This window comes from Sphaerisporangium rufum (genome assembly GCF_016863395.1).
Classification (GTDB): Bacteria; Actinomycetota; Actinomycetes; order Streptosporangiales; family Streptosporangiaceae; genus Sphaerisporangium; species Sphaerisporangium rufum.
The window spans coordinates 227,760-283,889 of sequence record NZ_BOOU01000013.1 but is presented as its reverse complement, the minus strand read 5'-3'; the positions used below and the strand labels follow the sequence as shown (position 1 = coordinate 283,889).

The 56,130-nt window shown below is 75.5% G+C and carries 53 protein-coding genes (1 of these 53 cut by a window edge); 15 read left to right on the top strand and 38 right to left on the bottom strand.

Annotation, left to right across the window (positions count from 1 at the left end; translation table 11 throughout):
• The 14 genes from Sru01_RS05585 to pyrR all read right to left on the bottom strand — a co-directional run.
• The coding region (locus Sru01_RS05585; RefSeq protein WP_275412138.1) for an S-adenosylmethionine synthetase N-terminal domain-containing protein at nt 1-234 on the bottom strand (234 nt) is incomplete at its 3' end.
• A gap of 132 nt (nt 235-366) precedes the next feature.
• Nucleotides 367-735, bottom strand: coding sequence for a hypothetical protein (locus Sru01_RS05580; RefSeq protein WP_203982742.1), 369 nt, complete (start codon nt 733-735; stop codon nt 367-369).
• A 57-nt stretch (nt 736-792) separates the two neighbouring features.
• Nucleotides 793-2,031, bottom strand: a complete 1,239-nt coding sequence (coaBC, locus tag Sru01_RS05575; protein WP_203982741.1) for a bifunctional phosphopantothenoylcysteine decarboxylase/phosphopantothenate--cysteine ligase CoaBC — start codon at nt 2,029-2,031, stop codon at nt 793-795.
• A 38-nt stretch (nt 2,032-2,069) separates the two neighbouring features.
• Nucleotides 2,070-2,333, bottom strand: coding sequence for a DNA-directed RNA polymerase subunit omega (rpoZ, locus tag Sru01_RS05570; protein ID WP_203982740.1), 264 nt, complete (start codon nt 2,331-2,333; stop codon nt 2,070-2,072).
• A gap of 93 nt (nt 2,334-2,426) precedes the next feature.
• Nucleotides 2,427-3,020: a guanylate kinase gene (gene gmk, locus Sru01_RS05565; protein ID WP_203982739.1), complete on the bottom strand. Its 594-nt coding sequence runs from the start codon at nt 3,018-3,020 to the stop codon at nt 2,427-2,429.
• Nucleotides 3,021-3,140: 120 nt separating this feature from the next.
• The gene (gene mihF, locus Sru01_RS05560) at nt 3,141-3,464 is read right to left on the bottom strand and encodes an integration host factor, actinobacterial type (protein WP_203982738.1); all 324 of its coding nucleotides are present in this window, start codon (nt 3,462-3,464) and stop codon (nt 3,141-3,143) included.
• Nucleotides 3,465-3,720: 256 nt separating this feature from the next.
• Complete coding sequence (gene pyrF / locus Sru01_RS05555) at nt 3,721-4,419, bottom strand: orotidine-5'-phosphate decarboxylase (RefSeq protein ID WP_203982737.1); 699 nt, start codon at nt 4,417-4,419, stop codon at nt 3,721-3,723.
• A complete protein-coding gene (locus Sru01_RS05550; RefSeq protein WP_203982736.1) occupies nt 4,416-5,390 on the bottom strand; it encodes a dihydroorotate dehydrogenase in 975 nt (324 codons plus the stop codon). Before Sru01_RS05550 ends, pyrF begins: the two co-directional genes overlap by 4 nt.
• The gene (locus Sru01_RS05545; protein ID WP_203982780.1) at nt 5,380-6,267 is read right to left on the bottom strand and encodes a dihydroorotate dehydrogenase electron transfer subunit; all 888 of its coding nucleotides are present in this window, start codon (nt 6,265-6,267) and stop codon (nt 5,380-5,382) included. Before Sru01_RS05545 ends, Sru01_RS05550 begins: the two co-directional genes overlap by 11 nt.
• Before the next feature lie 25 nt (nt 6,268-6,292).
• Nucleotides 6,293-9,586: a carbamoyl-phosphate synthase large subunit gene (carB, locus tag Sru01_RS05540; protein ID WP_203982735.1), complete on the bottom strand. Its 3,294-nt coding sequence runs from the start codon at nt 9,584-9,586 to the stop codon at nt 6,293-6,295.
• Nucleotides 9,579-10,718, bottom strand: coding sequence for a glutamine-hydrolyzing carbamoyl-phosphate synthase small subunit (carA, locus tag Sru01_RS05535; RefSeq protein WP_203982734.1), 1,140 nt, complete (start codon nt 10,716-10,718; stop codon nt 9,579-9,581). Before carA ends, carB begins: the two co-directional genes overlap by 8 nt.
• The gene (locus Sru01_RS05530) at nt 10,715-12,019 is read right to left on the bottom strand and encodes a dihydroorotase (protein ID WP_203982733.1); all 1,305 of its coding nucleotides are present in this window, start codon (nt 12,017-12,019) and stop codon (nt 10,715-10,717) included. The genes carA and Sru01_RS05530 overlap by 4 nt, the downstream gene beginning before the upstream one ends.
• Entirely contained in the window at nt 12,016-12,951 is a 936-nt protein-coding gene (locus Sru01_RS05525) for an aspartate carbamoyltransferase catalytic subunit (RefSeq protein ID WP_203982732.1), read from the bottom strand. The genes Sru01_RS05530 and Sru01_RS05525 overlap by 4 nt, the downstream gene beginning before the upstream one ends.
• Nucleotides 12,948-13,574 (bottom strand): bifunctional pyr operon transcriptional regulator/uracil phosphoribosyltransferase PyrR, encoded by a 627-nt coding sequence (pyrR, locus tag Sru01_RS05520; protein WP_203982731.1) that lies wholly within the window; start codon nt 13,572-13,574, stop codon nt 12,948-12,950. The genes Sru01_RS05525 and pyrR overlap by 4 nt, the downstream gene beginning before the upstream one ends.
• Before the next feature lie 394 nt (nt 13,575-13,968).
• Between pyrR and bldD the strand changes: the two genes are divergently transcribed.
• Nucleotides 13,969-14,463, top strand: a complete 495-nt coding sequence (bldD, locus tag Sru01_RS05515) for a transcriptional regulator BldD (protein WP_203982730.1) — start codon at nt 13,969-13,971, stop codon at nt 14,461-14,463.
• A gap of 186 nt (nt 14,464-14,649) precedes the next feature.
• Here bldD and Sru01_RS05510 read toward each other — a convergent pair whose 3' ends face one another.
• Both Sru01_RS05510 and Sru01_RS05505 read right to left on the bottom strand, forming a co-directional pair.
• Entirely contained in the window at nt 14,650-15,090 is a 441-nt protein-coding gene (locus tag Sru01_RS05510) for an SAV_6107 family HEPN domain-containing protein (protein WP_203982729.1), read from the bottom strand.
• 516 nt (nt 15,091-15,606) lie between these two features.
• Nucleotides 15,607-16,494 carry a L,D-transpeptidase family protein gene (locus Sru01_RS05505; protein WP_203982728.1) on the bottom strand — a complete coding sequence of 296 codons (888 nt, stop codon included), beginning with the start codon at nt 16,492-16,494 and terminating at the stop codon, nt 15,607-15,609.
• Nucleotides 16,495-16,623: 129 nt separating this feature from the next.
• Here Sru01_RS05505 and Sru01_RS05500 point away from each other — a divergent pair, with 129 nt between their 5' ends.
• Together Sru01_RS05500 and Sru01_RS05495 are read left to right on the top strand one after the other, a co-directional pair.
• Nucleotides 16,624-17,100, top strand: coding sequence for a YbaK/EbsC family protein (locus tag Sru01_RS05500; RefSeq protein WP_373869489.1), 477 nt, complete (start codon nt 16,624-16,626; stop codon nt 17,098-17,100).
• Between the two features lie 73 nt (nt 17,101-17,173).
• Entirely contained in the window at nt 17,174-17,728 is a 555-nt protein-coding gene (locus tag Sru01_RS05495; RefSeq protein WP_239136956.1) for a GNAT family N-acetyltransferase, read from the top strand.
• A gap of 36 nt (nt 17,729-17,764) precedes the next feature.
• Here the strand turns inward: Sru01_RS05495 and metF are convergent, their stop codons facing one another.
• Nucleotides 17,765-18,697 carry a methylenetetrahydrofolate reductase [NAD(P)H] gene (gene metF, locus Sru01_RS05490; RefSeq protein ID WP_239136954.1) on the bottom strand — a complete coding sequence of 311 codons (933 nt, stop codon included), beginning with the start codon at nt 18,695-18,697 and terminating at the stop codon, nt 17,765-17,767.
• 232 nt (nt 18,698-18,929) lie between these two features.
• Here metF and Sru01_RS05485 point away from each other — a divergent pair, with 232 nt between their 5' ends.
• On the top strand, nt 18,930-19,997 hold the full coding sequence (locus Sru01_RS05485) for a polyprenyl synthetase family protein (protein ID WP_203982727.1): 1,068 nt from the start codon (nt 18,930-18,932) through the stop codon (nt 19,995-19,997).
• Between the two features lie 60 nt (nt 19,998-20,057).
• Here the strand turns inward: Sru01_RS05485 and thiE are convergent, their stop codons facing one another.
• The 3 genes from thiE to Sru01_RS05470 are packed head-to-tail and all read right to left on the bottom strand — an operon-like array spanning nt 20,058 to nt 22,267.
• Nucleotides 20,058-20,696, bottom strand: coding sequence for a thiamine phosphate synthase (gene thiE / locus Sru01_RS05480; protein ID WP_203982726.1), 639 nt, complete (start codon nt 20,694-20,696; stop codon nt 20,058-20,060).
• Entirely contained in the window at nt 20,674-21,048 is a 375-nt protein-coding gene (locus tag Sru01_RS05475) for an Rv2175c family DNA-binding protein (protein ID WP_203982725.1), read from the bottom strand. Before Sru01_RS05475 ends, thiE begins: the two co-directional genes overlap by 23 nt.
• A gap of 49 nt (nt 21,049-21,097) precedes the next feature.
• Entirely contained in the window at nt 21,098-22,267 is a 1,170-nt protein-coding gene (locus Sru01_RS05470) for an NAD(P)/FAD-dependent oxidoreductase (protein WP_203982724.1), read from the bottom strand.
• Between the two features lie 220 nt (nt 22,268-22,487).
• Between Sru01_RS05470 and thiO the strand changes: the two genes are divergently transcribed.
• From thiO to pknB, 4 genes are all read left to right on the top strand, one after another.
• On the top strand, nt 22,488-23,747 hold the full coding sequence (thiO, locus tag Sru01_RS05465) for a glycine oxidase ThiO (RefSeq protein ID WP_373869488.1): 1,260 nt from the start codon (nt 22,488-22,490) through the stop codon (nt 23,745-23,747).
• A 38-nt stretch (nt 23,748-23,785) separates the two neighbouring features.
• Complete coding sequence (thiS, locus tag Sru01_RS05460) at nt 23,786-23,986, top strand: sulfur carrier protein ThiS (RefSeq protein WP_203982722.1); 201 nt, start codon at nt 23,786-23,788, stop codon at nt 23,984-23,986.
• Between the two features lie 37 nt (nt 23,987-24,023).
• Nucleotides 24,024-24,860: a thiazole synthase gene (locus Sru01_RS05455; RefSeq protein ID WP_203982776.1), complete on the top strand. Its 837-nt coding sequence runs from the start codon at nt 24,024-24,026 to the stop codon at nt 24,858-24,860.
• Nucleotides 24,861-24,944: 84 nt separating this feature from the next.
• A complete protein-coding gene (gene pknB, locus Sru01_RS05450) occupies nt 24,945-26,888 on the top strand; it encodes a Stk1 family PASTA domain-containing Ser/Thr kinase (RefSeq protein ID WP_203982721.1) in 1,944 nt (647 codons plus the stop codon).
• A 136-nt stretch (nt 26,889-27,024) separates the two neighbouring features.
• On the opposite strand, the gene alc is transcribed toward pknB, so the two are convergent.
• The 9 genes from alc to uraD form a co-directional block, all read right to left on the bottom strand.
• Nucleotides 27,025-28,032 carry an allantoicase gene (gene alc / locus Sru01_RS05445; protein WP_239136952.1) on the bottom strand — a complete coding sequence of 336 codons (1,008 nt, stop codon included), beginning with the start codon at nt 28,030-28,032 and terminating at the stop codon, nt 27,025-27,027.
• Nucleotides 28,020-29,393 (bottom strand): allantoinase AllB, encoded by a 1,374-nt coding sequence (allB, locus tag Sru01_RS05440; RefSeq protein WP_203982720.1) that lies wholly within the window; start codon nt 29,391-29,393, stop codon nt 28,020-28,022. Before allB ends, alc begins: the two co-directional genes overlap by 13 nt.
• A gap of 76 nt (nt 29,394-29,469) precedes the next feature.
• Complete coding sequence (locus tag Sru01_RS05435; RefSeq protein ID WP_239136951.1) at nt 29,470-30,738, bottom strand: glycerate kinase; 1,269 nt, start codon at nt 30,736-30,738, stop codon at nt 29,470-29,472.
• 79 nt (nt 30,739-30,817) lie between these two features.
• Nucleotides 30,818-32,218, bottom strand: a complete 1,401-nt coding sequence (locus tag Sru01_RS05430; RefSeq protein WP_203982719.1) for an 8-oxoguanine deaminase — start codon at nt 32,216-32,218, stop codon at nt 30,818-30,820.
• 130 nt (nt 32,219-32,348) lie between these two features.
• A complete protein-coding gene (locus tag Sru01_RS05425) occupies nt 32,349-32,822 on the bottom strand; it encodes a (2Fe-2S)-binding protein (protein WP_203982718.1) in 474 nt (157 codons plus the stop codon).
• Nucleotides 32,813-33,688 carry an FAD binding domain-containing protein gene (locus tag Sru01_RS05420; RefSeq protein ID WP_203982717.1) on the bottom strand — a complete coding sequence of 292 codons (876 nt, stop codon included), beginning with the start codon at nt 33,686-33,688 and terminating at the stop codon, nt 32,813-32,815. The genes Sru01_RS05425 and Sru01_RS05420 overlap by 10 nt, the downstream gene beginning before the upstream one ends.
• 10 nt (nt 33,689-33,698) lie before the next feature.
• On the bottom strand, nt 33,699-34,586 hold the full coding sequence (pucL, locus tag Sru01_RS05415) for a factor-independent urate hydroxylase (RefSeq protein WP_203982716.1): 888 nt from the start codon (nt 34,584-34,586) through the stop codon (nt 33,699-33,701).
• Nucleotides 34,587-34,589: 3 nt separating this feature from the next.
• Nucleotides 34,590-34,913: a hydroxyisourate hydrolase gene (uraH, locus tag Sru01_RS05410; protein WP_203982715.1), complete on the bottom strand. Its 324-nt coding sequence runs from the start codon at nt 34,911-34,913 to the stop codon at nt 34,590-34,592.
• Nucleotides 34,910-35,437: a 2-oxo-4-hydroxy-4-carboxy-5-ureidoimidazoline decarboxylase gene (gene uraD, locus Sru01_RS05405; RefSeq protein ID WP_203982714.1), complete on the bottom strand. Its 528-nt coding sequence runs from the start codon at nt 35,435-35,437 to the stop codon at nt 34,910-34,912. Before uraD ends, uraH begins: the two co-directional genes overlap by 4 nt.
• Before the next feature lie 136 nt (nt 35,438-35,573).
• On the opposite strand from uraD, the gene Sru01_RS05400 reads away from it, so the two are divergent.
• On the top strand, nt 35,574-36,413 hold the full coding sequence (locus Sru01_RS05400; protein ID WP_203982713.1) for a deoxyribonuclease IV: 840 nt from the start codon (nt 35,574-35,576) through the stop codon (nt 36,411-36,413).
• A gap of 388 nt (nt 36,414-36,801) precedes the next feature.
• Here the strand turns inward: Sru01_RS05400 and Sru01_RS05395 are convergent, their stop codons facing one another.
• The 3 genes from Sru01_RS05395 to Sru01_RS05385 all read right to left on the bottom strand — a co-directional run bounded on the left by Sru01_RS05395 (nt 36,802) and on the right by Sru01_RS05385 (nt 39,542).
• Nucleotides 36,802-37,602 carry a LytR/AlgR family response regulator transcription factor gene (locus Sru01_RS05395; RefSeq protein ID WP_203982712.1) on the bottom strand — a complete coding sequence of 267 codons (801 nt, stop codon included), beginning with the start codon at nt 37,600-37,602 and terminating at the stop codon, nt 36,802-36,804.
• Nucleotides 37,603-37,674: 72 nt separating this feature from the next.
• Nucleotides 37,675-38,862 (bottom strand): histidine kinase, encoded by a 1,188-nt coding sequence (locus Sru01_RS05390; RefSeq protein ID WP_203982711.1) that lies wholly within the window; start codon nt 38,860-38,862, stop codon nt 37,675-37,677.
• 71 nt (nt 38,863-38,933) lie between these two features.
• A complete protein-coding gene (locus Sru01_RS05385; RefSeq protein WP_203982710.1) occupies nt 38,934-39,542 on the bottom strand; it encodes a molybdopterin-dependent oxidoreductase in 609 nt (202 codons plus the stop codon).
• 345 nt (nt 39,543-39,887) lie between these two features.
• On the opposite strand from Sru01_RS05385, the gene aroF reads away from it, so the two are divergent.
• Nucleotides 39,888-40,922, top strand: coding sequence for a 3-deoxy-7-phosphoheptulonate synthase (gene aroF, locus Sru01_RS05380; RefSeq protein ID WP_203982709.1), 1,035 nt, complete (start codon nt 39,888-39,890; stop codon nt 40,920-40,922).
• Nucleotides 40,923-40,946: 24 nt separating this feature from the next.
• Here aroF and Sru01_RS05375 read toward each other — a convergent pair whose 3' ends face one another.
• Nucleotides 40,947-41,690 (bottom strand): MBL fold metallo-hydrolase, encoded by a 744-nt coding sequence (locus Sru01_RS05375; RefSeq protein ID WP_203982708.1) that lies wholly within the window; start codon nt 41,688-41,690, stop codon nt 40,947-40,949.
• Between the two features lie 27 nt (nt 41,691-41,717).
• The gene (gene thiI, locus Sru01_RS05370; protein WP_203982773.1) at nt 41,718-42,920 is read right to left on the bottom strand and encodes a tRNA uracil 4-sulfurtransferase ThiI; all 1,203 of its coding nucleotides are present in this window, start codon (nt 42,918-42,920) and stop codon (nt 41,718-41,720) included.
• A gap of 332 nt (nt 42,921-43,252) precedes the next feature.
• Here thiI and Sru01_RS05365 point away from each other — a divergent pair, with 332 nt between their 5' ends.
• The gene (locus Sru01_RS05365) at nt 43,253-44,128 is read left to right on the top strand and encodes an MHYT domain-containing protein (RefSeq protein ID WP_203982707.1); all 876 of its coding nucleotides are present in this window, start codon (nt 43,253-43,255) and stop codon (nt 44,126-44,128) included.
• 53 nt (nt 44,129-44,181) lie between these two features.
• Here Sru01_RS05365 and Sru01_RS05360 read toward each other — a convergent pair whose 3' ends face one another.
• Both Sru01_RS05360 and Sru01_RS05355 read right to left on the bottom strand, forming a co-directional pair.
• The gene (locus Sru01_RS05360) at nt 44,182-45,207 is read right to left on the bottom strand and encodes a 6-phosphofructokinase (RefSeq protein ID WP_203982706.1); all 1,026 of its coding nucleotides are present in this window, start codon (nt 45,205-45,207) and stop codon (nt 44,182-44,184) included.
• 167 nt (nt 45,208-45,374) lie between these two features.
• Nucleotides 45,375-46,388, bottom strand: a complete 1,014-nt coding sequence (locus Sru01_RS05355) for a lactonase family protein (RefSeq protein ID WP_203982705.1) — start codon at nt 46,386-46,388, stop codon at nt 45,375-45,377.
• A gap of 96 nt (nt 46,389-46,484) precedes the next feature.
• Between Sru01_RS05355 and Sru01_RS05350 the strand changes: the two genes are divergently transcribed.
• A complete protein-coding gene (locus tag Sru01_RS05350) occupies nt 46,485-47,435 on the top strand; it encodes a bifunctional helix-turn-helix transcriptional regulator/GNAT family N-acetyltransferase (RefSeq protein ID WP_203982704.1) in 951 nt (316 codons plus the stop codon).
• Between the two features lie 168 nt (nt 47,436-47,603).
• Nucleotides 47,604-50,966 (top strand): KAP family P-loop NTPase fold protein, encoded by a 3,363-nt coding sequence (locus Sru01_RS05345; protein ID WP_203982703.1) that lies wholly within the window; start codon nt 47,604-47,606, stop codon nt 50,964-50,966.
• A gap of 70 nt (nt 50,967-51,036) precedes the next feature.
• Here Sru01_RS05345 and Sru01_RS05340 read toward each other — a convergent pair whose 3' ends face one another.
• On the bottom strand, nt 51,037-51,504 hold the full coding sequence (locus Sru01_RS05340; RefSeq protein WP_203982702.1) for a Dps family protein: 468 nt from the start codon (nt 51,502-51,504) through the stop codon (nt 51,037-51,039).
• Between the two features lie 110 nt (nt 51,505-51,614).
• Here Sru01_RS05340 and Sru01_RS35340 point away from each other — a divergent pair, with 110 nt between their 5' ends.
• Both Sru01_RS35340 and Sru01_RS05330 read left to right on the top strand, forming a co-directional pair.
• Nucleotides 51,615-52,640 (top strand): MerR family transcriptional regulator, encoded by a 1,026-nt coding sequence (locus Sru01_RS35340; RefSeq protein WP_239136949.1) that lies wholly within the window; start codon nt 51,615-51,617, stop codon nt 52,638-52,640.
• Entirely contained in the window at nt 52,637-55,180 is a 2,544-nt protein-coding gene (locus Sru01_RS05330; RefSeq protein ID WP_203982701.1) for a VIT domain-containing protein, read from the top strand. Before Sru01_RS35340 ends, Sru01_RS05330 begins: the two co-directional genes overlap by 4 nt.
• Nucleotides 55,181-55,387: 207 nt before the next feature.
• Here Sru01_RS05330 and Sru01_RS36125 read toward each other — a convergent pair whose 3' ends face one another.
• Nucleotides 55,388-56,130, bottom strand: partial view of an SWIM zinc finger family protein gene (locus Sru01_RS36125; protein ID WP_203982700.1) — the 3' portion only. The gene runs 109 nt beyond the window's last position; only the last 743 of its 852 coding nucleotides appear in the window; the start codon falls outside the window, past its right edge — the gene reads right to left on this strand; its stop codon occupies nt 55,388-55,390.

Here is a 56,130-nt window from a genome sequence, read left to right as displayed (position 1 = left end):
GTAGCCGATCTCGAGGATCTTCTCCCGGATGACACCGGGGATGTCGACGTAGGTCTCCGTCGTCACCTCGCCGGCGACGTGGACCTGCCCCGTCGTGATCATCGTTTCCACGGCCACGCGGCTGGTGGCGTCGTCCTTGAGCATGGCGTCCAGGACGGCGTCGCTGATCTGGTCGGCGATCTTGTCCGGGTGACCCTCGGTGACCGACTCGGAGGTGAACAGGCGGCGGGACAACTCAGTGGCTCCTCATGCAGCGGCTGCTGACGTCGTTGGCTTGGCGCGGGCGGCCGAAGCGCTCCGCCGAGTGTAGCCCGACCTGCGGCGCTCCGCGCGGCCCGTCTCGCGGGCCGGGACCCGGCTCCCGGCCTACAGATCCGGTAGCGGATCCTTCGGCAGGTCGCCCGGCGAGAACGCCTCGGTGTCGGCCGCCCCGACGACAGCGGCATATTCATCGTCGACCTCGAAGACCGTACCACCCAACCTGATCGTGGCCGGGGCGCCCGCGGCCAGCGGGCCGATCCGGGTGTGTCGCGGGTGGGTGACCCACACCGCGGCGGGCTCGAACCTGCTGAACACCTTGGTCGCCAGCACGATGATCGACCGCCCCGTCACCACGACCAGGTGACCGGTCGCCCCGCCGGAACCGGCGAGCGTGGCGGGGAAGACGTAGTGGATCTCCTCGCCGGGGGGCAGCAGCGCCCGGCAGCGTTCCCTGACGGCGGCGGTCACCGGCATTCTTCGGCTCCCTGTGTCCGGCATCCTCCTGGAGTATCCGCCTATGGCGGGCTCCGATCAAGCGCCGGGGGCCGTCTCCCGCAGCCGGGCGGCCACCAGGTCCCAGACGGTGTCGGCGAGCTCCTCCTTGGGCCCGCGCGGGATCTCCACCGGGTCGCCGCCGGCGACCAGCACGACGGCGGCGTTGTCCGGGGTGCCGAAGGCCAGCCCGGCACCGACCTGGTTGACCACCAGCAGGTCACAGCCCTTGCGGGCGAGCTTGGCGCGGCCGTTGGCCAGCACGTCGTCGGTCTCGGCGGCGAAACCGGCGATGACGCCGGGCGCGGGCCCCGCGCCGCGGCGGCGCCGCTCGCACAGCTCGGCGAGCACGTCGGGGTTCTCGGCCAGCCGGATCGGCTCCGGCTCGCCGGGCACTTTCTTGATCTTGGAGTCGCGCGGGTCGGCGGGCCGGAAGTCGGCGACGGCCGCGGCCATCACCACCACGTCCGCGCTCTCGGCCGCCGCCAGCACGGCGGCGCGCAGGTCGAGGGCGGACTCCACCGGGACGACGGTGGCGCCCGCGGGGTCGGGCAGGCCCACGTTGGCGGCGACCAGGGTCACCTCGGCGCCGCGGGCGGCCGCGGTGCGGGCCAGGGCGTACCCCTGCCGGCCCGAGGAGCGGTTGCCGATGAACCGGACCGGGTCGATCGCCTCCCGGGTGCCGCCCGCGGAGATGACCACGCGCCGGCCCGCCAGGTCGCGGGGCCGGCCGGCGAGCACCCGGCGGCACACCTCGAACAGCTCGGCGGGCTCGGGAAGCCGGCCGCGCCCGGTGTCGGCGCCGGTCAGCCGGCCCACCGCCGGGTCGATGACCAGGCAGCCGCGCTCGCGCAGCGTGGCGACGTTGGCCCGGGTGGCCGGGTGCTCCCACATCTCGGTGTGCATGGCCGGCGCGAACACCACCGGGCAGCGCGCGGTGAGCAGCGTGTTGGTGAGCAGGTCGGCGGCCAGGCCGTGCGCGGCCCTGGCCATGATGTCGGCGGTGGCCGGCGCGACCACGACGAGGTCGGCCCACCGGCCGACGCGCACGTGCGGCACCTCGTGCACCGACTCCCACACCTCGCTGGTGACGGGGTTGCCCGACAGCGCGGCCCAGGTCGGCTCGCCGACGAAGCGCAGCGCGTCACGGGTGGGCAGCACCCGCACCTCGTGCCCGGACTCGGTGAACAGCCGGAGCAGCTCGCACGCCTTGTACGCGGCGATGCCCGCGCCGACGCCGAGGACGACGCGCGGCCGGGAGCCGTCCTGGCTCGCCATCACGGTTCCGGAAGGGATCGGACGGTGGGGGTGGCCGCTCAGCCCTCGATCGGCTCGGAGGTGAGCAGGCCCTCGGAGACCTCGCGCAGCGCGATGGACAGCGGCTTCTCCTGGGCGTGCGTCTCGACCAGCGGGCCGACGTACTCCAGCAGGCCCTCGCCGAGCTGGGAGTAGTAGGCGTTGATCTGGCGCGCCCGCTTCGCGCCCATGATGACCAGGCTGTACTTGCTGTCGACGACCTCGAGCAGCTGGTCGATCGGCGGGTTGGTGATGCCTTCGGCAACCGGGGCAGTGCCTGCCACGTCGTCGGCCTCTCAGTCGGAGTGCTAATGGGTCCTACGGCCTCGAAGGATACCAAGCTCGCGCGGTGGATCCGCGCGCCCGGGCCGCCGGGGTCAGTTCATCACCGCGATGAGCCGCTCGCAGACCTCGCCGATGGCGGTGTTGACCAGGGTGAGGTCGAACTCCTTCTCGGCGGCGAGCTCGACACGCCCGGCGGCGAGCCGGCGCTCGATGACCTCTTCGGGCTCGGTGCCGCGGCCGCGCAGCCGCTTCTCCAGCTCCTGCCAGCTCGGCGGGGCCAGGAAGACGAGCAGCGCCTCGGGCATGCTCCGGCGGACCTGCCGGGCGCCCTGCAGGTCGATCTCCAGCAGGGTGGGCACCCCGGCGGCGAGCCGCTCCTGCACCGGGCCGCGCGGCGTGCCGTAGCGGTTGCCGGCGAACTCGGCCCACTCCAGCAGGTCGCCGCCGGCGACCAGCCGGTCGAACTCCGCCGCCGAGACGAAGAAGTACTCGACGCCGTGGGTCTCGCCCGGGCGGGGCGTCCTGGTGGTCACCGAGACCGACAGCCACACCTCAGGGTGGGACCGCCGAAGCTCGGCGACGACCGTGGACTTGCCGACGCCCGACGGCCCGGACAGGACCGTCAGGCGCTTTCCCGTCGGTCCGGAGGAGACGACCGTCGCCTCCGGACTCCCGGATGGGGGCATGGGGTCACCGTCACGTGTCCCGCCCCTGCCGAACACGGGCGCCTCGTGGGCTCCGCCCTCGTCGGGCCAGGACGTACCGGTCACACCAAACCCCCGTGAATCATGTTCCGCGGTCCGAGATCAGCTCTCGGAGCCGCCGAACTCCCGCTCCAGAGCCGCTCGCTGGTTGGCACCGAGGCCCCGCACGCGGCGGGACTCGGCGATGCCGAGCTTCTCCATGAGCTGCTTGGCGCGGACCTTGCCCACGCCGGGGAGCGACTCCAGAAGTGCCGACACCTTCATCTTGCCGATGACGTCGTCGGTCTGACCATCCTTCAGCACCTCGGCCAGAGAAACCGCGCCGTGCTTCAGCCGGTTCTTGACCTCGGCACGCTCCTTGCGGGCCTTGGCAGCCTTCTCCAGGGCTGCGGCGCGCTGCTCGGGGGTCAGGGGAGGAAGAGCCACGCCGGGTCACCTCGAATTTCTGTCGATGTACTCGGACGGGAGGGGAAACTAGCTGGTCTTGGGCCTTCAGGCAACGTCAAGACCGGTTTCTCCCCCCACAAAATTGATTTCATCACTCTTCGTGTTCGCCGCATGGCGGAGTGTCGACGAAACCCCCCGTGTACTGGTACCTCTCGGGCTAGTCATCAACGGGCCCGCGGCGGCCCGCCGGGCTAGTCATGAAGGGACCTCCGGGCCATCTTTCGCGGCGGGGAGATCAGCCGGAAACGACCCGGCGGAGCGTGGCGGCGATGGCCGCGGCGGCCGCCCCCGGGTCGGCGGCACCGGTGATGGGCCGGCCGATCACCAGAAGGTCGGCGCCGTCGGCCACGGCCCGCTCCGGGGTGGCCACCCGCGCCTGATCCTGGGCCGCCGCACCGGGCGGCCGGACGCCCGGCGTGATGAGCATGATCTCCGGGCCGACCTCGGCGCGCACGGCGGCCACCTCGCGCGGCGAGCACACCAGTGCCTGGGCACCGGCGCCGACCGCCTCGACGGCCAGACGGCGCACGGCGTCCCCGGCGGGTCCCCTGACCCCGATCCGCTCCAGATCGGCCTCTGAGAGCGACGTCAGGGCCGTCACGGCGGCGATGCGGGTGTGCGGGGCGGCGTCCACCGCGGCCTGGATCATCGTGCGCCCGCCGGCGGCGTGGACGGTCAGGATGGCGGGCTTGAGCCGGGCCACCGCGCGGGCGGCGCCGGAGACGGTGTTCGGGATGTCGTGCAGCTTGAGATCGAGGAACACCTGCACGCCGGTGGCGCCGCGGACCGAGGCGATCACGTCGGGGCCGTAGCGCAGGTACAGTTCGAGGCCGACCTTCACGGTGCTCACGTGCGGAGTGACCAGGGCCGCCCAGCGGGCCGCCGTCTCCAGGTCGGGTGCGTCCAGGGCGACGGCGATGGGTGCGGACGTCACAGCGGGCTCTCCTCCAGGTCGGTTCGGTGCCGGGGCGCGGCCCCGGGCGGCCGGTGGGCCAGTCCCACCGCGTCGGCGAACCGCTCGAAGCCCCGCTCCTTGAGCAGGTCCTCCAGCTCCCGCAGCACGCGCAGGCCGGCGTAGGGGTCGTGGAACAGCGCGGTGCCCACCGCGACGGCGCAGGCGCCCGCCAGGACGAGCTCCAGGGCGTCCCGGCCGGTGGACACCCCGCCCATGCCGACGAGGGGCACCCCGGGCAGGGCGGCGTGCACCTGCCACAGGCAGCGTACGGCGAGCGGCCGGACGGCGGGCCCGGAAAGGCCGCCGGTGCCCGCGGCGAGCGCGGGGCGCATCGTGTCGACGTCGATCGCCATGCCGAGCGGCGTGTTGATCAGCGCCAGGGCGTCCGCGCCGCCGTCCACGCAGGCGCGGGCGACCGCGACGATGTCGGCGGCGTCCGGCGCCAGCTTGGCGACGACCGGGACGTCGTAGCGCATGGTGGCGCGCACCGCGGCGACCACCTCGGCGGAGGCGGCCGGGTCGCGGGCGAAGACCCGGCCGAGGTCGGCCACGTTGGGGCACGACAGGTTGACCTCGACGGCGGTGACGCCGGGGGCGTCGGCCAGCCGGCGCGCCAGCGCGGTGTACTCGGCGACGCTGCCGCCGGCGATGGACACCACCGCGCGCGCCCCGCGCTCGGCCAGCCGGGGCAGCTCGGCGGCCAGGAAGGCGTCGACGCCCGGGCCCTGCAGTCCGACCGCGGTGAGCAGCCCCGAGGGCGTCTCGGCCAGCCTGGGCGTCGGCCGGCCGGCCCGCGGCGCCATGGTGATCGAACGGGTGACGACCGCCCCCAGCCGGGAGACGTCGAAGAACTGGGCGAGCTCGGCGCCCGATCCGGCGCAGCCGGCCGCCGTGGTGATCGGGTTGGCCAGCTCGACGTGCGCCAGGTAGGTCCGCATGTCAACCGACATTCCGGGTGTGCGCACCTCCCTCCTGGGCGCGTCCCCCGGGGGCTCCGAGGGCATCGAACGGGATGGTGCCGACGTCCTCGAAGCGCACCCGCTCGCCGCGGAAGACCGGCCCCTCGACGCACGCGCGGACCATGCGGGTGACCCCGTCGTCGTCGATGACCGGCAGGACGCAGGTCATGCACACCCCGTACCCGCAGGCCATGGCCTCCTCCACCGAGACCTGCACCGGGATGTCGAACTCGGCGGCGACCGCGGTGACCCCGCGCAGCATCGCCATCGGGCCGCACGCGTAGATCACGTCGGCCCGCGCGTCGGCGATCACCGCGGGCAGCGCGTCGGTGACCCGCCCGCGCAACCCGAGCGAGCCGTCCTCGGTGGTGAGCGTGGTGGTCTCGCCCATCCGGCGGGCGCGCAGCGCGCCGAAGACCCGGTCGGCGGAGGCGGCGCCGAGCACGAAGTCGACCCGGCAGCCGCGCTGCTGCAGCGTGTCGGCCAGCGCGAACAGCGACGCCGAGCCGTACTCGCCGCCGGCCAGCACGCACCCCACCGGGTCGCGCGGCACCGGGAACGGCCGGCCGAGCGGCCCCACGATGTCGAGGGTGTCGCGAGCCCGCCGCTCGGCGAGCCAGGCCGTGCCGCGGCCGCGCACCGCGAAGACCAGCTCCACCGTGCCGCCGTAGTCGGGCTTGACGTCGTGCACGGCGAAGGCACGGCGGGCCGGCATCGAGGTGTCCGGCCCGCCGACCGCGACGGTGACGAAGTGCCCGGGGCGGAAGCGCTCGGCGATGCCGGGCGCCACCACGGTGAGGGCGTGGTAGGCGTCGACCCGGCGCGTGGTCAGCACCGTGCCCGTGACCTGGACCGGGGTTACGGCCAGTCTCCTTCACCTCCCGCCGCGGGAATCAGCCCCGGAGCCGCCGCGCGTGCTCCTGCAGTGACCGTACGCCCACCGAGCCGGCCGCGACCGCCTGGATGCCCTGGACGGCCGCGCCGAGGCCCTGAACCGTGGTGACGCACGGGATGCCGCGCAGCACGGCCGCGGTGCGGATCTCGTAGCCGTCCAGCCGGGGACCGGACTGCCCCGGGCTGCCGAAGGGCGTGTTCACGATGAGGTCCACCTCGCCGGACAGGATGCGCGACACGATGGTGGGCTCGCCGTCCGGGCCCGGGCCGTCGCTCTGCTTGCGCACGATCTTGGCATGGACGCCGTTGCGGCGCAGCACCTCGGCGGTGCCCTCGGTGGCCAGGATCTCGAAGCCCAGATCGGCCAGCGCCTTCACCGGGAAGATCATGGCGCGCTTATCGCGGTTGGCCACCGAGACGAACGCCCGCCCCTTGGTGGGCAGCGAGCCGTACGACCCGGCCTGCGACTTGGCGTAGGCGGTGCCGAACACCTCGTCGATGCCCATGACCTCGCCGGTGGAGCGCATCTCCGGCCCGAGGACGGTGTCCACCCCGTGGAACCGGTTGAACGGCAGCACCGCCTCCTTCACCGCGATGGGGGCGTCCAGCGGCAGGGTGCCGCCGTCGCCGTCGGCGGGCAGCATGCCCTCGGCGCGCAGCCCGGCGATCGTGGCGCCCATCATGACGCGCGCCGCCGCCTTGGCCAGCGGCACCGCGGTCGCCTTGGACACGAACGGCACCGTGCGGCTGGCCCGCGGGTTGGCCTCCAGCACGTAGAGGACGCCGGCCGCCACGGCGTACTGGACGTTCAGCAGCCCGCGCACGCCGACGCCCCGGGCGATGGCCTCGGTGGCGGCCCGGATGCGCTTGATGTCGAACCCGCCGAGCGTGATCGGCGGCAGCGCGCACGCCGAGTCGCCCGAGTGGATGCCGGCCTCCTCGATGTGCTCCATGACGCCGCCGAGGTAGAGCTCCTCGCCGTCGTACAGCGCGTCCACGTCGATCTCGATGGCCTCGTCCAGGAACCGGTCGACCAGCACCGGGTGGTCGCTGGCCGCCCCGGCGCGGGCCATGTACGCGCCCAGCGTCTCCTCGTCGTACACGATGGCCATGCCCGCGCCGCCCAGCACGTAGGACGGCCGGACCAGCACCGGGTAGCCGATCTCGGCGGCGATCTCGCGGGCCTGCTCGACGGTGACCGCGGTGCCGTGCTTGGGGGCCGGCAGCCCCGCCTCGGCGAGCACCCGGCCGAACGCGCCGCGCTCCTCGGCCAGGTGGATGGACTCGGGGCTGGTGCCGACGACCGGCACGCCCGCGTCCTTCAGCGCCTGGGCCAGGCCGAGCGGCGTCTGCCCGCCGAGCTGGACGATGACGCCGGCCACCGGGCCGGACTCCTGCTCGGCGCGCACCACCTCCAGCACGTCCTCCAGGGTGAGCGGCTCGAAGTAGAGCCGGTCGGAGGTGTCGTAGTCGGTGGACACCGTCTCGGGGTTGCAGTTGACCATGACGGTCTCGTAGCCGGCGGCCGACAGCTCGAAGGAGGCGTGCACGCAGGCGTAGTCGAACTCGATGCCCTGGCCGATCCGGTTGGGACCGCTGCCCAGGATGATGACCTTGCGGCGGTCGCCGGGCGGGACCTCGGTCTCCTCGTCGTAGGTGGAGTACAGGTAGGGCGTGCGGGCGGCGAACTCGGCGGCGCAGGTGTCCACGGTGTTGTAGACGGGCCGGACGCCGAGCTCGTGGCGCAGCTCGCGCACCCGCTCCTCGGGCAGGCCGCGGATCTCGGCGATCTGCGCGTCGCTGAAGCCGTGCCGCTTGGCGCGCGTCAGCACGCCGGCGGTGAGGGTGTCGGCCGCGCCCACCGCGCGCGCCTCCTCGTCGATGAGCAGGAGCTGGTCCAGGAACCACGGGTCGACGCTGGTCGCCTCGTACAGCTCCTCGACGGTGGCGCCGGCCCGCAGGGCCTGCATCATGGCGCGCAGCCGCCCGTCGTGCGGGGTGCGGCAGGCCGCCAGCAGCTCCGCCCGGTCCCCCGGGTCGCCCGCCCAGGCGAACGACGCCCCCTTCTTCTCCAGCGAGCGCAGGGCCTTCTGCAGCGCCTCGGGGAAGGACCGGCCGATGGCCATCGCCTCGCCGACCGACTTCATGTGCGTGGTGAGCGTCTGGTCGGCGCCGGCGAACTTCTCGAACGCGAAACGCGGCACCTTGACGACGACGTAGTCCAGCGACGGCTCGAAGGAGGCCGGGGTCTCCCGGGTGATGTCGTTGGGGATCTCGTCCAGGGTGTACCCGACGGCGAGCTTGGCGGCGATCTTGGCGATCGGGAAGCCGGTTGCCTTGGAGGCGAGCGCGCTGGAGCGCGACACCCGCGGGTTCATCTCGATGACGATCATGCGCCCGGTGCGCGGGTCGACGGCGAACTGGATGTTGCAGCCGCCGGTGTCCACCCCCACCTCGCGGATGACCGCGATCGCCACGTCCCGCATGTTCTGGTACTCGCGGTCGGTGAGGGTCATGGCCGGGGCCACGGTGACGCTGTCGCCGGTGTGCACGCCCATCGGGTCGATGTTCTCGATGGAGCAGACGATGACGACGTTGTCCGCGCGGTCGCGCATGACCTCCAGCTCGTACTCCTTCCAGCCGAGGATCGACTCCTCCAGCAGCACCTCGCTGGTCGGCGAGGCGTCCAGCCCCGCGCCCGCGATGCGCCGCAGCTGCTCCTCGTCGTGGGCGAAGCCGGAGCCGGCTCCGCCCATGGTGAAGGAGGGCCGCACCACGACCGGATAACCGAGCGAATCGGCCGCGGTCAGGCACTCGGCCAAGGTGTGGCAGATGGCCGAGCGCGCCGACTCGGCGTTCAGGCCGTACCGGTCGGCCACCCGCGCGACGATCCCCTTGAACTGCTCGCGGTTCTCCCCCGCCTGGATCGCGGCGATGTCGGCGCCGACCAGCTCGACGCCGTACCGCTCCAGCACGCCCGCCTCGTGCAGCGCGACCGCGGTGTTGAGCGCGGTCTGGCCGCCGAGGGTGGGCAGCAGGGCGTCCGGCCGCTCGCGGGCGATGATCTGCTCGACGATGCCCGGGGTGATCGGCTCCACGTACGTGGCGTCGGCGAACTCCGGGTCCGTCATGATCGTCGCGGGGTTGCTGTTCACCAGGATGACCCGGTAGCCCTCGGCCCGCAGCACCCGGCACGCCTGGGTGCCGGAGTAGTCGAACTCGCAGGCCTGACCGATCACGATCGGCCCGGAGCCGATGACCAGGATCGACCGGATGTCGGTCCGCTTAGGCACGCTCCCCGCCCTTCGCCGTCGCGCCCGCCATCAGCGCGCAGAACTCGTCGAACAGTCCCGCGGCGTCGTGCGGCCCCGCGGCGGCCTCTGGGTGGTACTGCACGCTGAACGCCGGGTAGTCCAGCAGGCGCAGCCCTTCCACGCAGTCGTCATTGAGGTTGACGTGGCTGACCTCCGCCCGGCCGTACGGCGTCTCGAACGGCCCGGACAGCGGGGCCTGCACGGCGAAACCGTGGTTGTGCGCGGAGATGTCCACCTTGCCGGTGCGCCGGTCCTGGACCGGCTGGTTCACCCCGCGGTGGCCGTAGCGCAGCTTGTAGGTCGGCAGGCCGAGCGCCCGGCCGAGGATCTGGTTGCCGAAGCAGATGCCGAACACCGGGCGGCGGGCCGCGAGCACCCCGGTGAGCGCCTCGACCGCGTAGCCGGTGGTCGCCGGGTCGCCCGGCCCGTTGGACAGGAACACCCCGTCGGGGTCCACGGCCAGGATCTCCTCGGCGGTGGAGTCCGCCGGCAGCACGTGCACCTCGCAGCCGCGCTCGGCCATCCGGTACGGCGTCATCGCCTTGATGCCGAGGTCGAGCGCCGCGACGGTGAACCGCTTGGTCCCGTGGGCCGGCACCACGTACGGCTCGGGGGTGGAGACCTCGCGGGCCAGGTCGGCGCCGGCCATCTCGGGGCTGCTGCGCACCCGGTCCACCAGCTCCTCCACCGGCGCGGCGGGGCCGGTGAAGATCCCGGCGCGCATCGCGCCGCGCTCGCGCAGGTGGCGGGTGAGCGCCCGGGTGCCGGGCATCGCGATGCCGACCACCCCCTGGGCGCGCAGTTCCTCGTCCAGCGATCGGCGCGCCCGCCAGCTGGACGGCACCCGGGCCGGCTCGCGCACCACGTACCCGGCCACCCAGATCCGGGAGGACTCGGGGTCCTCGTCGTTGACGCCGGTGTTGCCGATGTGCGGGGAGGTCATCGCGACGATCTGGCGGTGGTAGGAGGGGTCGGTCAGCGTCTCCTGGTAGCCGGTCATCCCGGTGTTGAACACCATCTCGCCGAAGGTCTCCCCCTCGGCGCCGTACGGCGTGCCGTGGAAGACCCGGCCGTCCTCCAGCACCAGAACGGCGGTGGTCGCGCGCGTCACGTGAGCTTCCCTTCGAGAACGGTGGGGCGGCCGCGCAGGAAGGTCGCGACGACCCGGCCCGGCAGCGTCATCCCCTGGTAGGGGGTGTTGCGGCTCTTGGAGGCGAAGCCCCACGGGTCGACCTCCCGGCGGACCGCCGGGTCGTACAGGGTGATGTTCGCCGGCGAGCCCGCGCGCAGCGGGCCGCCGTGGCCGGCCAGCCGGCCGATGCGCGCCGGGCGCGCGGACATGCGGTCGGCGACGCCGGCCCAGTCCAGCAGCCCGGTCTCGACCATCGCCTCCTGGACCACCGGCAGCGCGGTCTCCAGGCCGATCATGCCCATGGCCGCGCCGGGCCACTCGGTCTCCTTGGCCTCGACCGGGTGCGGGGCGTGGTCGGTGGCGACGCAGTCGATGGTGCCGTCGGCCAGCGCCTCGCGCAGCGCCTGGACGTCGGCGGCGGTGCGCAGCGGCGGGTTGACCTTGTAGAGCGGGTTGTAGGGGCCGACCGGCGAGGTCTCGGCGCAGGAGTCGGTGAGCAGCAGGTGGTGCGGGGTGACCTCGGCGGTGACGTCCCAGCCCTTGGACTTCGCCCAGCGGATGATCTCCACCGAGCCCGCGGTGGAGACGTGGCAGATGTGCAGGCGGGAGCCCACGTGCGCCGCGAGCAGGCAGTCCCGGGCGATGATCGCCTCCTCGGCGACCGCCGGCCAGCCGGCCAGGCCGAGCCGGCCGGACACCGACCCCTCGTTCATCTGCGCGCCCTCGGTGAGCCGCGGCTCCTGGGCGTGCTGGGCCACCACGCCGTCGAACGCCTTGACGTACTCCAGCGCCCGGCGCATGAGCACCGCGTCCGACACGCACACCCCGTCGTCGGAGAAGACCCGCACCCGGGCCTCGCTGTCGGCCATGGCGCCGAGCTCGGCGAGCTGGCGGCCGGCCAGGCCCGCGGTCACCGCGCCCACCGGGCGCACGTCGCAGTGCCCGGCCTGGCGGCCGAGCCGCCACACCTGCTCCACGACGCCCGCGGTGTCGGCCACCGGGGAGGTGTTGGCCATGGCGTGCACGGCGGTGAACCCGCCGAGCGCCGCGGCGGCGGTGCCGGACTCGACGGTCTCGGCGTCCTCCCGCCCCGGCTCGCGCAGGTGGGTGTGCAGGTCGACCAGCCCGGGGAGCGCGACCAGCCCGCCGGCGTCCACCACCGTGGCACCGGTGCCGTCCACCTCGCCCGGCGCGCCGACGGACGTGATGTACTCGCCCTCGACCAGCACGTCGCGCGGCTCGCCGCCCAGGACGCGGGCGGCGCGCAGAAGGTAGCTCACTGGGGTCCCCCGATCGCCGACTCCGAGCCGGACAGCAGCAGGTACAGGACGGCCATCCGCACGGTCACCCCGTTGGTGACCTGCTCCACGATGGTGGAGCGCGCGCAGTCGGCGACCTCGGCGGCGATCTCCATGCCGCGGTTCATCGGGCCCGGGTGCATGACGATCGCCCCCTCCGGCATGCGGGCGAGCCGGGCCGGGTCCAGGCCGTAGCGGCGGCTGTACTCGCGGGCCGAGGGGAAGAAGGAGGCGTTCATGCGCTCGTGCTGGACGCGCAGCATCATGACCGCGTCCGACTTGGAGAGCACCGCGTCGAAGTCGTATGAGACCTCGCACGGCCAGTCGCCCATCGCCACCGGCAGCAGCGTGGGCGGCGCGACCACGGTGACCTCGGCGCCCAGGGTGTGCAGCAGGTGGACGTTGGAACGGGCGACCCGGCTGTGCAGGATGTCGCCGACGATGGTGACCCGGCGGCCGTCCAGGTCGCCGAGGCGGCGGCGCATGGTGAAGGCGTCCAGCAGGGCCTGGGTGGGGTGCTCGTGGGTGCCGTCGCCGGCGTTGACCACGCTGCCGTCCACCCAGGTGGCCAGCCGGTGCGGCGCGCCGGAGGCGCCGTGCCGGACCACCACCGCGTCGGCGCCCATGGCCTGCAGGGTGAGGGCGGTGTCCTTCAGGCTCTCGCCCTTGGACACGCTCGACCCCTTGGCCGAGAAGTTGATGACGTCGGCGGACAGCCGCTTGGCCGCGGCCTCGAACGAGATGCGGGTGCGGGTGGAGTCCTCGTAGAACAGGTTGACCACGGTGCGCCCGCGCAGCGTGGGGAGCTTCTTGATGGAGCGGTCGGCGACCTGCGACAGGTGCTCGGCGGTGTCCAGGATGAGCACCGCGTCGTCGCGGGACAGGTCGGCGGTGGACAGCAGGTGGCGGTTCATCGCTGGCCTCCCCGCAGCAGGACGGCGTCCCGTCGGTCGATCTCGCTGAGGCAGACCCGCACGGTCTCGGCGCGCGAGGTGGGCAGGTTCTTGCCGACGTGGTCGGCGCGGATGGGCAGTTCGCGGTGGCCCCGGTCGACCAGGACCGCCAGCCGGACCGCCCGGGGGCGGCCGAGGTCGTTCAGCGCGTCCAGCGCGGCCCGGACCGTGCGGCCGGAGAACAGCACGTCGTCCACCAGGACGACGATGCGGCCGTCCACCCCGCCGGCGGGCAGTTCGGTGCGGCCGAGCGCGCGGGCCGGGCGCAGCCGCAGGTCGTCGCGGTACATCGTGACGTCCAGGGAGCCCACCGCGACCGGGCGGCCCTCCACCTGCTCGATGCGCTCGGCGAGCCGGCGGGCGAGGAAGGCGCCGCGGGTGGGGATGCCGAGCAGCATGAGGTCGTCGGCGCCCTTGGCGCGTTCGAGGATCTCGTGGGCGATGCGGGTGAGGGCCCGGCCGATGTCCGGGGCCTCCAGGACGGCCCGCTCTCCGGCGTGCTCCGGGCCGGGCGGATCGCCGGGCTCCGAGGGGCCGTCGTGCCGCCGATCGTCGTCGCGCCCCTGTTTTCGGGCGACGTTCATGAAGGTCACCGCCTTTCCCGCCTCACGGGACGGGTCTTAAAGGAACTGGCTCCAACACGTTATCAGCCGGTCCCCGGCGGATCCGCACCGGTCGGCGGCGCGGCGGGCCGGGCGGACGCGGGCGTCCCGGAGGGCCCGCCGGGCGGCCGGACCGGCGGCGCGGTCACCGGGGGCCGCATGCCGGAACCGGACAGGATTCGGCATCTTTTTTCCAATCAGCTTGACCAATCACGCCCACACCTTTACCGTCACTGTCCGTAACCACACCTCGCGACGTTCTCGGGTAAACCCAGACGATCCGGTCTCCGGTGGTGCCTGCCCCGGGTGCCACGGCATTCGTCGCAAGGCGCACAATTGGTGAGAACGTTTCATAAGAAAGCCGGGGGGCCAAACGATGCCGTCTGACTACGCCAAGTCGCTGGGCGCACGACTGCGCGCCATCCGCACGCAACAGGGGTTGTCGCTGCACGGAGTCGAGGAGAAGTCACGGGGGCGGTGGAAGGCCGTCGTGGTCGGCTCCTACGAGCGCGGCGACCGGGCCGTGACCGTGCAGAAGCTCGCCGAGCTGGCCGATTTCTACGGGGTGCCGGTGTCGGAGTTGCTGCCCGGCGGGTCGGCGCCCACTCCGCTCGGGCCCACGCCGAAGCTGGTCATCGACCTGGAGCGGCTCGCCCAGCTGCCCAAGGAGAAGGCCGGGGCGCTCGCCCGGTACGCCGCCACCATCCAGAGCCAGCGGGGCGACTACAACGGCAAGGTGCTGTCCATCCGCCAGGAGGATCTGCGCTCGCTGGCGGTGATCTACGACAAGTCGCCCAACGAGCTCACCGAGGAACTCATCAACTGGGGTGTGCTGGACGCCGAGGCCCGCCGGGCCGTCGAGTCCTTCTGATCCATCGACGGCGGCCGCCGGCCGGCTGATCCGCCGGTGGCCGGGGACGTGCCGGGGAGCCATCGCCGGTGCCCGCCGGTCCGCGTACGGCGGCACCGGTGGCGGGCGGTGGCCCGTGGCCGGCGTGCCGGGTCGGCAACGGGGTGCGGCCGGCGCGGGGCACCGGGCGCCGGGACCGCGGGCGGTTCAGCCCGCCATCGGGGCGCGCAGCGGCAGCGCGGACTGCCCGGGCACGCCGAGCAGATCTTCGATCACCGCGACGAAGCCCTGCGCCTCGGCGAGGAGATCATCGGCGTCCGGCGCGGAGACCACCCGGACCATGCCCGCCTCGGCCATCGCCCGCTTGCGGGCGCTCTCGGCGAAGAACGCCGCCCACTGGCCCAGCTTCGGCTCGGCCTCGGGCAGCAGCTCCCACGCGCTGCGCAGCCGCCGCCGGCGGGCGTCCATCGGCCGGGGCAGCGCCGCCAGCACCGCCGCCGCCGCGCGCAGCGCCGCCAGGTGCGCCGCGACGTACCGCTCGGCGGGCGCGCGGGCCGCCGCGGCGTCGGCCAGGCAGGAGTGCGCGTCGGCCAGGTGCGCCCGCACGGCAGGTGATAGCCGGGGACCTTCTCCGGACTCTCGGGTCATGCCACCCTCCTTGGGGTCGTGGCCCCGGCGGTGACCGCCGGTGATAACACGGTCGCAGACGCCACCGACAATTCCGGCGACCCGCCTGGTGACCATGTGCCGGGCTCGTACCTCGTTCCCTCGCCCGGCGGGCCCGGCCGCACGGCCGGACCTGCCCGGGTGCTCTCGGTGCCGGCGCGGACTCCGCGCCGGCCGCCCTTCCGCGCGCCGCCCGTCGCGGCGCGCCTCGCCCGATCTCTCCGGCCGGACGAGGAGCTTCCCCTCTCCCCGTCCGGCCCTTCGGTCCGCGTGGAGGGCCGGCGACGACCCTCCCCCCGCCGGGAGTGAGGGCGGGCCGCGAGTCCCACCCCCACTGTGTCGAACATAAATTCGATGACCATGCTTGTCAAGCATTAAGCGAACACAGGTTCGATCGCGGGGTGACCGGCGATGACACGGCCGTCCAAGGGCCGCGGACGACGCGGGGCCGCGACCGCCGTGGCGGTCGCGGCCCCGCGGGCACGCCTGATGCGGTCGTCAGCGGCGGAAGGCGCCCCTGACGTGCACGGGCACTCCGGTGCCGAGCAGCCCGGGCAGGGCCTGGGCCACGTGCATCGGCAGCCGCACGCAGCCGTGCGAGGCCGGGTAGAGCGGCACCGACAGCGCCCCGTGCAGGGCGATGCCGCCGTTGAAGAAGATCGGGTTGTACAGCTGGCCGAGGTAGGAGCGGTGCCAGCCGGAGCGGCGCCAGGTCGTCTTGTAGTCGCCGGTCGGGGTGCGCGCGCTGCCGCAGAACCGCTGGGTCTTGCCCTGCCAGGTGGCCGTCTCACAGTAGGGCACGCCGCTGCCGGAGGAGATGTGGGTGACGAGCCGCACCCGGCCCGCCCGGTACAGCACCGCGACCTGCCGGGTGAGGTCGATCTCCACCCGGTCGGGCCGGCCCTTGGGCACCAGGACCCGCGGCGCCCGCGGGCTCTCCAGGGCGCGCCAGGTGCGGGCGGCGATCGTGCTGGTCGGCCGGATCCCTTGCACCTTCTGGAACGCCCACACCGCCGACTGCGTCGCGCCGCCGTACCGGGCGTCCAGCGGCCCGGGGGCGTAACCGAGCTCCTTGAGCCTGGCCTGCAGCAGCTTGACCGGCGCGCCCTTGGCGCCGAGCCGCAGCGTGCGGCCCGGCGCGGTGAACGGCGCGGTGAACGGCGCGGTGAACGGCGCGGTGAACGGCGCCGCGGCGCGCACCCGACCGGCGGCCGGCGCGGCCGCGCCGGCCGGCTGGACCGTGCCTGCCGTACCCGCCGTGCTCACCGTCACGGCCGCCCCGGCGGGCGTGACGGCGGCGGCCGGCGCGGCCGGCCCGCCGGGGACGAGGATGGCCGCCGCGGTGAGGAGCGCCGCCGCGGCCGGCCGCCGCCTGCTGATCCTCATGTCACGCATTCCCTTCGTAAAGACCACGAATAGACGAGGGACACTAGCGCACCGGCAATGGCCCGCCTCGGCGCGTCATCCAGATGTAATCGATCGCCCATGTCCGCCCTTCCCCTTTAGAGTTGCCGGGTGGCGGAAAAGTTGCACCCGAGCGTGCTGAACGTGATGGCGACCCTGCGCGAGCGGGGGGCGTCAGGTGACGTCGTCGTGCTGGACGACGCCGCGCCGACCGCGGCCGCCGCGGCGGCGCAGGTCGGCTGCGAGGTGGGCGCGATCGCCAACAGCCTGGTCTTCGAGGCGGCGGGCGCCCCGCTGCTGGTGCTGACCAGCGGCGCGCACCGCGTCGACACCGGCAAGGTCGCCGCGCTGCTCGGGGTGGAGCGGGTGAGCCGCGCCACTCCGGAGTTCGTCCGGGCGGCCACCGGCCAGGTGATCGGCGGCGTGGCGCCGGTCGGGCATCCGGCGCCGATCCGCACGCTGGTGGACACCTGGCTCGGCAGGCACGAGGTCGTCTGGGCCGCGGCCGGGCACGCGCACGCGGTCTTCCCGACCTCCTTCGCCGAGCTGGTGCGCATCACCGAGGGCACCGCCGCCGACGTGGGCTGACCGGCCGCGCGCCGGGCCGTCACATTCGCGGCCTTCGTCCGCCGGTCGATCACCCTCCTGCTAGGGTCGACGGGTGATCGACCTGCGACGCGCCGGTCCGGGGGAGTTCATCGCGGCGCTGCCCGCCGTCCTCGACGTCTACACGGCGGCGATGCGGCCGCCGGCCGACCAGCTGTCCGGCCGGCAGGGCATCATGCGCAACCACGCGACGTTCCCGGGCTTCACCTGCCTACTGGCCCGGACGGCGCAGGGCGCGACGGTGGGCTTCGGCTACGCCTTCCACGGCGCGGCCGGGCAGTGGTGGCATGACGTGGTGCGCCAGGCCCTGGCCGAGCGGGCCGGCCCCGGCTCGGCGTCCGGCTGGCTGGACGACGCGCTGGAGATCGCCGAGTTGCACGTGCACCCCGACCACCAGGGGCGCGGCATCGGACGCCGGCTGGTGCGCGGGCTGTGCGAGGGCCGGCCGGAGCGCAGCGCGGTGCTGTCCACCCACGACCGGCCCACCGCCGCCCGCCACCTCTACCGGCGGCTCGGGTTCGTCGACCTGCTCACCATGTTCGTCTTCCCCGGCGGTTACGAGCACTACGCGATCGTCGGCGTACCGCTCCCGCTGCCCGCGCCGCGCTGACCGCCGCCGGCGCCGGCGGCGGTCAGGGCGTGGCGGTCACGACGTGGCGGGGACGGCGGACGGCGCGGTCAGCGCCTGGTACACCTCGCGGGTCGCGCTGGAGCGGTTGAAGGTGATGAAGTGGATGCCGGGGGCGCCCTCGTCGAGCAGCCGCCGGCACATCTCGGCGGCGTGCTGGACGCCGAGGTCGCGCACCGCGGCCGGGTCGTCGGCGACCCGGGCGAAGCGCTCGGCGACCTCCGGCGGGAAGGGCGCGCCGGACAGCTGCTCCGACCGCGCGATCGTGCTCATCTGGGTGACCGGCATCACGCCGGGGATGATCGGCGTGTCGCAGCCCTTGGCCGCCACCCGGTCGCGCAGCCGCAGGTAGTCGTCCGCGCGGAAGAACATCTGGGTGATCGCGTAGTCGGCGCCGGCCCGGCACTTGCGGATGAAGTACTCGGTGTCCGACTCCACCGACGGCGAGCGCGGGTGCCGGTAGGGGAACGCGGCCACCCCGACGCAGAAGTCGCCGGCCTGGCGGATCAGCCGCACCAGGTCCTCGGCGTAGGCGACGCCCTCGGGATGGCGCACCCACTCGGCCAGCGGGTCGGCGCCGGGCGGGTCGCCGCGGACCGCCAGGATGTTGCGCACCCCCGCGCCGGCGAACCGGCCGACCAGGTGGCGCAGCTCGCGCAGCGAGTGGTTCACCGCGGTGAAATGGGCCACCGGGGTCAGCGTCGTCTCGTGCGCGAGCCGCTCGACGATCTCGACGGTTCGGTCGCGGCTGGAGCCGCCGGCGCCGTAGGTGACCGAGACGAACGTCGGGCGCAGCGCCTCCAGCTCGCGGATCGCGCGCCACAGCTGCCGCTCCCCCTCGTCGGTCTTCGGGGGGAAGAACTCGAAGGAGAACGAGCGGTCTCCGGCGGCGAGGAGTTCGCGGACCGTCGGGACGCGGTCCGGCATCATGGATGGACGACCCAGCGACATGCTTCAAGGCTACAGGTTCAGACCAATCCGCACCCGTGGCCGGCGTGCTCTCCCGGCCGGATTCGAGGGAGATTCGAGCGTTCCTCCGCCGTCCCTCCCCGGCAGGTTGGGGCGGTATAACCCGGTATAGCCGCCTTCGGCGGGATAAGTCGGCATAGCGGGGTATGTGCCGCGACGCGCTTAGGGTGGTACGGGAGATCTGTCGTGTTCGGCGGCCGGTTAATCTCGGAGCATGACCACATCTTTCACCCGGTTGGACGACCTTCACACCGAGGTGGACCACCGCCTGCGGGCGTTCGTCGACCGGCAGCGCCCGCTGGTCGGCGGTCCGGAACTCCGCCCGCTGCTGGACGCCCTGGACGACTTCCTGTCCGGCGGCAAGCGGCTGCGCCCGGGGTTCTGCTACTGGGGCTGGCGGGCGGGCGGCGGCGGGGATGATCCGGCCATCGTCACCGCCGCGGCGTCACTGGAGCTGCTGCAGGCGAGCGCGCTGATCCACGACGACGTGATGGACGCCAGCGACCTGCGCCGCGGCCGTCCCTCGGTGCACCGCCGGTTCCAGGCGCTGCACGAGGAGTCCGGGTGGCAGGGGTCGGCGGCGCAGTTCGGCGAGGGCGCGGCCGTGCTGCTCGGCAGCCTGCTGCTGGTGTGGTCGGGCGAGATGTGGCGGACCAGCGGCATGCCGCCGGAGGCGCTGGCCGCGGCCGAGCCCGTGCACGACCTCATGCGCACCGAGCTGATGTGCGGGCAGTACCTCGACCTGCTGGAGCAGGCGCACGGCGGCGGCACCTTCGACAGCGCGCTGCGGGTGGCGCTGCACAAGAGCGGCAAGTACTCCGTCGAGCAGCCGCTGCGCCTCGGCCTGCTGCTGGCCGTCCGGCGCGAGGAGCCGTGGATCGACCGGGTGTGCGTCGGGTACGGCCAGCGGGTCGGCATCGCCTTCCAGCTCCGCGACGACGTGCTCGGCGTGTTCGGCGATCCGGCCGAGACCGGCAAGCCGGCCGGGGACGACCTGCGCGAGGGCAAGCGCACCATGCTGATCGCCCGGACGCTTTCGGCCGCCTCCCCCGGGCAGGCCGACCAGGTGCGGCGGCTGCTCGGCGACCCGGCCCTGGACGGCGAGGGCGTCGCCCGGCTGCGCGAGATCATCGAGGAGACCGGCGCGCTGGCCGCCAGCGAGGAGATGATCAAGCGTTACCTGGACGACGCGCTCACCGCGCTGGAGCGCGCCCCGATCACCGCCGAGGCGCGCGAGGCCCTGGCCGGACTCGCCGTCGCCGCCACCTCCCGCCGCAGCTGACGGCGCCCGCGCGCCGGCCCCGGCGGCCCGGCGGGGCGGGCGATCCGGCCCGCGAGGCGGTCAGGCGCCGCCCAGCCGGCGGGCGAACTCCTTGGCGGCGGCCGCCGGGTCGGCGGCCTCGGTAATGGCGCGCACCACGACCACCCGGCTCGCGCCCCGGGACAGCACCTCGTCCAGGGTGTCCAGGTCGATGCCGCCGATGGCGAACCACGGGCGGTCGGTGCCGAGCGCGGCCGCGTGCTCCACCAGCGCCAGGCCCGGCGCGGGCCGGCCCGGCTTGGTGGGGGTCGGCCACACCGGGCCGCAGCAGAAGTAGTCGACCCCGCGCGCCACCGCCGCGGCGGACGCCTCGGCGGCGCTGTGGGTGGACATCCCGATCAGCAGGTCCGGGCCGACGATCGCGCGGGCCGCCGGCACCGGCAGGTCGTCCTGGCCGAGGTGCAGGATGTCCGGGCCGGCCGCGTGCGCGATGTCGGCCCGGTCGTTCACCGCCAGCAGGGCGCCGTGCCGGTCGCAGGCGGCGCGGAACACCTCCAGCAGCGCGAGCTCCTCGGCCGCCTCCAGGCCCTTCTCGCGCAGCTGGACGATGTCGACGCCGGCGCCGAGGACCGCGTCCAGGAAGCGCTCCAGGTCGCCCTGGCGGCGCCGCCCGTCGGTGCAGAGGTAGAGCCTGGCGTCAGAAAGCGAGCGCCTGGGCACGCCGCTTCACCTCGGTGTGCCGGCCGGCCGCGATCGCCTCGATCGGGGCCCCCGGCAGGGAGTCGTCGGCGGTGAACAGCCAGCGCAGGGCCGCGACGTCGTCGTAGCCCGCGTCCGCGAGCACGGTCAGCGTGCCCGGCAGGCCCTTCACCACGTCGTTCCCGGCGATGAAGACCGCCGGGACCTCCGGCTGCGGCCCGCCGCGGCGGACTCCGACCAGCTTCTTGTCCTTGAGGAGTTGCTTGGCACGGCCGATGCTGAGCCCGAGCCGCCCGGCCACTTCCGAGAGGGGAAGCCACTCTCCGACGAGCTGGTCGGTCTCCCGGTCGATCTGTGCAACAGAAAGCGTCACGGAACCACAAGTACCACGGGGCGCCGCACCTCAAACACCCCTGAGGGGTTCACAAACAGTCACGCAAGGGTGTCGACGGGTCCTTCGCCCGATCCGTGTCAAGTCTTTGCCTGCTCTGGATGATGCGGCGACCCTGCACCAGGTCGCGGGGCAGGTCGACGGTGAGGATGGCCACCAGGCGTTCCTCGGCGTCCAGCCAGCAGGCGGCCCAGCCACGGCCGGCGACCGGGTCGCCGCGCCACATCAGCCGGGCGCCGCGGTGGTCGCCGGCGTACTGCACCATGCGGTCGAACTGCTCGGACCAGAAGTACGGGATCGGGTCGTACACCGCCGGGTCGCCCAGCAGCGTCGCGACCGCGGCCTCCGGCGCGTACAGCGCGCCGTCCCAGTGCTCGACGCGCATCCGGCGGCCGAAGCGGCGCGACCACCAGTTCGCGCAGTCGCCCGCGGCGACCACGCCCGGCAGCGAGGTGCGCAGGTGCTCGTCGACCATCACGCCGTCGTCCACCTCGACGCCCGAACCGGCGAGCCAGCCGACGTTCGGGCGGACCCCGATGCCGGTGACGACCACGTCGGCCGGGACCCAGGAGCCGTCCATCATGGTGAGGCCGCCGGGATCGACCGACCCGACCATGGCGCCGAGCCGCAGCCCGATGCCCGCCTCGGCGTACCAGGACGCGGTGCGCCCGCCGACCTCCGGGCCGAGGGCGGCCGACAGCGGGGCGGCGGCGGCCTCCACGACGGTCACCTCGCAGCCGGCGCGGCGGGCCGCGGTGGCGACCTCCGCGCCGATCCAGCCGGCGCCGACCACCGCGACCCGGGCGCCGGGCAGCAGCAGGGCCCGCAGGGCCAGCGCGTCGTCGATGGTGCGCAGCACGTGCTGCGGGCCCTCGCCGCGCAGCCGGATCGGCGCGGCGCCGGTCGCGATGACCAGGCCGTCGTACTCGATCTCGCCCTCGGTGGTCTCCAGGGTGCCCGGCCGCAGGCCCTTGGCCGCCACGCCGGTGCGCAGGTCGACGTCGAGCGCGCCGAGGTCGGAGTCGACCAGGGTGGAGTCCATGCCGCCGGAGAGCACCGCCTTGGACAGCGGCGGCCGGTCGTAGGGCCGATGGACCTCGTCGCCGATCAGGGTGACGCGCCCGCGGTACCCGCGCGCCCGCAGCGCCTCCACGCTGCGCACCCCGGCCAACCCTGCTCCCACCACCACGACATGATTCACAACCTGACCCTAATCGGCGGGGCGGGTAACCCGGCAATCTCGGTTCCATAACAAAACGGCTCACTTTCGCGAACGCAGGGTAATGAAATGCCGCAAGCGAGGGCGCCGGGCATACCGGGGGAGGAATAGGCTGGTCGTCTGACCGACGCGCGGGAGTCCGGCGAGACCGGGCTGAGAGGAGGGCTGACGGCCCTCGACCGCCACCGACCTGATCCGGATCATGCCGGCGAAGGGAGCGATGAAGATGGACCCGGCACGGGCCGCCGACGTGGTCGTCGTGGGCGGCGGCGTGATCGGGCTGTCCGCCGCCTGGCGGGCGGCCCGCCTCGGCCACCGGGTGACGGTGGTGGACCCCTCCCCCGGCGCCGGGGCGACGCACGCCGCCGCCGGCATGCTGGCCCCGGTCAGCGAGGTGACCTACACCGAGGAGCCGCTGCTGCGGCTCGGCCTGGCCTCGCTGGCCCGCTGGCCCGGCTTCGCCGCCGAGCTGGCCGAGGAGTCCGGTGTCGACGTCGACCACCGGGCGACCGGCACGCTGGACGTCGCCTTCGGCGCCGACGACCTGGCCGCGCTCTCCGACCTGGCCGATTTCATGACCCGGCTCGGCCTGCCGGTGGAACGGCTCACCGGCCGCGAGTGCCGCCGGGCCGAGCCGATGCTCTCCCCCGCGGTGCGCGGCGGCCTGCTGGCCGCCGGCGACGCCTGGGTGGACCCGCGCCGGGTGACCGCGGCGCTGCTCGCCGCGCTGTCCCGCCGCGGGGCCGCCCTGGTGACCGAGCGCGTCGCCGCCGTCGAGGTGGCCGGCGACCGGGTGCGCGGGGTGCGCACCGAAAACGGCACGGCGATCCCCGCGGGCCGGGTGCTGCTGGCCGCCGGCGCCTGGTCGGCGTCGATGCCCGGCCTGCCGCCCGAGGCGCTGCCGCCGGTCCGCCCGGTCAAGGGCGAGATCATGCGGTTGCGCGGCGCCCCCGGCCTGCTCGGCCGCTGCGTGCGTGGCACGGTGCACGGCTCGCACGCCTACCTGGTACCGCGCGGCGACGGCGAGATCGTCCTCGGTGCGACCCAGCACGAGATGGGGTTCGACACCCGGGTCACCGCGGGCGCGCTGTGGGAGCTGCTGCGCGACGCCCGCGAGCTGGTCCCCGGGGTGACCGAGCTGGAGGTGGCCGAGGTGCGCGCCGGGCTGCGGCCGGGCACCCCCGACAACCTGCCGGTGATCGGGCCGTCGGTGCTGCCCGGCCTGTTGCTGGCCACCGGCCACCACCGCGGCGGGGTGCTGCTCGCCCCGCTGACGGCCGACGCCATCGCCGCCGAGCTTGGCGGGCCCGCCCCCGTCGCCGGACCCGACCGGCCCGGCGGACCCGGCGGGCCGGGTGCGGCCGGCCCGGCACCGGACGTGCCGGTGACCGCCATCTGCTCACCGTCGCGGTTCCGGGGGAAGGGCGCCCCGGCGCCGTCCCCGGCCGGGCGACGACCGTGACCGAAGGAGGGACGGGGCCCTGCCGGCCCCGGAGCGCGATGAAAGTGACGATCAACGGTGTCCCCCGCGAGGTCGCGGCGGGCACGACCGTGGCCGAGGCGGTCAGCGAGATGACCCCGGCCGCCGCCGGCATCGCGGTGGCGGTCAACGACGAGGTGGTGCGGCGCGCCGACTGGGCCGCGACCCGGCTCGGCCCGGGTGACCGCGTCGAGGTGCTGACCGCGGTGCAGGGTGGCTGAGATGACGGGCATGCCGGAGATGACGGGGGTGACGGGGATGCCGGGAGCGGCGACGACCGGGACGCGGGGACCGGAGCACGCGGACGCGCCGGACGGCGCCGGGGACGCGCTGGTGCTGGCCGGCGAGAAGTTCGCCTCCCGCCTGATCATGGGCACCGGCGGCGCGCCGTCGCTGGAGGTGCTCGGCGAGGCGCTCGACGCCTCCGGGACCGAGCTCACCACGGTCGCCATGCGCCGGCTGGACCCCACCGTCGCCGGGTCGGTGCTGGACGTGCTGGGCGAGCGGGGCATCCGGGTGCTGCCCAACACCGCCGGCTGCTTCACCGCCGGCGAGGCGGTGCTCACCGCGCGGCTGGCCCGGGAGGCGCTCGGCACCGCGTGGGTGAAGCTGGAGGTCATCAGCGACGAGCGCACCCTGCTGCCCGACCCGATCGAGACCTTCGACGCCGCCGAGCGGCTGGTGGCCGACGGGTTCACCGTGCTCCCCTACATCGGCGACGACCCGGCGCTCGCCCGGCGGCTGGAGCAGGCCGGCTGCGCGGCGGTGATGCCGCTCGGCTCGCCGATCGGCTCCGGGCTCGGCATCCGCAACCCGCACAACATCGAGCTGATCGTCGAGGCCGCCGGGGTCCCGGTGATCCTGGACGCCGGCGTCGGCACCGCGAGCGACGCGGCGCTGGCCATGGAGCTCGGCTGCGACGCGGTGCTGCTGGCCAGCGCGGTCACCCGGGCCCGCCGCCCCGGCCTGATGGCCGCCGCCATGCGTGACGCGGTACTGGCCGGACGCCGGGCGCGCCTCGCCGGCCGGATCCCCCGCAGGCGGTACGCTGAAGCCTCCTCGCCCGCGATCACCCCGGGCGGCACGGCGCCGTGACGCCCATATGACGGGAGAACATGTCGGCATCGGTTTGGGATGAGCGTGCCCTCGGCCCGGCAAACCGCCCGTAAACTCGCTCTCGTGGACACGACGGTTGCGGACCCCCTCGTAGGGCGGCTGCTGGACGGGCGCTATCGCGTTGAGTCCCGGATCGCCCGGGGCGGGATGGCCGCCGTCTACCTGGCGATGGACATCCGGCTGGACCGCACGGTGGCGCTGAAGGTGATGCACCGCTCGCTGGCCGAGGATCCCGATTTCGTGCGGCGGTTCATCGGCGAGGCCAAGTCGGTGGCCAGCCTGTCGCACCCCAACGTGGTGCACGTGTTCGACCAGGGCACCGACGGCGACCACGTCTACCTCTCCATGGAGTACGTCCCGGGCCGCACGCTGCGCGACGTGCTGCGCGAGCGCGGGCGGCTGCCGGCCCGCGAGGCACTGGAGATCATGATCCCGGTGCTGGCCGCGCTGGGCGCCGCCCACCAGGCCGGCATGGTGCACCGGGACGTGAAGCCGGAGAACGTCCTGCTCAGCGATGACGGCCGGGTCAAGGTCGTGGACTTCGGCCTGGCCCGGGCCATCGGCGCCGGCCACCAGACCCGGACCGGCATCATGATCGGCACGATCGCCTACATGTCGCCCGAGCAGGTGACGGCCGGCACCACCGACCAGCGCAGCGACGTCTACGCCGCCGGGGTGATGCTGTTCGAGCTGCTCACCGGGCAGCAGCCCTACCAGTCGGAGAACCCGATGTCGGTGGCCTACCGGCATGTCCACGACCAGGTGCCGGCGCCGTCCACGCTGGTGCCGGGCGTGCCGCGGGAGCTGGACGCGCTGGTGCGCGCCGCCGCCGCCCGCGAGGCGGCGCACCGCCCGGCGGACGCCACCGCGCTGCTGGTGGCCGCGGTGGACGCGCACCGTGCCCTCCCGCCGGACCTCGGCACCGGCCCCGGTGCCCCCGCCGCGCCGCCCCCGCCCGCCGCGCCGTTCCCGGCCGGCGGGCCCGGCCCGGGCGTGCCGCCGGCCAATCCGACGCTGGTGCAGTCGCGCACCGAGATGCTGACCTCGCCGGCCGCCGGGCCGGCGGCCGCCCCGGCCGCCCGGCGGCGGATCGGGCCCATCGTGGCGATCTCCGCGCTGGCCGTGCTGATGATCGCGGCGATCGTCGGCACCGGCTACTGGTTCTCCGAGGGCCGCTACGTCAAGGTGCCGGACCTGCTCGGCATGAACGTGGAGGTCGCCCGGTCCCGGGCCGCCCAGCAGGGCTTCGATGTCAAGATCGGCACTCCGGTGCACGACCGCAAGGTCGGCGAGGGCAGGGTGCTGCGCACCGACCCGGTGGCGGGCCGCGAGGTCACCCGCGACCAGACGATCACGCTGATCCCGTCGGCCGGCCCGCTGAAGATCACCGTGCCCAACGTGGTCAACCTCAGCGAGGCGGACGCCCGGGCCAAGATCTCCGAAGCCGGGCTGACCCCGGGGAGCGTCACCCGGGTGCCCAACGACACCGTCCAGCGCGGTCTGGTGATCAAGACCAGCCCGCAGGTCGGCAGCAAGCTCACCGAGGGCGCCAAGGTGACCATCACGCTCAGCGCCGGCCTGGTGATGCCGGACGTGGGCGGCATGCAGTGCGACCAGGCGCAGGGGGTGCTGCAGCAGAAGGGCTTCCAGGTCGCGGTGGTGCAGCAGACCGACCAGGCCGCGCCGAACACGGTCATCGCGCAGAACCCGGCGGCCCGCGCCGAGGTGACCGCGAACCAGGCGGTACAGATCACCTGCTCCAAGGGACCGGACGGCGGGTTCCGCTGGCCGTGGGAGCGCAACGACGGGAACGTCCAGCCGGGCAAGGCGCCGGTGCCGATCCCGGACGTGCGGTTCAAGAACGTCCGGGACGCGGTGACCGAGCTGCGCGGCGCCGGGTTCAAGGTGAAGGTCCGCAAGATCGCGTTCGCGGGCACCGGCACGGTGGTCGCGGAGAACCCGCTCGGCCAGGCACCGGCCGGCACCCGCGTCACCCTCTGGCACTGAGCCCGCCGGCCCGGCCGGCCGCGGGCCGCCGCCGCCCCGCACGCGGCCGATGCCGGACGCGCCGGCGAACCCGGGGCACCGTACCCGCCGCGGCCCTGGTCAGGAGGAACCGGTGGGCGACCCGGGTTCCGGCCGGTCAGCGGGCGGGAGGATCGGCGGGCAGGCCGTGCAGGCGCAGCCGGCCCATGCCGCCGTCGGGAAAGATGTCCAGGCGCACGTGCGTGGCGACCCGCGCGCCGGCCAGCCGGAAGCGGTGCCGGGTGTCGGGCTGCAGCCGGGTGCGCGGCAGCAGGTCGAACCACTCGGTGTCCGGCCCCGGCTCGCCGCCGCCGGGGACGGCCGCCGCGGCCAGCGCGGCCTGGCCAGGCGCGTTGTAAACGAGGTTGGTGGTGTCCAGCTCGGCGACGCGTGCCACGCCGGGCACGCCGAGCCGCACCACCAGCCAGTCGTTGCCGCCGTCGCGGCGCCGCGCGGTCTCCCAGCCCTCGGCCTGGTGCCGGGGCAGGCCGGGGGCGATGACGTTGCCGGGCGAGGAGTAGAACTCGTCGGAGCAGCCGACGACCAGCCCGCCGTTCTCCAGCGCGGCCAGGTCCAGGCCGAGCCCTTCGTACAGGGTCAGGTCCGGCACCACCTCGCCGTGCACGCGCAGCCGGGCCACCCCGCCGTCGGGGTGGATGTTCAGCCGCACGTGGGTGAACCGCCGCGGGTCGGTGACCGGGAACTCATGCCGGGCGTCGCCGGTGAGCGGGACGCGCGGCACGATCTCCGTCCAGCCGGCCACGTCCAGCTCCTCCGGCGCCGGGTGGCCGGGCGCGGCGCACGCCTCCACCGAGGCGAACGGCGGGTAGTTGCCGGTGAACCACGAGGTGTCGATCACCACGCCGCGGACGACGCCGGGCAGGCCGAGCCGGACCACCGCCCAGTCGTGCCCGGCCTCGCGGCGGCGCCGGGTCTCCCATCCGTCGTAGACCTGGCCGCGCGCGCCGAAGGTGTGCGGCCGGAACCCGGGCGGGCCGGGAAGGATCAGCGCCTGGCGCTCGGCGAACGACTCGTCGCTGGCGGCGACCACCGAGCCGCCGTGCGAGCGCGACGCCAGGTCGGGCAGCCGGGTGAACCCGGCGGCGCCGGAGGTCAGGTCGGGCACAGCAGCTCTCCGAACGGGGGGTCGTCGTCGGTGACCGCCCGGCCGCGCAGCCAGGTGGCGACGACCGTGCCAGCCAGGGTGCGCCCGTGGTAGGGCGTCACCGGGTTGCGGTGCCGCAGCCGGGCGGCGTCCACGGTGAACTCGGCGCCGGCGTCGAAGGCGACCAGGTCGGCGTCCCGGCCGGCGGCGATGGCGCCCTTGGCGACCAGGCCGGCCAGCGCGGCCGGGCGGGCGGACATCCAGTCCACCACCCGGTCCGGCCGGTATCCGCGTTCGCGCGCCTCGGTCCACACCGCGGGCAGGCCGAGCTGCAGCGAGGAGATGCCGCCCCAGGCGGCCGCGAAGTCGGGCACCTTCAGGTCGGGCGTGGCCGGGGAGTGGTCGGAGACCACGCAGTCGAGCACCCCGGCGGCCAGGCCCTGCCACAGCTCGTCCCGGTTGCCGTCGTCCCGGATCGGCGGGCAGCACTTGAACTCCGGCCCGCGCACCTGGGCGGCGGTGAGGGTCAGGTAGTGCGGGCAGGTCTCGGCGGTGATCCGCACCCCGTCCCGCCGGGCGGCCTCCAGCGGTTCCAGGCAGGCGGCGGCGGAGACGTGCAGGATGTGCGCCCGCGCCCCGGTCTGCCGGGCGGCGGCGATGACCCGCTCGACGGCGCGGCGCTCGGCCGCGCCGGGCCGCGAGGCGAGGAACTCGGGGTAGGAAGGGCCGGCCGGCTCCGACAGCAGCGCGGGGTCCTCGGCGTGCACCAGCACCAGCCCGTCGAAGGCCGCCGCCTCGCGCAGCGCGGCGCGCAGCCCGGCGTCGTCCAGGTGCGGGAACTCCGGCACGCCGGAGGGCGACAGGAAGCACTTGAAGCCGAACACCCCCGCCTCCCGCAGCGCGCGCAGCCCGCCGGCGTTGCCGGGGACCGCGCCGCCCCAGAAGCCGACGTCCACCGCGCACTTGCCGGTGGCCGCGGCGCGCTTGACCGCCAGCGACTCCACGTCGACGGTGGGCGGCAGCGAGTTGAGCGGCATGTCGACGATGGTGGTCACCCCGCCGGCCGCGGCGGCCCGGGTCGCGGTGGCGAACCCCTCCCAGGCGGTGCGGCCCGGCTCGTTGACGTGCACGTGCGTGTCGACCAGGCCGGGCAGCAGCAGGACGCCGCCGAGGTCCACCTCGGCGAGCGCCGTCGCGGGCGCGTCGTACGGCAGCACCGCGGCGATGACGCCGTCCCGGACGCCGACCGCCGCCGGGCGCTCGCCGCCGGGCAGCACCGCCCGCCGGGAGCGGACCACCAGGTCGAAGCCGGTCCCCGGGTCACGGACCGGCGCCGGGGTCACCCTGGCCACGCACTCGCCCACCGGCACCGGATCACCCATGGGGAAGATCTCCCCCGTTCCGGGCGCCCCACTCCCCGGGCGCACACGTCCGGGCCCGGTGCCGCCGGGCGGGCGGTCAGCCGCCGGCACCGGGAAGGTCCGCACCGGGGACCGGACCAGGGACGGCCCCCGGGACGGGGCCGGGCACGGACCTGTCGGCCCCGGCGCCCCCCGACGCGGGACCGGCGGCCCGGAGAGCGGAGCCGGGCCGGGCCGGGGCGGGCAGCCGGTCGGCGGCGACCTGGGCGGCCAGCCGCTCCAGCAGCGGCCCGGCCTCGGCCATGCACCTTCGCACGTCGTCCTCGATGTCGGAGAGCGCGTAGGCGGCCTCGATGCCCGCGGCGCGCAGCCGCCCATCGTCCAGCGCGCGCCGGCCGCACACCGCGACCACCGGCACGCCGGCCCGGGCGGCGGCCGCCGCCACCCCGGCCGGGGCCTTGCCGCGCAGGGTCTGCTCGTCCAGCGAGCCCTCGCCGGTGACGACCAGCAGCGCGCCCGGCAGGTGCTCGGCGAAGCCGACCAGGTCCAGCAGCAGGCCGATGCCCGGTTCGAGCCGGGCGCCGAGGAACGCCATGGCGGCGAAGCCGACACCGCCCGCGGCGCCGGCGCCGGGCCGGTCGCGTACCCGCACGCCGAGGTCCCGCTCGGCTACGTCGGCCCAGCGGGCCAGGCCTTCTTCCAGGACCGGCAACTCGGCCGGCCCGGCGCCCTTCTGCGGCCCGTACACCGCGGCCGCGCCCTCGGCGCCGAGCAGCGGGTTGTCCACGTCGCAGGCCACCACGAACTCCACGCCGGGGGCACGTTCGAATCCGGTCAGGTCCAGCGCGTCCAGCCGGCGCAGCGCCGCGCCGCCGGGCGGCAGCTCCCGGCCGCGGGCGTCCAGGGTCCGCACGCCGAGCGCGCGCACCAGCCCGGCGCCGCCGTCGGTGCAGGCGCTGCCGCCCAGGCCCAGCACCACCCGCCGGGCGCCGCCGGCCAGCGCGGCGGCGATCAGCTCGCCGGTACCCTCGCTGCCGGCGTCCAGCGGCGCGAGCCGCCGCAGCCGGTGCAGCCCGGAGGCCTCGGCCAGCTCGATCACCGCCACCCCGTCGCGCTCGGCGTAGCCGGCGGTCACCGGCTCGCCGGTCGGGCCGGTGACGCGGGCAGTCCGGCGGGTGAACCCGGCGGCGACGGCGGCCTCGGCGGTGCCGTCCCCGCCGTCGGCGACCGGCAGGGTGACCACCGGCAGGTCCGGCCGCGCCGCCCGCAGCCCGGCGGCGACCCGTCCGGCCACCTCCACCGCGCTCAGCGACCCCCTGAACTTGTCCGGCGCCACCAGGACGAACCCCGGCCCGCTCGCCGTCACCCGCCCATCCCCTCGGCCCGTCGCCCGGCGCCTGCCGGCGGCTTGTCGAATCCGTCCGGCACCGCCGGAACGCTCGGCGTCACCCGCGCACCTCCCTGGCCACGGTGAACCCTCGGTCGGCGGCCAGCCGCAGCAGCCGGTCGCGCGCGGCCGCCCCGGCGCGGGCCGCGGCGTCCTGCGGCACCGTGCGCAGCTCGCCGTCCGCCACGAGGGTACGGCCGCCGACGATCACGTGGGACACCGGGGGTGCCGGGCCGAAGACCAGCGCGCACAGCGGGTCGGCCACCGCGGCGGCGAAGCCGTCCACCCGCCACAGCACCACGTCGGCGAGCTTGCCGGGCTCCAGCGAGCCGATCTCGCCGGCCCGGCCCAGGCAGCGGGCGCCGCCCATGGTGGCCATCTCCAGGGCCTGGCGGGCGGTGAGCGCGGCCGGGCCCAGCCGGGCGCGCTGGAACAGCAGGGCCTGGCGCATCTCACCCGACAGCGTGGTCAGCTCGCTGGAGGCGCTGCCGTCCACGCCGAGCCCGACCGCGGTGCCGGCGGCGAGCATCTCGGTCACCCGGGCGATGCCGGCGCCGAGCCGGCCGTTGGAGCTCGGGCAGTGCGCCACCCCGGTCCCGGTGGCGGCGAACCGGTCGATGTCGTGGTCGCGCAGGTGCACCGCGTGCGCGACCCACACGTCCGGGCCGAGCCAGCCGATCTCCGCCATGTGGTCGACCGGCCGGCGGCCCAGCTGGGCCAGGCAGTGCTCCTCCTCGTCGACCGTCTCGCACAGGTGGGTGTGCAGGCGCACCCCGGCCGCCCGGGCCAGCGCGGCCGACTCGGTCATCAGATCGGTGCTGACCGAGAACGGCGAGCACGGCGCGACCGCGATCCGCAGCATCGAGCCGGGCGCGGGGTCGTGGTAGGTGTCGATGGCCTCGGCGGTGTGCGCGAGGACCTCGTCCAGCGTCTCGACCACCTCGTCCGGCGGCAGCCCGCCGGCCGAGGCGCCGCGGTCCATCGAGCCCCGGCACGGGTGGAAGCGCAGGCCGATCTCGCGGGCCGCGTCGATCTCGGCGGCGAACAGGTCGCCGCGCCCCTTGGGGAAGATGTAGTGGTGGTCGGTCGTGGTGGTGCATCCGGACAGGGCGAGCAGGCCGAGCCCGGCGGTCGCCGCGCCGTGCGCCACCTCGGCGTCCATCGCCGCCCACACCTGGTAGAGGGCGGTGAGCCACTCGAACAGGGTGGCGTCCTGGGCGAGGCCCTGGGAGGCCCACTGGTAGAGGTGGTGGTGGGTGTTGACCAGGCCCGGGGTGGCCAGCAGGCCGGTGCCGTCGATCCGGGTGGCGCCGGGCACCTCCGGGGCCGGCCCGGGGCCGAGCGCGGCGATCCGGTCGCCGCGGATGTGCAGGTGGCCGCGAGGGATCTCCGGCCCGGTCACCGGGGCGATGGCCACATCGGTCACCAGCACGTCCCCGGGCTCGGCGGGCCGCGTCATCCGGACCTCCTCCGGCGTCGAGCGGCGGGCGCGGCGGACCGGACCGGCGACGGGCGCGCCGGGACCGGCGTAGACGGGGGGGACCAGGAGGGCGGCGCGGGCGCCGGCGAGGGGGGCCGGGGCGGCGCGGTCACGCGGTGCCCGCCTTGCGGGCGGCGGCCAGCCGTACCGCGTCCATGATCTTCTCGTATCCGGTGCACCGGCACAGGTTGCCGGCCAGCGCCTCGCGGATCTCCTCGTCGCTCGGCGCCCCGACCCGCTCGATCAGGTCGTGCGCCTGGACGACCAGGCCGGGGGTGCAGAAGCCGCACTGCACCGCGCCGCACTCGACGAACGCCTCCTGCACCGGGTCCAGCCGGTCGCCGCCGGCCAGCCCCTCCACGGTGCGCACCTGGCGCCCCTCGGCCTGCCCGGCGGCCACCAGGCACGCGCACACCGGCAGGCCGTCGAGGTAGACGGTGCACGAGCCGCACTCTCCCTGCTCGCAGGCGTTCTTGGCACCGGGCAGGCCGACCCGCTCGCGCAGCACGTAGAGCAGGCTCTCCCCCTCCCAGACGCCGTCGACCTCCTCGGGCCGGCCGTTGACGGTGAGGTTCACGCGCATGCCGCCGCCTCCTTCCGGTAGTCGTGCCACGCCCAGGCCAGCGTGCGGCGGGCCAGGACGGCGATCGCGTGCCTGCGGTAGGCGGCGGTGCCGCGCACGTCGTCGATCGGCTCGGCCGCGGCGGCGGCCAGCTCGCCGAACCGCGCGGCCAGGCCGGGGTCCAGCGGGGCGCGGCCGGCCCAGTCGAGCTCGGCGGCGGCGAACTCCTCGGCGGCGGTGGCGCGGCGGGGCGTCGGCGCCGCCGAGCCGACGCCGGTGCCGGCCCGGCGCTCGCCGGGGTGCAGCGCGACCGCGAAGGAGCACACCGCGATGACCATGGCGTTGCGGGTGCCGACCTTGGCGAAGTACTGCGGGCCGGTGGCCGGGGGCGCCCAGAACGCGCGGACCAGCTCGTCCGGCGCCAGCGCGCTGCGCTTGACGCCGCGGTAGAACTCGGTCGCGGGGATCATGCGGGTGCCGCGGGCCGCCGAGGCGACCTCGATCTCCGCGCCGGTGGCGAGCAGCGGCGGGTGGCTGTCGCCGGCCGGCGAGGCGGCGCCGAGGTTTCCGCCCACCGTGCCGCGGTTGCGGATCTGCGGCGAGCCCACGGTGCGGGCGGCCTGCGCCAGGCCGGGCAGCCGGTCGCCCAGCTCGGCGATCAGCCGGGCGTAGGTGACCCCGGCACCGACCCGCAGCCGGCCGTCGGCGGCGACCTCCCAGTCGGCCAGGTCGCCGACCCGGGTCAGGTCCAGCAGCGCCGGCGGGCGCCGCACGTCGAAGTTGATCTCCACCATGACGTCGGTGCCGCCCTGGACGGGGACCGCCTCCGGCAGGCCGGCCTTCGCCGCCAGGGCCTCCGCCCAGGTGGCGGGGCGCAGGAACTCCATCCGTCCTCCCCTAGTCCCAGGCCGGGCCGGCGGGCGGCGCGGCGTCGTCCAGTACGGTGCCCTCGATCAGCCCGTACGGCCGGTCGGCGGCGTAGTACACCTCGCCCGGGTTGTCCAGGCCGAACGGGGCCAGGTCGACCAGGAAGTGGTGCCGGTTGGGCAGCGCCAGCCGCACCTCGCACAGCTCCGGGCGGCGCTCAAGCACCCGGCGGCCCATGGCGTACAGGGTCTGCTGCAGCGACAGGCTGTGGGTGCCGGCGAACGCCTCCAGCAGGCACTCCCGGGCCCCGGTGTAGGAGTCGGCGTACGAACTCGCGTACGAATCGGCGGAGGACCCGGTCCCGGGCCCGGCGTGCCGCCACCCGGCGGTCACCGCGGTGGCCAGCACCCGGTCGGTGGCCGGGGCCAGCGTGGTGTAGCGGTCGGTGGCGAAGCCGTGGAACTCCGAGCCGGTGGAGTTGAGCAGCACCAGGTCGCGCAGCCCGGAGACCACGCTCGAGGTGCCGTCCCGGTCGTGGTGCACCAGGCAGGTACGGACCTCGGTGCCGTCCCGCACGAACGAGTGCGGCCCGCGCCGCACCCAGGCGTGCTCGTCGATCGCGACCCGCGCGTGGTGCACGGCCTGCTGGGAGTCCACGAAGTGCCGGGCGAGCAGCAGGGCGAACTCCTCGATCTCCCCGATGCCGTGCTCGCGGGCGAAGGCGTAGACGGTGTTCTTCTGGGAGTCGGTGGGCAGCACGGCGGCGTTGTCGCCGGCCAGGTGCACCGCCTCCATCGCGCCCGACAGCGCGATCGACACGGTGCAGTCCTTGAGGTGGTGCACCTCGCCCTCCCGGGCGACGCGGACCACCCGCGTCTCCGCCTTGCCGTAGCGGTTCGGGCCGAGTACGACGGCCATCGGCTAGCTCCCCCGGTAGGTCGAGTAGGCGAACGGGCCGAGCAGCAGCGGCACGTGCAGGTGCTCGGCCGGGTCGGCGACGGTGAAGGCGACCACGACCTCCGGGTAGAAGGTCGCGACGCCGGCCCGCGCGAAGTAGGCGCCGGTGTCGAACACCAGGTGGTGCACCCCCGGCCCCGGCTCGCCCGCCGGCAGCCAGTCGCGCAGCCGGCCGTCCTGGTCGGTGACGCCCTCGGCCACCAGGCGGTCGCCGCTGCGCAGCCGGACGGCCACCCCCTCGGCGGGACGGCCGGTCCCGGAGTCCAGCACGTGGGTGGACAGGCTCATGTCGTCTCCTCGTCCAGCAGCCTGGCGACGCGGAGCCGGGCGATGGCCGCCAGCTCGGCGCCGACCACCTTGCGCTCGGTCTCCTCGTCGTTGCCCAGCCTGCCACGCAGCCGGTCGAGCACCTGCCCGGCGGTCAGGCCGGTGGCGCAGACCAGGAAGACGTGGCCGAACCTCTCCTCGTACCGGCGGTTCCCTTCGGCCAGCGCGTCCCGCTCGGCGGCGCCGGCCCGGCCGGCCCGCTCCTGCTCGCGGCGCGACCAGCGCGACTCGGCGCCGTCACCGGCCGGCCGGTCGCCGATCCGCGGGTGGGCGTCCAGCGCGGCCCGCACCTGCGGCCAGCCGAGCTCGCGGGCGGCGGCCTCGGCCGCGGCCAGCAGCCGCCCGCGGTCGCCGTAGGGCCGGCCGGCGGCGACCCGGCGGGCGAACTCCGGCGCGGCGCAGCAGGCGAGCAGCCGCCGCTCGGCCTCGGCGGGCGGCAGCGCGTCGAAGGCCGGCACGCCGCCCGCGGGTGTCGGGTCTGCCATGCCAGAAGTAGACCGTCCCGGGGCGGGCCGGGTCCAGCGGCCGGAACTCCGAACCGTCCGCGGCCACCGGCGCCGCGTTTGTGGCATGCTCCAAGCGGCCCGGCCGCCGCCGCGGGTCTCCTAGGCTTGGACCACCATGAGCGGCACATCCCTGATCGGTAGCCACGTGTACGTCGCGGGCGGCCTGGCCACCGGCGGCCTGCGGCGCGCGGCGGAGATCGGCGCCGAGTTCGTCCAGGTGTTCGTGACCAACCCGCGCGGATGGGCGCTCGCCGCCGGCGACCCGGCGCAGGACGCCGCGCTGCGCCGCTCCGGTGTCCCGGTCTTCATCCATACCCCCTACCTGGTGAACGTGGGGTCGCCCGACCCGGCGGTGCTGGCCCGGTCGGCGGCGAGCATCCGGCACGCGCTGGCCCGCGGCTGCCAGATCGGCGCGCGCGGGGTGGTGGTGCACACCGGGTCGGCGGTGTCCCAGCCGCGCGCGGACGCGCTGCGCGGGCTGCGCGAGCACCTGCTGCCCATCCTGGACGAGATCGGCGACGGCGGCCCGGACCTGCTGCTGGAGCCGATGGCGGGCCAGGGGGCGATGCTGTGCGCCATGCTGCCCGACCTGGAGCCCTACCTGGCCGCGCTGGACGGGCACCCGCGCGCGGGAATCTGCCTGGACACCTGCCACGCCTTCGCCGCCGGGCACGACCTGGCCGCGCCGGGCGGTGCCGCCGCGCTGCTGTCGTGCCTCGCGGCGGTGGCGCCGGGCCGGCTGCGGCTGGTGCACGCCAACGACTCCAAGGACCCGTGCGGCTCCAAGCGCGACCGGCACGAGAACATCGGCGACGGGCACATCGGCGTCGCGGCGTTCGGCGAGCTGCTGCGGCATCCGGTGGCGGCCGGGGTGCCGTTCTGCATCGAGACCCCGGGCGGCCCCGACCGCCACCGCGCGGACATCGAGCTGCTGAAGGGCCTGCGCGGCGGCTGAGCCCGCCCGGGCCGGGCGGGAGGGCGGGGTGCCGCCCGCGGATCCGGTCGCCCCCCTATGACCGGATCGGCGCGGCCCGGCCTCGCGGCCGGCCGGCGGCCACCCCGCCCCGCCGGGGCCGGCGGACCCCACCCCCCGGTAAGGGCCCGCCGGCCCGGGACGGCCGTCCGGTCGTCGCCGCGCGTGGGCCGCGGGCGTCCGGCGCCGTCTCGGTCCGCGTATCCCGGGTCCGCCGGCCGTCCGGCCCGCTTTCCGGTAACGCAGTGTGGCTTCTCGACGGGAACGACACTACGGTCGGTCATCGGTTCCGCGCGGGCGGTCGCGGCCCGGCTCGCCGAACGGTGCGTAGCCGGCGCCATGCGGAGCGTGACGGCGCGACGAGCGGCCGCTAGCCGCCGACGAGCGGCGGCATGGCGTCCGGGACGTGGCGGGGCATCGCCTCGGCCGGCGGCCCGGCCCGGAACTGCCGCACCAGCTGCTCGCGCACCCGGCGGGTGTGCCGGCGGCTCACCGGCACCGTGGTGCCGCCGACCCGCAGCATCGCCCGGCCCTCGTCGAACCGCATCTCGGTGACGTGCCGGGCGGACACCAGCGTGCTGCGGTGCACCCGGATGAACCCGGAGGCCGCCCAGCGGCGCTCCAGCGCGGCGAGCGACATCCGGACCAGGTGGGTGCCCTCGGCGGTGTGCAGGCGGACGTAGTCGCCGCTGGCCTCGGCGTAGGTGACGGCGTGCTGGGGCACGAAGCTGGTGCGCCCGCTCAGCTCGACCGGGATCACGTCGTCCATGGCCGCCTCGGCCGGCGAGGGGCCGAGCGTGGCCGACTCCAGGCGCCGCACCGCCTCGGCCACCCGGTCCGGGCGCAGCGGCTTGAGCAGGTAGTCGACCGCCTGCAGCTCGAACGCCTGCACGGCGCGGTCATCGTGCGCGGTGACGAAGACCGGTTTGGGCGGGGCGGGGAAGGCGGCGACCAGCCGGGCGAGGTCCAGCCCGTCCAGCCCGGGCATCCGGATGTCCAGGAAGACCCCGTCCAGCCGCTCCCCGGCACCGATGATCGCGGCCATGTCCTGCAGGGCGGTGACGCCGTCGGTGGCGGTCAGGACGCGCTCGACCCGGGCGTCGCGCCGCAGCAGGTAGGCCAGCTCGGAGAGCGCGTGCACCTCGTCGTCGACCGCTAGAACTCGCAGCATGGCTCCACGCTGCCCCCTGCCGTGCCCTCCCGGCAAGAGGTACGGCCACGTCGGGTGCCCGGACGGATCCGTTCAGTGACCGGGCGGGCGATTCTTCGGCACCCGCATGCGCACCGTGGTGCCCTCGCCGGGCGCGGTGTCGATCACCAGCCCGTACTCCTGGCCGTAGATCTGCCGGAGCCGCACGTCCACGTTGGCCAGGCCGATGCCGCCGCCCTCGCCGCTCGGCGGCTCCCCGCCGAGCAGCTCGCGGACCCGGGCGGGCTCCATGCCGGCCCCGTCGTCCTCCACGGTGATGTGGACCTCGCAGCCCACGTCGCGCACCACCACGCGCACCTCGCCGGTGCCGCCGCCGTGCCGGATGCCGTGCGTGATCGCGTTCTCCACGATCGGCTGCAGGCACAGGAACGGCACCGGCACCGGCAGCGCCTCCCGGACGACGTCCACCACGAAGCGCAGCTTGTCACCGAACCGGGCACGTTCCAGCAGCAGGTAGCGGTCGACGCAGGTCAGCTCGTCCGACAGCGTGGTGAAGTCGCCGGCCCGGCGCAGCGCGTGCCGGGCGAAGTCGGCGAAGTCCAGCAGCAGCTCGCGCGCCCGGTCGGGGTCGGTGCGGGTGAACGAGGCGATGGTGGCCAGCGAGTTGCACACGAAGTGCGGGGAGATCTGCGCGCGCAGCGCCCGGGTCTCGGCGGCCAGCGCGCGGCGGCGCACGGCGTCCAGCTCGGCCAGCTCCAGCTGCCCGGAGGCCCACTGGCCGACCTCGGTGGCCGCCCGGACCAGGGCCGCGCTCACCTGGGTGTCATAGGCGGCCAGCGCGCCGACCACCCGGCCGCCGACGGTGGTGAGCGGCACCACCACGGCGTTGCGGATCGCGCAGTTCTCCGCCTCACAGAACAGCTCGTCCCCGGCGATCAGGTACGGCCGGCCGCCGGCGAGCATGCCGTGCACGTGGCCCAGCAGGTCGCGGACGTGCGCGTCGTCGGGCGGCTCCCACGCGCCGTCGAAGGCCAGCACCTGGTCGGTGGAGGTCACCGCCAGCGCGGTGGCGCCGAGCAGGGACCGCAGGTGGCGCACCGCCCGCCGGGCCGAGTCGCGGGCGAGCCCGGCCCGCAGGTACGGGGCGGCCATCGCGGCCAGGTGCAGGGTGGCGAAGGTGGCGCCGTCGCCGCCGGGGCGCGCCCGGGCACCGCGGCGGCCGAGGACGTACCCGACCACGCCGATCAGGACGCACGACAGTAACCAGCCGGTCTCCACCATGCGGGCAACCGTAATCGGTCACGATATGTGATCGGGCCGGAACGCGGCGAGTACGCCGGGCCGGCGGCGGATCAGGGCGGGCCCTCGCCCGGGTCCTCCTGGTAGGAGTAGCGCTGCTCGCGCCAGGGGTCGCCGACGTTGTGGTAGCCCCGTTCCTCCCAGAATCCGCGCCGGTCGGCAGTCAGGTACTCCACCCCGCGCACCCATTTCACGCTCTTCCAGGCGTAAAGGTGCGGTACCACGGCACGTACCGGGTGGCCGCGCTCGGCCGACAGCGGCCGGCCGCCGAGCCCGGTGGCCAGCAGCGTGGTGTCGCGAGCGAAGTCGGCCATCCGCACGTTGGCGCTGTAGCCGTACTCTCCCCAGACCATGACGTGCGCCACGCCCGGAGCGGGCGGTACGGCGCTCAGCAGCGCGCCGGCCGGCACGCCGGACCACTCGTTGCCCATCAGCGAGAACCTGGTGACGCAGTGCAGGTCGGCCAGCACGGTGACCTGTGGCAGCGCGGAGAACTCCGGCCAGCTGAGGCGGGTCTCCTCCCCCGAGGCGGTGGCCCCGAACACCGACAGGCTCCAGCGCTCCGGCCGGAAGCCCGGAACCCTGCCGTAGTGGACGACCGGGCGGCCGCGGGGGACGTACTGCCCGGGAGGCAGTCGATCTTCCTCGGTTGGATCCGGCACGCGGCAATCCTGCCATCGCGCGCCCGGCCGGGCGGCACCGGCACCCCGGTATGCCCCGGACCGCCGGGCGGGACGCCCCCGGATCACCGCACCGGTCCGGCGCGCCCGGCGGGCGGTGCGCTACCATGGCCCGTGATGCATGAGGCGCTGGTGTTTTGGTATGGCGACGGACCCGTGGAGCGGACCGCTCGCCACCAGACGCTGCGCCGATAGGCGAACGTCGGCGAAGGCCCCGGGTCCACCAAGGATCCGGGGCCTTCGTCGTTTCCCGGGCCGTACCGGCCGGCGCCCGCCGCCCGACCGGCCCCGGGAAGGGCAGCTCTCGACCGGAGAAGAGGCAGCAGCATGGTCATCGTCATGGCTCCCGAAGCCACCCAGCAGGACGTCGACGCCGTCGTCGACCTGGTCGTCACCGCCGGTGGCGACGCCTTCGTCAGCCGGGGCGTCAGCCGCACCATCATCGGCCTGATCGGCGACATCGCGCACTTCGGCGCGCTGAACCTCGGCACCATGCCGGGGGTGGCCGACGTCATGCGCGTCTCCACGCCGTACAAGCTGGTCAGCCGGGACCACCATCCGGATCGGTCGGTCGTACGGGTGGGCGGGGTGCCCATCGGCCCGGGAACCGCCACCCTGGTGGCCGGCCCGTGCGCGGTGGAGACGCCCGACCAGACGCTGGCCGCCGCCCGGATGGCCCAGGCCGCCGGGGCCACGCTGCTGCGCGGCGGCGCCTACAAGCCGCGCACCTCGCCGTACGCGTTCCAGGGGCTCGGCGAGGCCGGCCTGCGCATCCTGGCCGACGTGCGCGCCGAGACGGGGCTGCCGGTGGTCACCGAGGTGGTGGACGCCCATGACGTGGAGCTGGTGGCCTCCTACGCCGACATGCTGCAGGTGGGCACCCGCAACGCGCAGAACTTCGCGCTGCTGCAGGCGGTCGGCGCGGCCGGGCGGCCGGTGATGCTGAAGCGCGGCATGAACGCCACCATCGAGGAGTGGCTGATGGCGGCCGAGTACATCGCCCAGCGCGGGAACCTCGACATCGTGCTGTGCGAGCGCGGTATCCGCACCTTCGAGACGGCGACCCGCAACACCCTGGACATCTCGGCGGTGCCGGTGGTGCAGCGGCTGTCGCACCTGCCGGTCATCGTGGACCCCTCGCACTCGGGCGGCCGGCGGGACCTGGTGCTGCCGCTCACCCGGGCGGCGATCGCGGTGGGCGCCGACGGGGTGATCATCGACGTGCATCCGCGGCCGGAGCAGGCGCTGTGCGACGGCCCGCAGGCGCTGGTGGACGACGACCTCGCCGAGCTGGCCGCGATCATGACCGACCTTCCGCCCATGGTGGGCCGGGTGCCCGCCGCGCTCGCCGCCGCGGGCTGACCGCGCCGCCGCCGGCCGCCTCGGTCAGTCCACGTCGACGACCAGGCCGCCCGCCGCGACCCGGGTGTCCCCGGGGTAGGCGCGGCGGGCGGCCCGCAGGGCGTCGCCGGGCCGCGTTCCGGGCATCAGGTGGGTGAGCAGCAGCCGCCGGACGCCGGCCTGGGCCGCGGTCCGGCCGGCCTGGGCCGCGCTCGACAGGAAGGCCGCGGAGTCGGCCGGGACCACCTCGGGGTGGCTGGCCTCGGCCAGGAACACGTCGGCGTCCTGGGCGAGCGGCTCCAGTTCGGGACTCGGCCCGGTGTCACCGGTGTAGGCGAGCACCCGGCCGCCGGCGGCCAGCCGCAGGCCGGCGTTCGGCACCCAGTGCGGCAGCAGGCGGGTGTCGACCCGGAACGGCCCGGCCTCGAAGGTCTCACCGGGGGTGAAGTCGCGCCGGGCGCAGGCGGCGTCGAGCATGCCGGGCCGGTCCAGGGCGAGCACGGCGTCCAGCGCGCCGGGGGGCGCGTGCACCGGCAGCGGCGGCGCGGGGTCGTCGCGCAGCGCGCGGGCCCGCAGCAGCGGGTTGAGGTCCGCGCAGTGGTCGGGGTGGCCATGGCTGACCAGCACGGCGTCCAGCCGCTCGGCGGGCAGGTACCGCAGCAGCACCGGCAGGGTGGCGTAGCCCGGGTCGATCAGCAGCCGGAAGCCCTCGTGCTCGACCAGATAGCCGCTGCACGCCCCGCCGGCCCGCGGCCAGGCGCCGCAGCCGCCCAGAATGGTGATCCGCATGCGCCCGAGACTAGTGCGGCGGCCCGCTCAGGCGTCGAGGCGGTACTCCTGGACGGAGTCGGCGAGCCGGACGGCCAGCTCCTCGGCGTCCAGCCGCCGCTCGATCTGCCGCAGGTCGTCGATCCGCGCCCGGGTCTCGGCCTTGCGGGGGGCGAGCAGGCTGCAGCAGTCCTCATCGGGCAGCTCGGAGATCCGCAGGGTGCCGATCCGGCGGGCCTCGGCCATGATCTCGGTCTTGTCCATGGCGATCAGCGGGCGCAGGATCGGCATGGCGACCGCGTCGTCCAGCGCGGTGATGTTCTGCAGGGTCTGCGAGGAGACCTGGCCGAGGGAGTCTCCGGTGACCAGCACCTGGCGCCGCAACCGGTGGGCGACCTCCTCGGCGGTCTTGAGCATCAGCCGGCGCTGGGCCACCACCTGCAGCCGGTCGGCGCCGGAGGAGCGCAGCGACTGCTGGGCCTTGCCGAACGGCACCACCAGCAGCCGGGCCTTGGCCTGGAACCGGCCGAGCTCGCGGACCAGGGCGTAGGCCTTGTAGATCGACTCGGAGGTGGTGAACGGGATGCCGGAGAAGTGCAGGAAGTCGACCTGCAGCCCGCGGCGCAGCATCCGGTAGGCCGCGACCGGGGAGTCGATGCCACCGGACATCAGCACCAGGCCCCGGCCACTCATGCCCACCGGCAGGCCGCCCTGGCCGGGGACCGCGTCGGAGAAGACGAACACCTCGTCCCGGTCGACCTCGATGTGCACGGTGAGCTCGGGGTCCTTCAGCCGCACCGGCAGGCCGTACTTGTCGTTGATCGCGCCGCCGACCACCCGGTCGAGCTCGTTGGAGCGCAGCGGGAACCGCTTGTCCCGGCGGCGGGAGCGGACCGCGAAGGTGGCCTGTCGCTCGACCTCCGGGCGCCCGGCGACCAGCTCCAGGGCGGCGGCGGTCACCGCCTCGACGTCCTTGGCGACCCGCCAGGCCCGGTGGATCCACACCACGCCCATCACGTCGGCGACGCGGGCGGCGACCGCGTCGGCGGCCGCCGCGCCGGTGGCCTCGGGCAGCAGGATCGCGATGACCCCGTGCCGCTGGCGGATCTCGACCTTGATGTCGAGACTCTTCAGCGCGGTCCTGATGTTGTTCTGCAGCCTGCGCTCGAAGATCTCGCGGTTCTTGCCCTTCAGCACGATCTCGCCGAGCTTGAGCAGCACGCAGGGCTCGCCCAGGGCCGAGGGGGTCAGCACGGGCACGGGTCGCCTCCGGGCGGTGTGGGACGGTGTGGGACTGGCGGTGCGGGACTAGGGGAACGCCGGCCCCGGGCGGAGGGGCGGGCCGGAGCACCCACCAATTTATCCCGGATCGCCGATGGACGGACCCCGCCGGCCGTACCGCGGCGCGCCGCCCGGCGACCGGCCCGCCGCCGCGCCCTGACCCGCCGGTAACGGGTCACCCACTTTGGACGGTCAGTGACCGTCGAATCACGGAGTTGAGCCTTATAACGCTCCAAATGGTCTATTGTCTGGATTCAGATGGATCGAACGCTGTTTGGCGGTTCGTCCGGCAAGGAGGGTTCGTGGGGCATATCAATCACTTCTCCCAGGGCGCGGTCACTCCGGTGGCCGCGTACGTCATGTCGGTGCTCGGATCGCTGCTGGGCCTGCTGCTGGCCACGCGCGCGCGGGGCACGGCCGGCGCCGCCCGGACGCGGTGGCTGGCGGCCGCCGCGCTGGCGATCGGCGGCACCGGGATCTGGGTGATGCACTTCATCGCCATGATGGGCTTCAGCGTGCCGGGAGCCCAGATCCGCTACGACGTGCCGCTGACCGTCCTGTCCGCCGCGGTCGCGGTCCTCATGGTCGGGGTCGGGCTGGGCGTGGTGGCGTGGAGCCGAGGGCGGCCCGCCGCGCTCGTCGCGGGCGGGCTGCTGACCGGGCTCGGCGTGGCGGGCATGCATTACATGGGCATGGCGGCGATGCACCTGCCGGCCGCCATGGACTACGACCCGGTGCTGGTCGTCGTGTCGGTCCTCATCGCGGTCGCCGCCGCCACCGTGGCCCTGTGGTTCACCACCCGGATCGAGGGCTGGCTCCCGACGACGGGCGCCGCGCTCATCATGGGGGTGGCCGTCTGCGGCATGCACTACACCGGCATGTTCTCGCTCAGCGTCTCGCCGGTGCGGCCGCAGGCCGCGGGAGCCGAGCACGGCGCCACGGCGCTCAGCTTCCTGCTCCCGCTCCTCGTCCTGATCAGCCTGGTGACGCTGGCGCTGCTCCTGGTGGTGCTGCTCTCGCCGTCCCGGCAGGAACTGGAGAGCGAGAACGCCCTGCTGGCCCGGCTGGAGGCGCGCCGGGCGGCGGACGCCGCCGGCCCCGGCCCGCACCCGCCGGCCGCACCCGCCGGGCCGCCGGCGGACTCGCTGTTCCGGCCGCCCGCCGGCCCCGGCCGCTGAGAAACACCGCCGCCCCCGGCCGACGCGGCCGGGGGCGGGCGGGACGGGCGGGATCAGCCGAAGAAGACCTCGGCCTCCTCGTAGCGGGAGACCGGCACGGTCTTCAGCTCGGCGGTGGCGGCGTCCAGGCCGACGCGCACGATGTCGGTGCCGACCAGCGCGACCATCTTGCCGTAGTCGCCCTCGTGCGCCGCGTCGATCGCCTGCAGGCCGAACCGGGTGGCCAGCACGCGGTCGAACGCGCTCGGCGTGCCGCCGCGCTGCACGTGGCCGAGCACGGTGGTGCGGGCCTCCTTGCCGGTGCGCTTCTCGATCTCCTGGGCGAGTTGCTCGCCGATGCCGCCGAGCCGGACGTGGCCGAAGGCGTCGAGCTCGCCGGCCTGCAGCGCCATCTGCCCCTCGACCGGGTGCGCGCCCTCGGCGACCACGATGATCGGCGAGTAGCGGGTCTGGAAGCGGCTCTCGACGTAGGCGCACACCTTGTCGATGTCGAACGGCTTCTCCGGGATGAGGATGACGTTGGCGCCGGCCGCCATACCGGCGTGCAGGGCGATCCAGCCGGCGTGCCGGCCCATGACCTCGCAGATCAGCGCGCGGTGGTGCGACTCGGCCGTGGTGTGCAGCCGGTCGATCGCCTCGGTGGCGATGTTGACGGCGGTGTCGAAGCCGAAGGTGTAGTCGGTGGCGTTGAGGTCGTTGTCGATCGTCTTCGGCACGCCGACGACGTTCACGCCCCGGTCGAAGAGCTGCTTGGCCACGCCGAGGGTGTCCTCGCCGCCGATCGCGATGAGGGCGTCCACCCCGGTCTCGGCGAGGTTGCTCTTGATCCGGTCGACGCCGCCGTCGATCTTGATCGGGTTGGTGCGCGAGGACCCGAGGATGGTGCCGCCGCGCGGGAGGATGCCGCGGACCGTCTGGATCTCCAGGGGCATCGTCTCCCCCTCCAGCGGGCCGCGCCAGCCGTCCCGGAAGCCCACGAACTCGTGGCCGTAGGTGCCGATGCCCTTGCGGACGACGGCGCGGATGACCGCGTTCAGGCCGGGGCAGTCGCCGCCCCCTGTGAGCACTCCGATACGCATGGCGGGTTCCTCCCGATGGGGTGTTCAAAGTCAGACTATGACGCGCCGGAGGACCACCGGAACGCCCACCGGTCACTCCCGGGGCCGCCGACGCATGGCATTGTGCCGCAGCGTCCCAGATTGGTCTAGACCAAGGCCCGGGCGCAAGTCGGCGGCCTCGGCCGGGGCTAGACCGGCCGAGGCAGCACGCAGGTCGGGCTGCCGACCTGGCAGGCCTCGCCGGCCGGCACCGGGATGCCGTCCCGCATCTCCAGCACGGTGACCACGCCGGACCGCTCGCAGGCAACGTACATGTACCCGCCGGCCCGCGCGAAATGCCGGGGCCAGCGGCCGCCGCAGCCGACCTCGGCCACCCGGGTGACCCCAGGGCCCGCGCCGCCGCCCAGTTCCAGGACCGAGACGGTGTCCGGCCCGCGGTTGCCGACGTAGGCGAAGCGGCCGTCGGCGGAGATCTCGATGTGCGAGACCTGGTTCGGGCCGGCGGCGCCGCTGGCCGGTACCCGGCCCAGGCAGCGCCACCGGTCGTCGTACACCGCGACGGTGCCGTCGAGCTCGCCGGCGACGTACCAGCGCCCGCCGTGCCAGGCCAGGTGGCGCGGGCCGCTGCCCGGCGCCATCGGCACCGGGCCGTCCGGGTGCGGGGCGGGCCGGCCCGCCAGCGTGTAGCGGCGGATCTCGTCGGTGCCCAGGTCGCTGACGTACAGCACGCCGTCCGGCCCGAAGACCGCCTGGTGGGCGTGCGGGCCGGCCTGGCGGCCGGAGTCGGGGCCGTGGCCGTGGTGCGGGAACAGCAGCGCCTCGCCGGCGAAGCCCCCCGCGGCGTCCAGCGGCCGCAGCGCGAGCGTGCCGTCACCGTAGTTGGCGACCGCCAGCCAGGCGCCGGTGGGGTCGACCGCAAGGTGGCAGGGGTGGGAGCCGCCGCTCGGCACCCGGGCCGACGGCTCGGGGCGGCCCGAGCCGGTGACGAAGGACGCCACGGCGCCCTGCTCCTCCTCCAGCACCGCGTAAAGGACGGGCAGCGCCGGATGCGCCGCGAGGAACGAGGGGCCGGGCACCGCGGTCTCGGCCACCGCCTCCAGCGTGCCGTCCGGCCGCCGGCGCGCCGCCGTCAGGCCGGGGCCCGACCCTCCGGTGCCCGGCGTGTAGCCGCCGATGTACAGCAGGTCGTCCCCGGATGTCATGTGATCGAGGATAGCGACCGCCGCCCGGCCGCCCTCACCGATACGGGGACCGGCGGTGCCCTGGATCTTCGCCGGCAAATATGCTTGACTTCGGCAATGAATCAGTTGACCGAAGCAACGGTTGACGGGCAGGTCGCGGAGGTCCGCGCCTTCAACCGCTTCTACACGCGGGTGATCGGGGTGCTGGGCGCCCGCATGCACGACACGGCGTACTCCCTCACCGAGGCGCGCGTGCTGTACGAGCTCGGGACGCGCGCGGAGATGGAGACCGGCGAGCTGCGCCGGCTGCTCGACCTGGACGCCGGCCACCTCAGCCGGATGCTGGCCCGGTTCGAGGCCGGCGGGCTGCTGGCCCGCGAGCGCTCGGCGGCCGACGGGCGGCGGCACGTGCTGCGCCTCACCCCGGCCGGCCGCGCCGAGCTGGACACGCTGAACGCCGCCTCGGCGAGCGCGGTCGGCGCGCTGCTGGACCCGCTCGGCGCGGCCGAGCGCCGGCGGCTCGCCACCGCCATGGCGGCCATCCGCCAGGTGCTCGGCGACGCACCGCGCCCGGCGTCCGGCACGCCGTACGTGATCCGGCCGCCGCGACCCGGCGACCTGGGCTGGATCGTGCACCGGCACGGGGTGCTGTACGCCGAGGAGTACGGCTGGGACCACACCTTCGAGGGGCTGGTCGCGCGGATCGCCGCCGACTTCGCCGAAGGCCACGACCCGCGCCGGGAGGCGTTGTGGATCGCCGAGGTGGACGGCCGGCCCGCCGGATCGGTCTGCTGCGCGCGCGGGGACGACGACCGGACCGCCAAGCTGCGGCTGTTGCTGGTGGAGCCGTCCGCCCGCGGCATGGGCATCGGCGGCCGGCTGGTCGACGAGTGCGTGGAGTTCGCCCGCCGTGCCGGGTACCGGCGCATGGTGCTGCTGACGGTGGCGGACCTGGCCGCCGCGCGCCGCATCTACCGGCGCGCGGGCTTCCGGCTGGAGGAGAGCGAGCCCGGCGTCCCGTGGGGCGGCACCACGGTGACCAACGAGACCTGGTCCCGGGACCTGTGATCGGCTCACCGGCAGCGGACGGGGGAAATTTCCGGTAAAGGGGCGGGATGGGGATTCCGGGCCGCCGCCGGGACCGGCCTCGGGTCTGTCACGATGCGTGCCAGCGCCGCTGCACGGCCCCGGCGTCTCGGGGGCGCCGGGCGTGCCGGCGGCCAGGGGAGCCCGCCGATGACCTCGCTGATCGTTTCCGCGCCGCCGGCACCGACGATCAGGGCCCGCAAGGCCCTGGTCTTCCTGGACCGCGAGACCGGCGCCGGCCCGGCGGGCGGCGCCGACCGGCGGCTGGTGCACGCGCTGACCGCCGAAGGATACGCGGTGCGCACCGCCGGGTGCGGCGCCGCCGACCGGCACGGCGTCGGCGCCTTCCTGGACACCGTCGAGCCCGGCGACCTGCTGCTGGTCCGCTGGTCGACCGAGTCGGGCTGGGGACGCGGCGAGTTCGGCGCGCTGATGGAGGAGTTCGCCCGCCGGGTCGAGCGGTCCGACGGGGCCGCGCTGCTGCTGGTGGTGGATTTCGGCTGGCTGGTCACCGCCAGTCCCGACCAGCCGCAGGAGAGCGTGGGCCGGCTGCGCGTGCGCGGCGAACCGGTGGCCGCGGCGGCGGCGCTCACCACCAGCGCCGCGCTGCCCGGCACCCGCCCGGGCCGCACGCCGTCCCTGACCGGCGTCATCGCCGACGGCATCATCTCCGGGGACGCCGACCTGGACGGCGACGGCACCGTCACGGTGGGCGACCTGCACCGTTACGCCGAGGAGCGCTACGCCGAGCTCGGCGGCGACCGCCGGCCGTACCTGCTCACCTACGGGGAGGGCGAGCTGATCGGGGTGGCCGCCGCCCGGGCCCGGGTCCCCGACCTCGGCCCGGCCTTCGACGCCGCCCTCGCCCGGCTGGCCGTCCTCGGCGACGCGGTGCCGGCGGCCTCGGCCGCCGAGCTGGCCGGCCGGATCTACGACGTGCACCTGGGCGAGGACGCCAGGCAACTGCTGCGCCGGGCCGCCCTGCTGGGCGAGGACGAGCCGCTGACCCCGGGCCTGGCCCGGCTGCTCACCGAGGGCACCCCGCCCGAGGAGGCGCTGCGCGAGCTGGCCGGCTGGGGCCTGCTCGGGCGGGACACCCCGTTCGCCGACCCGGCCGTGCGCCGGGCGGCCGCCGCGCGCCTGCCCGCCGAGGAGCTGGCGCACGTGTCCGCGGTGCTGCGCCGCCACCGGGCCGAGCACCGCGCGGTGCGACCGCACGCCCGCCTAACCGGGGACCGGTGGACCATCCACGACCGGCTCGGCCACCGGGTGCACGCCGAGGCCATCGCGGCGTTCGTCCGCCACCCGGGCACCCGGCCGCCGCTGACCATCGGCGTCAAGGGCCCGTGGGGGGCGGGCAAGACGTCGCTGATGCGGATGGTCCAGGATCTGCTGGATCCCGGTGCCGCCGAGGACCGGCCGGCCGAGATCCACCTGGACCGGCTGCGCGGCGGATCGGGCCAGGTGACCAACGCCGAGGTGCTCGCCCGCACCCGGGCCCCGCGGGACGGCGGCACGGAGTACGCGGTGCCCGGCGAGCTGCCGCTGCGGCACGCCGACTGGCGGCCCACCGTCTGGTTCAACCCGTGGATGTACCAGAGCGGGGAGCAGGTGTGGGCCGGGCTCGCCCACGAGATCATCAGCCAGGTGACCGGGCGGCTGCCCCGGGGCGAGCGGGAACGCTTCTGGCTGACCCTCAACCTGGCGCGGATCGACCGGGAGGCGGTGCGCCGGCGGGCCTACCATCTGGCCGCCACCCGCCTGCTGCCGGTGGCCTTCGCGCTCGGCGCGGTCGTCCTGCTCACCCTGGCCTCGCTGGCCGCCTCCGCGCTGATGCCCGCGCTGCGGCCGGCGCTCACCGCGGTGGCGGCGGCGGCCGGCTCGGGCGGCTCGCTGATCGTGCTGGGCGCCGCGGTGGTGCGGCTGGGCCGCTTCCTCGGCGAGTCCGCCGACGGCGCCTTCCAGCGGCTGGTCCGCCAGCCCGACCTGCTCGGCGCGGCGCCGGACCTGGTGAAAGGGCTGCCGCCCGATCCCGGCTACCGGTCGAAGGCCGGGTTCCTGCACCTGGTGCAGGCCGACATGCGGCGGGTGCTCGGCATGGTGGCCACCGAGCGGCGCCCGCTGGTGGTGTTCGTGGACGACCTGGACCGCTGCACGCCCGGCACCGTGGCGCAGGTGATCGAGGCGGTCAACCTCTTCCTGGCCGGCGAGTTCCCGAACTGCGTGTTCGTGCTGGCCATGGAGCCGGAGATCGTCGCGGCGCACGTGGAGGCGGCCTACCGGGACCTGGCCCGCACCCTGCCGCCGGACGCCGAGGAGCGGTCCGGCCTCGGCTGGCGGTTCCTGGAGAAGATCGTCCAGCTGCCGCTCAGCGTGCCGCTGCCGGACGGCGAGGTGCCCGACTACCTGCGCGGGCTGCTGGAGGTGGGCGCTCCGGCCGAGGCGCCCCCGCCGGCCGGCGGCCCGCCCGGTCCTCCCGGCGAGGGCGGCGCGGACGCCCGGCCCGCGACGGGACCGGCCCGGCCCGATCCGGAACTGGTGGACCGGATGGAGGCGGCGATCCGGGCGCTGGCGCCGACCACCGAGACGCTGGACGCGGTGGCCAGGCTGGTGCAGGAGTCGGCCGGCTCCGAACGCCCGGCGCGGCCGGCCGCCCCGGCGGACCCGGCCCGCTCGACGGGCTCCGCACGCCCGGTGGACCGGGCCGGTGCCGGCGCCGCCGCCGCGGGCCGGAAGGCGCGCCGGGACGGCGACGGCGACGGCGGGAAGGGTTCTGGGACAGCCGCGGAGCGGCCCGGGTCGCCCTCGCCCACCGGATACGGCGCCCGTTCCGGGACAGGCGCGGAGCGGCCCGCCGGGGATGCCACCGGCGCGGACACCGAGGACGGGGACGGCGCGATCGGCGGATTGTCGGCGGCGGTGCGGCTGGCCGCGGACCGGGTGTACGACGATCTCTACAGCGACCGGAACGCCTACGCCGCCATCGAGCGGATGCTGCCCGCGCTCGCGATGTGCAACCCGCGGGAGCTCAAGCGATACGTGAACGTCTTCCGGTTCTACTCGTTCGTCACCTACCGGCGGGCGCTGGCGGGGGCCCCGCGCGCCGAGGACCGGGAGGTGGCCAAGCTGGCCGTGCTGACCATCCGGTGGCCGCACCTGCTGTCCCTGCTCGCCCGCGACGCCCCGCAGCCGGGCGCCCCGGCCGGAACCGATCCCTCGGCCGCCACCCTGTTCCGATCGGGCGGCCGGCCCGGGACGACCCCGCCGGCCGGGACGAGCGAGCCGGCCGAAGCGGGGGGCGGGCCGCCCGGTGCCAGGCCGGTCGCCGGGCGTACCGTGCTCGGCCTGCTGGAACGGGCGGCCGCCCGGCCGGGCACCGAGGAGTGGACCCTGGCGCTGGTCGAGGCCGGGCTGCTGCGCGGCCCGCGGGCGGGGGCCGGGCGCTGGGACCCGCTGCGCGCCCTGCTGGCCACCGCCCCACCGGTCGCCGGGCTGGCCCGGGAACTGCTGTGACCCGGGCCCGCGCCGCCCGGCGACGCCACGGTCCGGTGGCCTGTTCACCCGCGCCCGGCGGCCGGGCCGGTCAGCGCTGCGCCTGGACCATCCAGTGGTGCTTCTCCAGCTCCTGGGTGATCTCGATCAGCAGGTCCTGGCTGATCGGGTCGGCCTCCTCGGTGACCTGGACGCGCTCGCGCATCCGGCCGATGATCCCGCCGAGGATGTCGGTGAAGGCCGACACGACCTTGCCGTCCTCGATGTAGCCGGCGTCGAGCCCGCCGATCCGGCTGTCCCTGGCGATGGTGGCCGCCCGGCCGTCCGGGTTCACCCCGATGGCCACCGCCCGCTCGGCCGCGGAGTCGGCGTAGGTCCGCGCGGTCGCAACGATCTCGTCCAGCTGCAGGTGCAGGGCCCGGAAGTTGCGGCCGATCAGGTTCCAGTGCGCCTGCTTGCCCGTCAGCGACAGGTCCAGCAGGTCGATCACCGTACCCTGCAGGGCCTCCCCGGTGGTCTTCTGCTTGTCCGCGGGCAGCGGGCTGGTGATCTGCGACATGAGTCGTCTCCCCTCCGATCGAGCGCGGCAAATCCGTCTTATCACGGCGTAACCGCTACGATTCGGACTAAACGTTGACAGTGTCATAATTGCAGTGTCAGTATGACCACATGAGCGACATCTGGACCATCGCCGAGCTGGCGGAGCACGCGGCGGCCACGCTGCGCCGCGACGCGCCGCCGGCCAGCGGCCGGGTGCGCGAGGTGCCCAACGAGCGGCTCATCCGCTGGTACACCACGATCGGGCTGCTCGACCCGCCGCTGACCCGGCGCGGCCGGGTCGCGCTGTACGGCCGGCGCCACCTGCTCCAGCTGGTGGCGATCAAGCGGCGGCAGGCCGAAGGGCGTTCGATCGCCGAGATCCAGGCCGAGCTGGCCGGGGCCACCGACTCGGGCCTGGCCGCGGTGGCACGCCTGCCCGCCGCCGCGCCCCCCGCCGCCCCCACCGCCGCCACGCCCGCGGCCACCACCCTCGACGGCGAGGCGGCCGCCGGACCGGCGCCCGCCCGTCCCCGGTTCTGGGCCGACCGGCCGGCCGGCCCGGTGGCGGCGCCCGCCTCGCCACCGCCGCCCGCCTTCCCACCGCCGGCCGGCCCGTCGGCCCTGCCGGTCCCGCCGGCACCCCATGCCCCGGCGACTCCCCCGCTCGCCGGGCCGCCGGAACCGCCAGGCCGGTACGGGCCGCCCCCGGTGCCCGCACCGGAGCCGGTGCCGATCGCGCGGCCCGGCGTCCCCGCCGCTCCGCCCGACCGGCTCGCCCCCGCCACTCCGCCCGACCGGCTCGCCCCGCTCGCCCCCGCCTGGTACGGCCGCCGGCCCGCCGCTCCCCCGCCGGGCGGGCCGCCCCCGCCCGCGGCCCCCCTGGAGGTCGCCGGGCTGCTGCACGGCGTGCCGCTCGCCCCGGAGGTGACCCTGCTCATCGGCGGCCGCCCGCCCGGGGCCGGCGACGTCGCCGCGCTGCGCCGGGCGGCCGGCCCGCTGCTGGCCGCGCTGCGCGACCTCGGCCTCGCGGCCGGCCCGCCCGACCTGACCGACCTGACCGAGACGACCGAGACGACCGGCGCGGGCGGCCCGCCGCCCGCCGGCACCGCTCCCCGGCCCGAAACCGGGACCGCCACGCCCAAGGAGACGTCATGACCGTCCAGATCACTCCGCTCCGGCCCGGCGAGTACCGGCCGCTGCCCGACGACGCGGGTCTCGGCGCGCTGCGCACCGAGCAGGGCAACCTGCCGCTGGAGCGGGTCGAGGTGACCGCCCGCGTCACCGGCCTGACCGGTGGCGTGCAGGTCGTCCAGGGGTTCCGTAACCCGCACGACGTACCGCTGGAGGCCACCTACATCTTCCCGCTGCCCGACCGGGCCGCGGTGACCGCCTTCCGGATGGAGGCGGACGAGCGGGTGATCGACGGCGTGCTCAAGGAGCGGGCCGCGGCCCGGCGTGACTACGACCAGGCGATCGCCCAGGGCCGCCGCGCCGCCATCGCCGAGGAGGAGCGGCCGGACGTGTTCACCATGCGCGTTGGCAACATCCTGCCCGGCGAGCGGGTGACCGTACGGCTCTCCCTCAGCCAGCCGCTGCCCTACGAGGACGGCGCGGCCACCTTCCGCTTCCCGCTGGTCGTGGCGCCCCGCTACGTCCCGGGCGCTCCGCTGCCCGGCCCGCCCGCCGGGGACGGCACCGTGCCGGACACCGACGCGGTGCCGGACGCCTCCCGCCTCTCCCCGCCGGTGCTGCTGCCCGGGTTCCCCAGCCCGGTGCGGCTCTCGCTGGAGGTCCACGTCGACCCGGCCGGCCTCGGGCTGCGCGAGATGCGTTCCAGCCTGCACGCGGTCGAGCAGGGGGACGGGGTGGTGCGGTTGCGCCCGGACGAGCGGCTGGACCGCGACTTCGTGCTCCGGCTGGCCCTCGACGCCTCCTCCGCGCTCGCCCTGGTCCCCGACGCGCCGGACGTCTCCGGCGTCCCGGACGTCTCCGGCGACGCCGGGCATGCCGCGGGTGCGGCGTCCGGCCCGGAGGGCGGGCGGCCGGACGGCGAGGGCACCTTCGTCCTCACCGTGGTGCCCGAGGCCCCGGCGGCCGCGCCGCGTCCCCGGGACGTCGCCCTGCTGCTGGACCGGTCCGGCAGCATGGCGGGCTGGAAGATGGTCGCCGCCCGGCGGGCCGCCGCCCGGGTGGTGGACACGCTGACCGGCGACGACCGGTTCGCCGTGCTGTCGTTCGACTCGGTGGTGGAACGGCCCGCGGAGCTGGCGGCCGGGCTGGTCCAGGCGACCGACCGCAACCGCTTCCGGGCGGTGGAGCACCTGGCCCGGCTGGAGGCGCGCGGCGGCACCGAGATCCTGCAGCCGCTGGAGCAGGCCCTCGACCTGCTGGCCGACGACGGCCGCGAGCGGGTGCTCGTCCTGGTCACCGACGGCCAGGTGGGCAACGAGGACCAGATCCTGGAACGCCTCGGCGCGCGGCTGGCCGCGGTGCGCGTGCACACGGTGGGCATCGACCGGGCGGTCAACGCCGGGTTCCTCGGCAGGCTGGCCGGGCTGGGCGCCGGCCGGTGCGAGCTGGTGGAGTCGGAGGAGCGGCTGGACGAGGCCATGGAGCACATCCACCGGCGGATCGGCTCGCCGCTGGTCACCGGCCTGTCGCTGGTCCCGGACGGGCTGGAGGTGCTGCCGGGCACCGTCACCCACCTCGGCTCGCTGTACCCGGGGGTGCCGCTCACCGTCTCCGGCCGGTTCCGCGGCCCGGCCCGGGGCGCGGTCGTCGTGCGGGGCACCGGCGCGGACGGCGGCCCCTGGGAGCGGCGGCTCGCCGGTGTCCCGGGCGAGGGCGACGCGCCGCGGGCGGTCTGGGCGCGTGCCCGGCTGCGCGCCCTGGAGGACCGGTACGCGACCGGGGACCACCACCTGGAGCGGGAGATCGTCGGCACCTCGCTGCGCCACGGCGTGCTGTGCCGGTTCACCGCCTTCGTCGCGGCCGACTCCCGGGTGGTCGCCGAGGGCGGGCCGGGCCACCGGGTGGTCCAGCCGGTGGAGGCGCCGAGCGGCTGGGACCTGGCCGGGCCGCCGGTGCCGATGGCCGCGGCGGCGCCGATGGCCTTCACCACGGCGGCGGCCGCCGCGCCGGCCGCGCCGGACTGGTGGGCCGTCGAGGCGGAGCTGCCCCTCGGTGGCCCGGCCGGGCCACCGCCCGGCGGTCCGGCCCCGGCGCCCGGCGGGCCGGCCATCGTGCCGGCCGGGCCGGCCGCCGGCGGCGGTCCCAGGTTCGCGCGCAAGGCGGCCGACCGCGGCTTCGCCGCGCCGCTGGCGCCCATGGCACCGCCCGCGCCGATCCGCCGGCCGCTGGAGGCGGTCGCCACCCAGCTCGCCGAGGAGCTGGCGCGGCTGCGCGACCTGGCGTCCCGCCCGGACGGCGAGCGGCGGCGCCACCTGGCCGACCTGGGCAGCCGGCTGTCGGCGCTCGCGGCCTACCTGGGCGGCGGCGAGGAGCGGCTCGCCGCGCTGGCCGGCGAGCTGGCGGCGGCCGAGAGCCCGGGCGCCGACGTCGAGGCGCTGTGGCGGCGCGCGGTGACGGTCCTCACCGAGCTGACCGCCGGCACCGGCCGCACCAGGGGGCCCGGCCACGCCGGGGGCGGCTCCGCCCCCGCGCCGCGCCGCGGCCCGTTCTGGAAGCGCTCCTGACCCGCCCGGCCGGCGGGCTCGACCGGCCGGGAAGGCCGCGCGACCCGGCGCGGACGGGCCACGGACCGCGCGCCGGGTCCGGCCTGCCGGGCCAACGCGGCGGTCCGCCCGCCGGGTTAACGTGGCGGCTCGGCGCGGCGGGTCCGGCCGCCGGGTCCGGCCGCCGGGTCCGCCCGCCGGGTCCGCCCGCCGGGTCAGCGCGGTGGGTCAGCGCGGCGGGTCCGGCTCGCCGGGGAGGGCGCGGTAGGCCGGGCGCAGCAGGTCCACCAGCGGGATGTGCCGGATCTTGACGGCCGGGGGCTCCAGCAGGCGCAGCAGCAGGCCGGCGGGCGCGGCCGGTCCGGCGGCCGGCGGGCGCAGCCGGCCGAGCGGCACCGGCGCGGCGTAGAAGTCGCCCGCCCGGGCGGCCAGCGGCTCGTCCGGGACCGCCGGCTCCAGCGGGTCCGCCGGGTCCGCCGGCCCGGCCCGCTCCCCGCGCAGCGCGTCCAACAGGTCCTCGCGCGGCCGGCCGCGCCAGGCCAGCACCAGGAACGGGTCGTCGTCGAACGCCTCGGCCAGCAGGTAGAGCACCGCCGACAGGTGCTTGCAGGGGTGCCCCCAGTCCGGGCACGAGCACGTCATCTCCAGCTCGCCGGGGCCCGCGGGGAACAGCGGCAGGCCGAGCCCGGCGAACACCTCCTCGATCTCCGGCGGCATCTCGCCGGCCAGCAGCTTGGCCCGGTACACCGCGCGGCCGGCCAGCGCGGTCACGATGCCCGCCCACTCCCGCGGGCCGTACGCCGGGACGCGGACCGCGACCCGGTACGGCTCGGGCCGCGAGCCCTGGACCCGGGCGGCCACCAGCCCGGCGGACACCTCGATCTCCAGCACCTGCCCCTTGCGGGCGTAGGAGCGGCCGCGGGCAAGCCGGCCGGCGTCGCAGACGCCTTCCAGGATGTCCACGAAGCGGC

Excerpts from the sequence above, each read along its gene's own strand:
- allB (WP_203982720.1), bottom strand. The coding sequence starts at position 29,393 with ATGGGTGATCCGGTGCCGGTGGGCGAGTGCGTGGCCAGGGTGACCCCG.
- uraD (WP_203982714.1), bottom strand. The coding sequence starts at position 35,437 with ATGGCAGACCCGACACCCGCGGGCGGCGTGCCGGCCTTCGACGCGCTG.
- thiO (WP_373869488.1), top strand. The coding sequence starts at position 22,488 with ATGCCGGCGAAGGGAGCGATGAAGATGGACCCGGCACGGGCCGCCGAC.
- Sru01_RS05390 (WP_203982711.1), bottom strand. The coding sequence starts at position 38,862 with ATGGTGGAGACCGGCTGGTTACTGTCGTGCGTCCTGATCGGCGTGGTC.
- Sru01_RS05340 (WP_203982702.1), bottom strand. The coding sequence starts at position 51,504 with ATGTCGCAGATCACCAGCCCGCTGCCCGCGGACAAGCAGAAGACCACC.
- Sru01_RS05375 (WP_203982708.1), bottom strand. The coding sequence starts at position 41,690 with ATGCGGATCACCATTCTGGGCGGCTGCGGCGCCTGGCCGCGGGCCGGC.
- Sru01_RS05550 (WP_203982736.1), bottom strand. The coding sequence starts at position 5,390 with ATGTCGGTTGACATGCGGACCTACCTGGCGCACGTCGAGCTGGCCAAC.
- aroF (WP_203982709.1), top strand. The coding sequence starts at position 39,888 with ATGGTCATCGTCATGGCTCCCGAAGCCACCCAGCAGGACGTCGACGCC.
- Sru01_RS35340 (WP_239136949.1), top strand. The coding sequence starts at position 51,615 with ATGAGCGACATCTGGACCATCGCCGAGCTGGCGGAGCACGCGGCGGCC.
- Sru01_RS05420 (WP_203982717.1), bottom strand. The coding sequence starts at position 33,688 with ATGGAGTTCCTGCGCCCCGCCACCTGGGCGGAGGCCCTGGCGGCGAAG.
- Sru01_RS05455 (WP_203982776.1), top strand. The coding sequence starts at position 24,024 with ATGCCGGGAGCGGCGACGACCGGGACGCGGGGACCGGAGCACGCGGAC.
- Sru01_RS05330 (WP_203982701.1), top strand. The coding sequence starts at position 52,637 with ATGACCGTCCAGATCACTCCGCTCCGGCCCGGCGAGTACCGGCCGCTG.
- Sru01_RS05400 (WP_203982713.1), top strand. The coding sequence starts at position 35,574 with ATGAGCGGCACATCCCTGATCGGTAGCCACGTGTACGTCGCGGGCGGC.
- pyrR (WP_203982731.1), bottom strand. The coding sequence starts at position 13,574 with ATGAACGTCGCCCGAAAACAGGGGCGCGACGACGATCGGCGGCACGAC.
- bldD (WP_203982730.1), top strand. The coding sequence starts at position 13,969 with ATGCCGTCTGACTACGCCAAGTCGCTGGGCGCACGACTGCGCGCCATC.
- Sru01_RS05510 (WP_203982729.1), bottom strand. The coding sequence starts at position 15,090 with ATGACCCGAGAGTCCGGAGAAGGTCCCCGGCTATCACCTGCCGTGCGG.
- thiS (WP_203982722.1), top strand. The coding sequence starts at position 23,786 with ATGAAAGTGACGATCAACGGTGTCCCCCGCGAGGTCGCGGCGGGCACG.
- Sru01_RS05395 (WP_203982712.1), bottom strand. The coding sequence starts at position 37,602 with ATGCTGCGAGTTCTAGCGGTCGACGACGAGGTGCACGCGCTCTCCGAG.
- Sru01_RS05345 (WP_203982703.1), top strand. The coding sequence starts at position 47,604 with ATGACCTCGCTGATCGTTTCCGCGCCGCCGGCACCGACGATCAGGGCC.
- metF (WP_239136954.1), bottom strand. The coding sequence starts at position 18,697 with ATGTCGCTGGGTCGTCCATCCATGATGCCGGACCGCGTCCCGACGGTC.
- Sru01_RS05485 (WP_203982727.1), top strand. The coding sequence starts at position 18,930 with ATGACCACATCTTTCACCCGGTTGGACGACCTTCACACCGAGGTGGAC.
- Sru01_RS05525 (WP_203982732.1), bottom strand. The coding sequence starts at position 12,951 with ATGAACCGCCACCTGCTGTCCACCGCCGACCTGTCCCGCGACGACGCG.
- Sru01_RS05425 (WP_203982718.1), bottom strand. The coding sequence starts at position 32,822 with ATGCGCGTGAACCTCACCGTCAACGGCCGGCCCGAGGAGGTCGACGGC.
- Sru01_RS05355 (WP_203982705.1), bottom strand. The coding sequence starts at position 46,388 with ATGACATCCGGGGACGACCTGCTGTACATCGGCGGCTACACGCCGGGC.
- Sru01_RS05580 (WP_203982742.1), bottom strand. The coding sequence starts at position 735 with ATGCCGGTGACCGCCGCCGTCAGGGAACGCTGCCGGGCGCTGCTGCCC.
- coaBC (WP_203982741.1), bottom strand. The coding sequence starts at position 2,031 with ATGGCGAGCCAGGACGGCTCCCGGCCGCGCGTCGTCCTCGGCGTCGGC.
- Sru01_RS05430 (WP_203982719.1), bottom strand. The coding sequence starts at position 32,218 with ATGACGCGGCCCGCCGAGCCCGGGGACGTGCTGGTGACCGATGTGGCC.
- Sru01_RS05360 (WP_203982706.1), bottom strand. The coding sequence starts at position 45,207 with ATGCGTATCGGAGTGCTCACAGGGGGCGGCGACTGCCCCGGCCTGAAC.
- uraH (WP_203982715.1), bottom strand. The coding sequence starts at position 34,913 with ATGAGCCTGTCCACCCACGTGCTGGACTCCGGGACCGGCCGTCCCGCC.
- Sru01_RS05505 (WP_203982728.1), bottom strand. The coding sequence starts at position 16,494 with ATGAGGATCAGCAGGCGGCGGCCGGCCGCGGCGGCGCTCCTCACCGCG.
- Sru01_RS05350 (WP_203982704.1), top strand. The coding sequence starts at position 46,485 with ATGAATCAGTTGACCGAAGCAACGGTTGACGGGCAGGTCGCGGAGGTC.
- gmk (WP_203982739.1), bottom strand. The coding sequence starts at position 3,020 with ATGCCCCCATCCGGGAGTCCGGAGGCGACGGTCGTCTCCTCCGGACCG.
- pucL (WP_203982716.1), bottom strand. The coding sequence starts at position 34,586 with ATGGCCGTCGTACTCGGCCCGAACCGCTACGGCAAGGCGGAGACGCGG.